The sequence below is a fragment of the Terricaulis silvestris genome, from assembly GCF_009792355.1.
Taxonomy (GTDB): Bacteria; Pseudomonadota; Alphaproteobacteria; order Caulobacterales; family Aquidulcibacteraceae; genus Vitreimonas; species Vitreimonas silvestris.
Genome location: NZ_CP047045.1, coordinates 3,564,317 through 3,617,741 on the forward strand (window position 1 = coordinate 3,564,317; position 53,425 = coordinate 3,617,741).

The 53,425-nt window shown below is 64.2% G+C and carries 61 protein-coding genes and 3 tRNA genes (2 of these 64 cut by a window edge); 35 read left to right on the forward strand and 29 right to left on the reverse strand.

The annotated features are described in order from the left end of the window. The 3 genes in view from DSM104635_RS18180 to DSM104635_RS18190 are tightly spaced (at most 50 nt apart) and all read left to right on the forward strand, a layout consistent with a single transcriptional unit that may run on beyond the window. Positions 1–887, forward strand: the 3' end of a protein-coding gene (locus DSM104635_RS18180; RefSeq protein WP_158767583.1) for a penicillin acylase family protein. Its footprint begins 1,144 nt before the window's first position; the window shows 887 of its 2,031 coding nt (coding positions 1,145–2,031); its start codon lies beyond the left edge, outside the window; it ends in the stop codon at positions 885–887. Between the two features lie 50 nt (positions 888–937). After that, the gene (aptA, locus tag DSM104635_RS18185; RefSeq protein WP_158767584.1) at positions 938–2,254 is read left to right on the forward strand and encodes an omega-aminotransferase AptA; all 1,317 of its coding nucleotides are present in this window, start codon (positions 938–940) and stop codon (positions 2,252–2,254) included. Positions 2,255–2,256: 2 nt separating this feature from the next. Beyond that, the gene (locus tag DSM104635_RS18190; protein WP_158767585.1) at positions 2,257–2,481 is read left to right on the forward strand and encodes a hypothetical protein; all 225 of its coding nucleotides are present in this window, start codon (positions 2,257–2,259) and stop codon (positions 2,479–2,481) included. A gap of 3 nt (positions 2,482–2,484) precedes the next feature. Here the strand turns inward: DSM104635_RS18190 and DSM104635_RS18195 are convergent, their stop codons facing one another. Beyond that, a complete protein-coding gene (locus DSM104635_RS18195) occupies positions 2,485–4,503 on the reverse strand; it encodes an ATP-dependent helicase (RefSeq protein WP_158767586.1) in 2,019 nt (672 codons plus the stop codon). Positions 4,504–5,048: 545 nt separating this feature from the next. Here DSM104635_RS18195 and DSM104635_RS18200 point away from each other — a divergent pair. Then, a complete protein-coding gene (locus tag DSM104635_RS18200) occupies positions 5,049–5,456 on the forward strand; it encodes an endonuclease domain-containing protein (protein WP_158767587.1) in 408 nt (135 codons plus the stop codon). A 123-nt stretch (positions 5,457–5,579) separates the two neighbouring features. Further along, positions 5,580–6,038 carry a VOC family protein gene (locus DSM104635_RS18205; RefSeq protein ID WP_158767588.1) on the forward strand — a complete coding sequence of 153 codons (459 nt, stop codon included), beginning with the start codon at positions 5,580–5,582 and terminating at the stop codon, positions 6,036–6,038. On the opposite strand, the gene DSM104635_RS18210 is transcribed toward DSM104635_RS18205, so the two are convergent. Both DSM104635_RS18210 and DSM104635_RS18215 read right to left on the reverse strand, forming a co-directional pair. Continuing rightward, complete coding sequence (locus DSM104635_RS18210) at positions 6,035–7,093, reverse strand: GGDEF domain-containing protein (RefSeq protein ID WP_158767589.1); 1,059 nt, start codon at positions 7,091–7,093, stop codon at positions 6,035–6,037. The two genes, DSM104635_RS18205 and DSM104635_RS18210, sit on opposite strands and share 4 nt — an antisense overlap. A gap of 74 nt (positions 7,094–7,167) precedes the next feature. Beyond that, positions 7,168–9,027: an ABC-F family ATP-binding cassette domain-containing protein gene (locus DSM104635_RS18215; RefSeq protein WP_158767590.1), complete on the reverse strand. Its 1,860-nt coding sequence runs from the start codon at positions 9,025–9,027 to the stop codon at positions 7,168–7,170. A gap of 84 nt (positions 9,028–9,111) precedes the next feature. Between DSM104635_RS18215 and DSM104635_RS18220 the strand changes: the two genes are divergently transcribed. Further along, positions 9,112–9,258 carry a hypothetical protein gene (locus tag DSM104635_RS18220; protein ID WP_158767591.1) on the forward strand — a complete coding sequence of 49 codons (147 nt, stop codon included), beginning with the start codon at positions 9,112–9,114 and terminating at the stop codon, positions 9,256–9,258. A 442-nt stretch (positions 9,259–9,700) separates the two neighbouring features. Continuing rightward, on the forward strand, positions 9,701–12,277 hold the full coding sequence (locus tag DSM104635_RS18225; RefSeq protein WP_158767592.1) for a hypothetical protein: 2,577 nt from the start codon (positions 9,701–9,703) through the stop codon (positions 12,275–12,277). A 253-nt stretch (positions 12,278–12,530) separates the two neighbouring features. Here DSM104635_RS18225 and virB11 read toward each other — a convergent pair whose 3' ends face one another. From virB11 to DSM104635_RS18265, 8 genes are all read right to left on the reverse strand, one after another. After that, positions 12,531–13,535 (reverse strand): P-type DNA transfer ATPase VirB11, encoded by a 1,005-nt coding sequence (gene virB11 / locus DSM104635_RS18230; RefSeq protein ID WP_158767593.1) that lies wholly within the window; start codon positions 13,533–13,535, stop codon positions 12,531–12,533. Continuing rightward, positions 13,532–14,605 carry a TrbI/VirB10 family protein gene (locus DSM104635_RS18235; protein WP_158767594.1) on the reverse strand — a complete coding sequence of 358 codons (1,074 nt, stop codon included), beginning with the start codon at positions 14,603–14,605 and terminating at the stop codon, positions 13,532–13,534. The genes virB11 and DSM104635_RS18235 overlap by 4 nt, the downstream gene beginning before the upstream one ends. Further along, on the reverse strand, positions 14,602–15,339 hold the full coding sequence (locus DSM104635_RS18240) for a TrbG/VirB9 family P-type conjugative transfer protein (RefSeq protein WP_158767595.1): 738 nt from the start codon (positions 15,337–15,339) through the stop codon (positions 14,602–14,604). Before DSM104635_RS18240 ends, DSM104635_RS18235 begins: the two co-directional genes overlap by 4 nt. Continuing rightward, positions 15,336–16,442, reverse strand: a complete 1,107-nt coding sequence (locus tag DSM104635_RS18245; protein WP_158767596.1) for a TrbL/VirB6 family protein — start codon at positions 16,440–16,442, stop codon at positions 15,336–15,338. The genes DSM104635_RS18240 and DSM104635_RS18245 overlap by 4 nt, the downstream gene beginning before the upstream one ends. Positions 16,443–16,445: 3 nt before the next feature. Then, positions 16,446–18,827 (reverse strand): VirB4 family type IV secretion/conjugal transfer ATPase, encoded by a 2,382-nt coding sequence (locus DSM104635_RS18250; protein WP_158767597.1) that lies wholly within the window; start codon positions 18,825–18,827, stop codon positions 16,446–16,448. After that, the gene (locus DSM104635_RS18255; RefSeq protein ID WP_158767598.1) at positions 18,824–19,108 is read right to left on the reverse strand and encodes a VirB3 family type IV secretion system protein; all 285 of its coding nucleotides are present in this window, start codon (positions 19,106–19,108) and stop codon (positions 18,824–18,826) included. The genes DSM104635_RS18250 and DSM104635_RS18255 overlap by 4 nt, the downstream gene beginning before the upstream one ends. Positions 19,109–19,113: 5 nt before the next feature. Further along, the gene (locus tag DSM104635_RS18260; protein WP_158767599.1) at positions 19,114–19,422 is read right to left on the reverse strand and encodes a TrbC/VirB2 family protein; all 309 of its coding nucleotides are present in this window, start codon (positions 19,420–19,422) and stop codon (positions 19,114–19,116) included. A 185-nt stretch (positions 19,423–19,607) separates the two neighbouring features. Then, the gene (locus DSM104635_RS18265; protein ID WP_158767600.1) at positions 19,608–20,786 is read right to left on the reverse strand and encodes a hypothetical protein; all 1,179 of its coding nucleotides are present in this window, start codon (positions 20,784–20,786) and stop codon (positions 19,608–19,610) included. A 127-nt stretch (positions 20,787–20,913) separates the two neighbouring features. Here DSM104635_RS18265 and DSM104635_RS18270 point away from each other — a divergent pair, with 127 nt between their 5' ends. Beyond that, a complete protein-coding gene (locus tag DSM104635_RS18270) occupies positions 20,914–21,126 on the forward strand; it encodes a hypothetical protein (RefSeq protein WP_158767601.1) in 213 nt (70 codons plus the stop codon). A 414-nt stretch (positions 21,127–21,540) separates the two neighbouring features. Here the strand turns inward: DSM104635_RS18270 and DSM104635_RS18275 are convergent. Next, positions 21,541–21,616: transfer RNA gene (locus DSM104635_RS18275), tRNA-Ala, on the reverse strand. A 91-nt stretch (positions 21,617–21,707) separates the two neighbouring features. Here DSM104635_RS18275 and DSM104635_RS18280 point away from each other — a divergent pair. The 7 genes from DSM104635_RS18280 to DSM104635_RS18310 all read left to right on the forward strand — a co-directional run bounded on the left by DSM104635_RS18280 (position 21,708) and on the right by DSM104635_RS18310 (position 26,841). Further along, positions 21,708–22,037 carry a YggT family protein gene (locus DSM104635_RS18280; protein WP_158767602.1) on the forward strand — a complete coding sequence of 110 codons (330 nt, stop codon included), beginning with the start codon at positions 21,708–21,710 and terminating at the stop codon, positions 22,035–22,037. Further along, positions 21,995–22,324, forward strand: coding sequence for a DUF167 family protein (locus DSM104635_RS18285; RefSeq protein ID WP_407703499.1), 330 nt, complete (start codon positions 21,995–21,997; stop codon positions 22,322–22,324). Before DSM104635_RS18280 ends, DSM104635_RS18285 begins: the two co-directional genes overlap by 43 nt. Further along, a complete protein-coding gene (locus DSM104635_RS18290; RefSeq protein WP_158767603.1) occupies positions 22,321–23,211 on the forward strand; it encodes a bifunctional 5,10-methylenetetrahydrofolate dehydrogenase/5,10-methenyltetrahydrofolate cyclohydrolase in 891 nt (296 codons plus the stop codon). The genes DSM104635_RS18285 and DSM104635_RS18290 overlap by 4 nt, the downstream gene beginning before the upstream one ends. Before the next feature lie 62 nt (positions 23,212–23,273). Continuing rightward, entirely contained in the window at positions 23,274–23,579 is a 306-nt protein-coding gene (locus DSM104635_RS18295; RefSeq protein WP_158767604.1) for a hypothetical protein, read from the forward strand. Positions 23,580–23,755: 176 nt separating this feature from the next. Beyond that, a complete protein-coding gene (locus DSM104635_RS18300) occupies positions 23,756–25,393 on the forward strand; it encodes an APC family permease (protein ID WP_228445755.1) in 1,638 nt (545 codons plus the stop codon). Positions 25,394–26,097: 704 nt separating this feature from the next. After that, positions 26,098–26,382, forward strand: coding sequence for a 4a-hydroxytetrahydrobiopterin dehydratase (locus DSM104635_RS18305; RefSeq protein WP_158767605.1), 285 nt, complete (start codon positions 26,098–26,100; stop codon positions 26,380–26,382). An 87-nt stretch (positions 26,383–26,469) separates the two neighbouring features. After that, on the forward strand, positions 26,470–26,841 hold the full coding sequence (locus tag DSM104635_RS18310; protein WP_158768148.1) for an endonuclease domain-containing protein: 372 nt from the start codon (positions 26,470–26,472) through the stop codon (positions 26,839–26,841). 30 nt (positions 26,842–26,871) lie between these two features. Here DSM104635_RS18310 and DSM104635_RS18315 read toward each other — a convergent pair whose 3' ends face one another. From DSM104635_RS18315 to DSM104635_RS18325, 3 genes are read right to left on the reverse strand one after another with little or no spacing between them, the layout of a single operon-like run. Then, a complete protein-coding gene (locus DSM104635_RS18315) occupies positions 26,872–27,018 on the reverse strand; it encodes a DUF2474 family protein (RefSeq protein WP_158767606.1) in 147 nt (48 codons plus the stop codon). After that, the gene (cydB, locus tag DSM104635_RS18320; RefSeq protein ID WP_158767607.1) at positions 27,002–28,036 is read right to left on the reverse strand and encodes a cytochrome d ubiquinol oxidase subunit II; all 1,035 of its coding nucleotides are present in this window, start codon (positions 28,034–28,036) and stop codon (positions 27,002–27,004) included. The genes DSM104635_RS18315 and cydB overlap by 17 nt, the downstream gene beginning before the upstream one ends. Then, complete coding sequence (locus tag DSM104635_RS18325) at positions 28,037–29,416, reverse strand: cytochrome ubiquinol oxidase subunit I (RefSeq protein ID WP_158767608.1); 1,380 nt, start codon at positions 29,414–29,416, stop codon at positions 28,037–28,039. 113 nt (positions 29,417–29,529) lie between these two features. Here DSM104635_RS18325 and DSM104635_RS18330 point away from each other — a divergent pair, with 113 nt between their 5' ends. Next, entirely contained in the window at positions 29,530–30,309 is a 780-nt protein-coding gene (locus DSM104635_RS18330) for an SDR family oxidoreductase (RefSeq protein ID WP_158767609.1), read from the forward strand. Positions 30,310–30,346: 37 nt separating this feature from the next. Then, positions 30,347–30,901, forward strand: coding sequence for a hypothetical protein (locus DSM104635_RS18335; protein WP_158767610.1), 555 nt, complete (start codon positions 30,347–30,349; stop codon positions 30,899–30,901). Positions 30,902–30,904: 3 nt separating this feature from the next. Here DSM104635_RS18335 and DSM104635_RS18340 read toward each other — a convergent pair whose 3' ends face one another. Continuing rightward, the gene (locus DSM104635_RS18340; protein ID WP_158767611.1) at positions 30,905–31,354 is read right to left on the reverse strand and encodes a hypothetical protein; all 450 of its coding nucleotides are present in this window, start codon (positions 31,352–31,354) and stop codon (positions 30,905–30,907) included. Between the two features lie 42 nt (positions 31,355–31,396). Beyond that, positions 31,397–32,179: a 3-hydroxybutyrate dehydrogenase gene (locus DSM104635_RS18345; protein WP_158767612.1), complete on the reverse strand. Its 783-nt coding sequence runs from the start codon at positions 32,177–32,179 to the stop codon at positions 31,397–31,399. A gap of 93 nt (positions 32,180–32,272) precedes the next feature. On the opposite strand from DSM104635_RS18345, the gene DSM104635_RS18350 reads away from it, so the two are divergent. The 4 genes from DSM104635_RS18350 (at position 32,273) to DSM104635_RS18365 (ending at position 35,475) form a co-directional block, all read left to right on the forward strand. Continuing rightward, positions 32,273–32,719, forward strand: coding sequence for a DUF350 domain-containing protein (locus DSM104635_RS18350; RefSeq protein WP_158767613.1), 447 nt, complete (start codon positions 32,273–32,275; stop codon positions 32,717–32,719). Between the two features lies 1 nt (position 32,720). Beyond that, the gene (locus DSM104635_RS18355; RefSeq protein ID WP_158767614.1) at positions 32,721–33,563 is read left to right on the forward strand and encodes a S1 family peptidase; all 843 of its coding nucleotides are present in this window, start codon (positions 32,721–32,723) and stop codon (positions 33,561–33,563) included. Then, positions 33,560–34,450: an orotidine-5'-phosphate decarboxylase gene (gene pyrF / locus DSM104635_RS18360; protein WP_158767615.1), complete on the forward strand. Its 891-nt coding sequence runs from the start codon at positions 33,560–33,562 to the stop codon at positions 34,448–34,450. Before DSM104635_RS18355 ends, pyrF begins: the two co-directional genes overlap by 4 nt. A 74-nt stretch (positions 34,451–34,524) precedes the next feature. Then, entirely contained in the window at positions 34,525–35,475 is a 951-nt protein-coding gene (locus DSM104635_RS18365) for a DUF2167 domain-containing protein (protein WP_158767616.1), read from the forward strand. Here the strand turns inward: DSM104635_RS18365 and DSM104635_RS18370 are convergent, their stop codons facing one another. Together DSM104635_RS18370 and DSM104635_RS18375 are read right to left on the reverse strand one after the other, a co-directional pair. Further along, positions 35,476–35,808: a Rieske (2Fe-2S) protein gene (locus tag DSM104635_RS18370; RefSeq protein ID WP_158767617.1), complete on the reverse strand. Its 333-nt coding sequence runs from the start codon at positions 35,806–35,808 to the stop codon at positions 35,476–35,478. Then, entirely contained in the window at positions 35,805–36,812 is a 1,008-nt protein-coding gene (locus DSM104635_RS18375; RefSeq protein ID WP_407703519.1) for an NAD(P)H-dependent glycerol-3-phosphate dehydrogenase, read from the reverse strand. Before DSM104635_RS18375 ends, DSM104635_RS18370 begins: the two co-directional genes overlap by 4 nt. A gap of 48 nt (positions 36,813–36,860) precedes the next feature. Here DSM104635_RS18375 and DSM104635_RS18380 point away from each other — a divergent pair, with 48 nt between their 5' ends. The 8 genes from DSM104635_RS18380 to DSM104635_RS18415 all read left to right on the forward strand — a co-directional run bounded on the left by DSM104635_RS18380 (position 36,861) and on the right by DSM104635_RS18415 (position 43,849). Further along, entirely contained in the window at positions 36,861–37,493 is a 633-nt protein-coding gene (locus DSM104635_RS18380) for a TetR/AcrR family transcriptional regulator (protein ID WP_158767619.1), read from the forward strand. Between the two features lie 423 nt (positions 37,494–37,916). Further along, complete coding sequence (locus DSM104635_RS18385; protein WP_158767620.1) at positions 37,917–38,066, forward strand: hypothetical protein; 150 nt, start codon at positions 37,917–37,919, stop codon at positions 38,064–38,066. A gap of 125 nt (positions 38,067–38,191) precedes the next feature. Then, a complete protein-coding gene (gene hemC, locus DSM104635_RS18390; RefSeq protein WP_158767621.1) occupies positions 38,192–39,136 on the forward strand; it encodes a hydroxymethylbilane synthase in 945 nt (314 codons plus the stop codon). Next, positions 39,136–39,810, forward strand: a complete 675-nt coding sequence (locus DSM104635_RS18395; protein ID WP_158767622.1) for a uroporphyrinogen-III synthase — start codon at positions 39,136–39,138, stop codon at positions 39,808–39,810. Before hemC ends, DSM104635_RS18395 begins: the two co-directional genes overlap by 1 nt. A 135-nt stretch (positions 39,811–39,945) precedes the next feature. Then, entirely contained in the window at positions 39,946–40,944 is a 999-nt protein-coding gene (locus tag DSM104635_RS18400; RefSeq protein WP_158767623.1) for a COG4223 family protein, read from the forward strand. A gap of 5 nt (positions 40,945–40,949) precedes the next feature. Continuing rightward, positions 40,950–42,371, forward strand: a complete 1,422-nt coding sequence (locus DSM104635_RS18405; RefSeq protein WP_158767624.1) for a heme biosynthesis protein HemY — start codon at positions 40,950–40,952, stop codon at positions 42,369–42,371. A gap of 92 nt (positions 42,372–42,463) precedes the next feature. Continuing rightward, positions 42,464–43,366 carry a TolB family protein gene (locus tag DSM104635_RS18410; RefSeq protein WP_228445757.1) on the forward strand — a complete coding sequence of 301 codons (903 nt, stop codon included), beginning with the start codon at positions 42,464–42,466 and terminating at the stop codon, positions 43,364–43,366. 9 nt (positions 43,367–43,375) lie between these two features. Further along, a complete protein-coding gene (locus DSM104635_RS18415; protein ID WP_228445758.1) occupies positions 43,376–43,849 on the forward strand; it encodes an anthrone oxygenase family protein in 474 nt (157 codons plus the stop codon). A 65-nt stretch (positions 43,850–43,914) separates the two neighbouring features. On the opposite strand, the gene msrA is transcribed toward DSM104635_RS18415, so the two are convergent. The 5 genes from msrA to DSM104635_RS18440 form a co-directional block, all read right to left on the reverse strand. Next, positions 43,915–44,424, reverse strand: coding sequence for a peptide-methionine (S)-S-oxide reductase MsrA (gene msrA, locus DSM104635_RS18420; RefSeq protein WP_158767625.1), 510 nt, complete (start codon positions 44,422–44,424; stop codon positions 43,915–43,917). 149 nt (positions 44,425–44,573) lie between these two features. Further along, positions 44,574–44,649: transfer RNA gene (locus tag DSM104635_RS18425), tRNA-Thr, on the reverse strand. A 116-nt stretch (positions 44,650–44,765) separates the two neighbouring features. After that, positions 44,766–45,902: a hypothetical protein gene (locus tag DSM104635_RS18430; protein ID WP_158767626.1), complete on the reverse strand. Its 1,137-nt coding sequence runs from the start codon at positions 45,900–45,902 to the stop codon at positions 44,766–44,768. 51 nt (positions 45,903–45,953) lie between these two features. After that, complete coding sequence (locus DSM104635_RS18435) at positions 45,954–46,502, reverse strand: hypothetical protein (protein ID WP_158767627.1); 549 nt, start codon at positions 46,500–46,502, stop codon at positions 45,954–45,956. A gap of 58 nt (positions 46,503–46,560) precedes the next feature. Further along, a tRNA-Arg gene (locus tag DSM104635_RS18440) sits at positions 46,561–46,637 on the reverse strand. Between the two features lie 86 nt (positions 46,638–46,723). Between DSM104635_RS18440 and DSM104635_RS18445 the strand changes: the two genes are divergently transcribed. Next, the gene (locus DSM104635_RS18445; RefSeq protein WP_158767628.1) at positions 46,724–47,596 is read left to right on the forward strand and encodes a TraB/GumN family protein; all 873 of its coding nucleotides are present in this window, start codon (positions 46,724–46,726) and stop codon (positions 47,594–47,596) included. Here DSM104635_RS18445 and DSM104635_RS18450 read toward each other — a convergent pair. The 3 genes from DSM104635_RS18450 to DSM104635_RS18460 all read right to left on the reverse strand — a co-directional run bounded on the left by DSM104635_RS18450 (position 47,593) and on the right by DSM104635_RS18460 (position 48,800). Further along, complete coding sequence (locus DSM104635_RS18450) at positions 47,593–48,117, reverse strand: CC0125/CC1285 family lipoprotein (RefSeq protein WP_158767629.1); 525 nt, start codon at positions 48,115–48,117, stop codon at positions 47,593–47,595. The genes DSM104635_RS18445 and DSM104635_RS18450 overlap by 4 nt on opposite strands. Before the next feature lie 65 nt (positions 48,118–48,182). Then, entirely contained in the window at positions 48,183–48,449 is a 267-nt protein-coding gene (locus tag DSM104635_RS18455; RefSeq protein ID WP_158767630.1) for a Usg family protein, read from the reverse strand. A gap of 96 nt (positions 48,450–48,545) precedes the next feature. Then, on the reverse strand, positions 48,546–48,800 hold the full coding sequence (locus DSM104635_RS18460) for a hypothetical protein (RefSeq protein WP_158767631.1): 255 nt from the start codon (positions 48,798–48,800) through the stop codon (positions 48,546–48,548). 197 nt (positions 48,801–48,997) lie between these two features. Between DSM104635_RS18460 and trhA the strand changes: the two genes are divergently transcribed. The 4 genes from trhA to DSM104635_RS18480 all read left to right on the forward strand — a co-directional run bounded on the left by trhA (position 48,998) and on the right by DSM104635_RS18480 (position 51,024). Then, on the forward strand, positions 48,998–49,675 hold the full coding sequence (gene trhA / locus DSM104635_RS18465; RefSeq protein WP_158767632.1) for a PAQR family membrane homeostasis protein TrhA: 678 nt from the start codon (positions 48,998–49,000) through the stop codon (positions 49,673–49,675). 57 nt (positions 49,676–49,732) lie between these two features. Beyond that, positions 49,733–50,098, forward strand: coding sequence for a PRC-barrel domain-containing protein (locus DSM104635_RS18470; RefSeq protein WP_158767633.1), 366 nt, complete (start codon positions 49,733–49,735; stop codon positions 50,096–50,098). A 62-nt stretch (positions 50,099–50,160) separates the two neighbouring features. After that, positions 50,161–50,361: a KTSC domain-containing protein gene (locus tag DSM104635_RS18475; RefSeq protein ID WP_158767634.1), complete on the forward strand. Its 201-nt coding sequence runs from the start codon at positions 50,161–50,163 to the stop codon at positions 50,359–50,361. A 75-nt stretch (positions 50,362–50,436) separates the two neighbouring features. Then, positions 50,437–51,024 (forward strand): DUF1579 domain-containing protein, encoded by a 588-nt coding sequence (locus tag DSM104635_RS18480; protein WP_228445759.1) that lies wholly within the window; start codon positions 50,437–50,439, stop codon positions 51,022–51,024. Between the two features lie 3 nt (positions 51,025–51,027). On the opposite strand, the gene DSM104635_RS18485 is transcribed toward DSM104635_RS18480, so the two are convergent. Beyond that, a complete protein-coding gene (locus DSM104635_RS18485) occupies positions 51,028–51,612 on the reverse strand; it encodes an SMI1/KNR4 family protein (RefSeq protein ID WP_158767635.1) in 585 nt (194 codons plus the stop codon). Positions 51,613–51,617: 5 nt separating this feature from the next. Continuing rightward, positions 51,618–52,865, reverse strand: a complete 1,248-nt coding sequence (locus tag DSM104635_RS18490; RefSeq protein ID WP_158767636.1) for an argininosuccinate synthase — start codon at positions 52,863–52,865, stop codon at positions 51,618–51,620. Positions 52,866–52,932: 67 nt separating this feature from the next. Between DSM104635_RS18490 and DSM104635_RS18495 the strand changes: the two genes are divergently transcribed. Next, positions 52,933–53,425: the 5' portion of an oxygenase MpaB family protein gene (locus DSM104635_RS18495; RefSeq protein WP_158767637.1), read on the forward strand. The gene runs 401 nt beyond the window's last position; only the first 493 of its 894 coding nucleotides appear in the window; the start codon lies at positions 52,933–52,935; the stop codon falls past the right edge of the window.

Genomic DNA, 53,425 nt, shown 5'->3' on the forward strand with positions numbered 1-53,425 from the left:
ACAACGCCATCATCCCGCGCCGCGCTGCGGGCCACGATTGGAGCGGCTGCGTCGCCGGCGACACCAGCGCCAACATCTGGCCGATGGACGAGTACGCTGAGACACCCGAGCTGCTCGATCCCGCCTCAGGCTGGGCCGTAAGCACCAACGGCGCGCCCTGGTACGTCACCGACGAAGCCTCGAACCTGTCGCCCGCACAATTCCCTGACGCCGCGCCGGCCATCGAAACCTACGTCACCAATCGCGGCTACCGCGCCGTCGAAATCCTCTCGCCGCTGCGCACCATCAGCGACGCGCAACTGCTCGCCGCCAAATTCGATCTCACCTCCAGCGAGCGCTCAGCCACCGTCGCCGCCGTCAACGCCGTGCTCGCCGCCGATGCCAGCAACGACGCCGAACTCGCCGAAATCCAAACGCTGCTCCGCACCTGGGATCGCCGCGCCGCCAACGACAGCGCGGCCGCAGCGCTCGTCGGCCTGATCTATCAGCCGATCTACAACGCCGGCCGCGCCGCCACCGATCCGCCCGACCGGGTCGCCACCGCACGCGAAGCGGCGCAACGCCTGCGCACCCACTTCGGCCGCATCGATCCGCCACTCGGCGATCTGCTGCGTCTCCGCCGCGGCGACGTCGATCTTGCTCTCGAAGGCGCGCCCGATGTGCTCCGCGCGCTACGCTGGCACGACGATCCCGATGGCCGCGCCGTCGCCGATTTCGGCGATGGTCTGATGATGGTGATGGACTGGGCCCCCGATGGAACGCTCACCACACGCGTCATCCACCAATGGGGCTCAAGCGAACACGCCGACAGCCCGCACTACAATGATCAGTCCGCCATGTTCGCACGGCGTGAGTGGCGCACCGTGGAGTCGCCGCCCGCACAATAAAGTCACGCGCGGGTGTTGCGCGTGTGATCGCAGCGGCGGACAATGCGCGCATGCCTGACACGCTGCGCCCCAACTCGCTCGACTCGTTCTGGATGCCATTCACGCCGAATAAGGCGTTCAAAGCTGACCCGCGCATGGTCGTGCGCGCCGGGGGCATGCACTATTACACGCCCGACAACCGCGCGATCCTCGACGCCACGTCCGGCCTTTGGTGCTGCGCCGCGGGCCACGGCGTGCCGCGCATTGTCGAAGCCATCCAACGCGCCGCCGCCGAACTCGACTACGCCACCACCTTCAACCTCGGCCACCCCAGCGCGTTCGAGTTCGCCAACCGCCTCGGCCAAATCCTGCCCGACGGCCTCGATCGCATCTTCTTCACCAACAGCGGCTCAGAATCCGCCGACACCGCGCTCAAGATTGCGCTCGCCTACCAGCAAGCGCGCGGCAAGCCCGGCAAGTATCGCCTGATCGGCCGCGAGAAAGGCTATCACGGCACCAATTTCGGCGGCATCAGCGTCGGCGGCATCGTCCGCAACCGGCGCACCTATGGGCCGATGGTGTCAGGCGTCGATCACCTGCCGCACACGCTCGACGTTGCGCGCAGCGCCTTCTCACGCGGCCAGCCCGCGCAAGGCGCTGAACTCGCCGACGCGCTCGAACGCATCGTGCAACTCCACGATCCGAGCACCATCGCCGCCGTCATCGTCGAACCCGTCGCGGGCTCCGCTGGCGTAATCATCCCGCCGCAAGGCTATCTGAAGCGCCTGCGCGAACTCTGCACCAAGCACGACATTCTGCTCATCTTCGACGAAGTCATCACCGGCTTCGGCCGTCTCGGCACGCCGTTCGCGTCGCACTTCTTCGACGTGAAGCCCGACATCCTCACCATGGCGAAAGCCATCACCAACGCCGCGGTACCGATGGGCGCCGTCGCCGCCTCGCGCGAGATCTACGACACCATCCTCAACAACGCCGAAACCCCGATCGAACTCTTCCACGGCTACACCACCAGCGGCCACCCACTCGCTTGCGCCGCCGGCATCGCCACGCTCGACACCTTCAAAGAAGAGCGCCTGTTCGAACGCGCCGCCAAAATCGCGCCGTATTGGGAAGACGCGCTGCATTCACTGAAGGGCGAACCCCACATCGTCGACATCCGCAATCTCGGCCTCATCGGCGGCATCGAACTCAGCCCCCGCGCCGACAACAACCGCGCCGGCGAAGTCTTCCGCAAGTGCTTCGACGCCGGCGTCTTCGTTCGCTACACCGGCGACGTACTCGCCTTCTCACCGCCTCTGATCATCGAGAAGGCGCAGATTGACCAGATCGTGGACACGGTGCGCACGGCGCTGAAGCAGGTCACCTAACGATGGACATCGGCGAACTTGAGCCGTGGCAAATTCTCCTCGGGCTGGTCGTGGTGCTATTTGGTGGAATTCAAACTTGGTGGGACTTCGCCGAGGGACGCGTCCAAGGTCCCATCGGCACGTTTGATCGCAAAACCAATCCAGCGGGATTTTGGTGGATTCAGATCGGACGAATTGTTTTCGTCATTCTTGCGATAGTCATGATTGCAACGTCAATTTTCCGATAGCGTTCAGCTGAATCGCCCCCGCGCCCGCGCAGCGAGATCAATCTTCGGCAGCGGCCCGCGATCTTGCACGCCATCGACGCCCTCCCCCGGCGCCCACGCCATCTGCTCGAACTTCGGCAGAATGTTCGTCGGCACAAAGCGCGAGCGGATCGCATAGACGTGCTTGTCGCCGCCCTTGCCCTGCTGCGTGTGATAGAAACGCTGCGGCGTGATGAGATGCAGCTCATCCTTCGCCCGCGTCATCGCCACATAGAGCAGCCGCCGCTCCTCCTCCAACTCCGCCGTCGAGCCCGCGCCCAAATCCGACGGCATGCAGCCATCGACAACGTTCAGCACGAACACGTTCTTCCACTCCTGACCCTTGGCCGAGTGGATCGTCGAGAGGATCAGATAGTCATCATCCTTATGCGCCGGCCCTGACTCATCGCTGGTCGAGTTCGGCGGATCGAGCGTCAGCTCCGTGAGAAAACTCGTGCGCGAGCCAAACGTCGAACCAATCCGCTGCAACTGCTCCACATCGCCCGTCCGCACACGCGCATCCTCATAGCGCTCATTCATCAGCGGCCCGTACCAACGCGCCGCCAATTCCAAATCACCCGGCCACGTCGCGCCGCGCAGATCATCGAGCATGCCTTTGAGCGTATCCCACGCCTCGCCCGCACCCGCCGGCGGCGCCGTGTTGCGCACGACGCCGTAAGCGCCCGTCTCATCCATCGCGTCCAAGATCCGCGCCGCCTTCGCTGGCCCAACACCGGGCACCAGCTGCAACGTGCGGAAACCCGCAATGCGATCGCCACCGTTCTGCGCCCAGCGCAGGATCGCCAGAAAATCCTTCACGTGCGCGGCTTCGAGAAACTTCAGCCCGCCAAACTTCACGAACGGAATATCGCGCTTGGCCAACTCCAACTCCACTGGCGCCGAAAAATCCGCCGCGCGGAACAGCACCGCTTGCTGCGTCAGCGCCACGCCGCGCTCGCGCGCCTCCAGCACGCACTCGGCGACATACGACGCTTGCGCCACCTCATCGCGCACGCTCACCAGCTTAGGGGCGCCGCCGCCGCTCCGCGTCGTGCGCAGATTTTTGGTGAAGCGCTCCTGCGCCAAATCGATCACGGCGTTCGACGCCTCAAGGATCGGCACCGTCGAGCGATAATTTTGCTCCAGCGTCACCAGCCGCGTCTCACGCGCGTACGCTTTCGGAAACTCCAAGATGTTGCGCACGTCCGCCGCGCGGAACGAATAGATCGACTGCGCGTCATCGCCCACGACAGTCACGCCCTGCCCATCCGGCTTCATCGCCAGCAGAATGCGCGCCTGCAGCTTGTTCGTGTCCTGATATTCATCGACCAGCACGTGATCGAACCGCGCGCCGACCTCGCGCGCCAACGCCGGCTCATTCATCGCCTCGGCCCAGAGCCAAAGCAGATCGTCATAGTCCAACACGTTCTGCTTTTGCTTTGCTTCCACATACGCCGCGAACAGCCGCTTCAGCTCCGCTTCCCACTCGCGGCACCACGGAAACGCCGCCGCCAGCGCGTCGGCCACGCTCTCATCCGCATTCACGACGCGCGAATAAATCGCGAGGCACGTGCCCTTCATCGGAAAGCGCTTCGCGCCCGTCGCCACGCCAAGCTCCTGGCGCACCATGCCCATCAGATCGGCGCTATCGCTGCGATCGTGGATCGTAAATTCCGGATCGATGCCAATCACCGGCGCCAGTTCGCGCAACAACCGCGCGCCAATCGCGTGAAACGTCCCCGCCCACGGAATCCGCACATCGCCGGCCATCACGTTGCCAATGCGCGCAATCATCTCACTCGCCGCGCGCCGCGAAAACGTCAGCAACAAAATGCGCGACGGATCGGCCCCCTGCGCCACCAGATGCGCAACGCGGCACGACAACGTCTTCGTCTTCCCCGACCCCGCGCCCGCAATCACCAGGAGCGGCTCAAGCCCATGCTCAACGGCAGCGCGCTGCTCCGCGTTCAGATCGTCCAAAGCTGCACTGATGATTCGCGACATGCGCGAAGGCTGCCGTGTTTCGTCTTTGTTCGCAACGAAGGGAGTGTTAAGATTGCTTGTGAGCGACCATCCACGCACCGACGATCGGCGTTTACGGAATGCGATCCGCAACGTCCGTTGGAGTAACCTTCGGGCAGACCTAGTTCGCCTTCGCCCGTATTTGTTGGTTGGCGGTCTTCTGGTGGCCGTTCTCACCTACGGTTCGACTGAACCGCGACAGGACGCAGGTATCGAATCTGGCAACGTGATCAGCACTGCGCGCTCGGACTCCAAGTGGCCCGAGCCATTGCAGACAGTCACCGTGCGCTTGGATGACGGTCGCACTGCCGTTGTGACGACTCGAGGGCGCTTCATTCTTCACAACGGCTCGCGTGTCACGCTCCGCGAAACCAGACATTTGGGATGGTGGAGACGCTCGACCTTCAGGTTGGAGTCGGCTCCATGATCTCCAACGGCACCGTCCGCGACGTCGCAAGCACAGCGTCCCTTCTCCTGGTTGAGAAGGTGGCCCGAAGGGCCGGATGAGGTTTACTGGAGGTGCAAGGATGAAGCACGATCCTGACTCCGTCAGCCGTGCGCGAGCAAGCCGCAAGGATCAAACGGGCGCTGAAGCAAAGTTATGGTCGCTCTTACGCAATCGACGCCTGATCAAGCACAAATTCAGACGCCAGTATCCGATCGGCCCATGGGTGGCGGATTTCGCATGTCCAGCCATCAAGTTGGCGATCGAAGTAGATGGCCCGTCGCACGACACATCAGACCAACAAGCGTGGGACGAGATGAAGACCGGATATTTGAGAACATCCGGCTGGCGCGTCATCCGCGTCAAGAACGCCGATGTCTACCAAGCTCTCGGCGAAGTCGAAGCCGCATCATCGCAGAAGTTGGCGACTAAGGCGTCCCCTCTCCCGGTTAGGGAGAGGGTGTCAGTGAGCGAAGCGAACGACGGGTGAGGTTTGCCGACCCATCGGAATGAGACTCAATCTGCTGCGCGCGGTAAACCTCATCCGGCGCTTCGCGCCACCTTCTCCTTAACCAGGAGAAGGAACGCAGTGTCTGAAGCAGTAGAGCTCCCCATGATCTCCCCAAACGGCATCGCCCACATCCAGCTCACCGTTCGCGACGTTGACGCGTCGCGACCGTTCTATCATCGCCTGCTCGTCGAAACCTTCGGCATGTCGATCCAGTACGATGTGCCGACGCAAATCTTCTACTGCATCGGCGCGCGCACCGGCGTACTGATCCGCCCCGCCGCGCCCGAGCATCGCGACACGCCGTTCGATCAATGGCGCGTCGGCCTGCATCATTTCTGCTTCCGCTTGCGCTCACGCGAGGACGTGGACGCACTGCACACCTCGATGCGAGAGTTTGGCGCCACCATCATCCGCGCGCCGCAAGAAGATGCTTGGGCGCCCGGGTATTACTCGATCCTCATGGAAGATCCCGACGGCATCCGCATCGAAGGCGTGTTCATCCCTGGCAGCGGCAATCTCGATCGCATCAAGGACGCGCCGCTAACGCCGACGCTGGTCTAAGCCGCGCTTTGCCGATCCAATTGCGCGTCGGTGACGATGCGGTCGCGGCCGCCGTGCTTGGCGGCGAGCATGCAAGCTTCCGCCCGCGCGGCCAGATCGCCCGATTGATCCGCGTCGCGGAAGCGCGCGATCCCGATCGACACCGTGATTTCGCCGATCACGTCGCCCGTCGATTTCAGCGACAGCCGCTTCGACTTCACCGCGCGGCTGATGCGCGCCGCCAGCGCCTCGGCCAGGTTCACATTGGTGCGCGGCATGATCAGGGCGAATTCCTCGCCGCCGAACCGCGCCGCCAACACGTCGCCCTGCGCATGGGCGCGCATCACCGACGCGATGTAGCGCAGCACCTGATCGCCCAACGCATGGCCCCAGGCCTCATTGATGCGCTTGAACTGATCGATGTCGAACACCAGCACACAGAGATCGCTGCTATCCGCTGCCGCGTCGTTCATACGCCGGCGCAGCGTTTCATCGAACATGCGACGGTTGGCGAGCCCGGTGAGCCCATCTGTCAGCGCTTCGACCTTCACGCTCTGCAGCGCCGTTTGCAGCTCCTCGACCTGACGCGATTGCGCCTCGATCTGCTCGGCCAGCTTCAGATTGCTCTCGACCATTTCGTGCGTTGTCACCGCGAGGTGTTCGACGATGGTGCGAAACTCGGCAGAATCCACGCCGCCTTCGAAGCGGCTCGCCGCTTCTTGCAGCACTTTCGCGTACGATCCCGCCTGCCCGCCCGCGCCGCGCAGGCTCGACACCGTATCGTCGAGTTCGCGTGCGATGGTTTCGCTGGTTTCCAGCATCTGGATGGAGAGACGCGTGTTGGCGAAGAAGCGCTCGAACAGTTCTTCGTTGGTCTCGTCAGTGAACGCTTCGCCACGCTGCAACCGCGCTTCGATCTCGCGGCTCAGATCCGGCTTCACGCCGGCGACGTGGGTCGTCCAGATTTCGTAGTTCGCCGGGCTGGTCGGGATTTGCTGCTTCCCCATGCGCTCGATGATTTCGCGCGCCCGCTCCACGCCGGGAGGGCCGCGAAACAGGGACAGATCATTGATCATGGATGCTCCGCATCGACGCGGGAGAATTCACGATCAGCCCTAAAGGCCCGGTTAACTTTTGTGCGCTTCGGCAGTTACGCGACGCTCTCCATCGCCTCGCTCGCCTCAAGCCAAGCCGCCTCCGCCCGCGCCAGCGCGGTCGCCGCGTGCGCGCGCTCCTTCAGCAAGCTCTCCCCGCGCTTTTGATCCTTCGTGAACAGCTCCGGATCGGCCAGCGCCGAATCGATCCGCGTTAGCGCTTCGTTGGCCTGCTCGATCTCCTTCTCTGCCGCCTCAAGCTTGCGTTGCAGCGTGTACTTCGAAGCCTTTGGTTTCGGCGTCACCTGCTCAACCAGCGCGGCAACATGCTTCTCGCCGTCATCCGCCGGCCGGTCCGCCGCCGCGACGAGCTTGCGATAATCTTCCAGGTCGCCGTCATACTGCCGCGCGCGCCCGTGATAGACGAGCCACAACCGATCCGCGCACGCTTCGGCCAGATAGATGTCGTGCGTGATCAGCAGCACGGCGCCTTCATATTCATTGATCGCGTGGATCAGCGCTTCACGGCTATCGATGTCCAAGTGCGACGTCGGCTCGTCGAGGATCAGCACATGCGGTTTCGCGTGCGCCATCAGCCCGAGCAGCAAGCGCACCTTCTCGCCGCCGCTCAGGTTCTGCACCTTGGTGTCGATTTTCTCTTGCCCAAACCCCATCCGCGCCGCGAGCCCACGCAAGCGCGGCGGCGCCCAATCAGGCTCCAGATCGCGCACGTGCTCCAGCACCGTTTCGCCTTCGCGCAATTCGTCGAGCTGATCCTGGCTGAAATAGCCCATCACCGCTTTGCCCGAAGCGACGCGCTTGCCGGAGAGCAACGCCAGCCGCGCCGCGATCGACTTCACCAATGTCGTCTTGCCCTGCCCGTTTGGACCGATGACGACGACGCGGTCGTCGTGATCAAGCCGCAGCGACACCTTCTTCAGCACCGGCTTGCCTTCGACGTAGCCCAGATCGGCTTCATCCAGCACTACAAGCGGCGAAGCGAGCTGCACTGGGTCTTCGAAATGAAACGGGATCGTGCGCTCTTCGAGCGGCACGGCGATGTCCTGCATCTTTTCAAGCTGTTTGATCCGGCTCTGCGCCTGCGTGGCTTTGGAAGCCTTGGCGCGGAAGCGATCGATGAACTTCTGCAAGTGCGCGCGCTGCGCATCCTGCTTGGCCTTCATGCCGACAGCGAGCGACATGCGCTCGGCGCGCTTGCGCAGATACGCATCATAGCCGCCGACAAACACTTCGAGCTTCTTATCGTCCAGCGCCAGAATGTGCGTCACCGAGCGGTTCAGCATTTCGCGGTCGTGGCTGACGCACACCACGGTGTGCTCATACTCGCGCAGATATTCTTCGAGCCACGCCGCGCCTTCGAGATCGAGATAGTTGGTCGGTTCGTCGAGCACCAACAGATCGGGCGCCGAAAACAACACGCCTGCCAACGCCGCGCGCATGCGCCAACCGCCGGAGAATTCGCGCGCCGGCCGGCGCAATTCGTCTTGCTCAAAGCCCAGGCCGACCATGATCGCGCTCGCCCGCGCTTCACCGGAATAGCCGTCGATCTCGGCCAGGCGCATGTGAATGTCGGCGATGCGCTGGGGATCTTCCGCCGTCTCCGCTTCGGCGAGCAGCGATGTCATCTCTGCGTCCGCCGCCATCACTAGGTCGAGCAGCGGCGTGTCCACTTGCGGCGCCTCCTGCGCCACGAACCCGATCCGCGCACCGCGCCGCACACGGATCGACGCATTGGGCTTGCCCACCTCGTCCTGGATCAGCCTGAGCAGCGTCGACTTGCCGGTGCCATTCCGCCCGACGAGCCCGACCTTCCAGCCCTCCGCGATGAACGCGTTGGCGTTCTCGAACAGCGGCCGCGCGCCGACGCGATAGGTGAGGTCCGAAATTTCAAGCATGGGAGCGGGGTGCTTAGCGGCAGCGCGGCGGTTTGCCTATGTCAGACACGGGAACCAGCCCACATCGCGCCGTTCCTCCTCGCCATGTTTGACGCACTCCCCTCCGACGACCCCGATATCGCCGGCCACGAAGTCTCCGAAGACGGCTCGATGTGGCGCCCATTCGATCCCGAGCGCGACCAGGGGCGCACGCTGCATCGCCGCATCAGATTCGCCCCGATCGACGGGTGAGCAAGCGCAAGCTTCTCGTAGCGGCAGTTTGCGCGGAGGCTTGCCTAGCCGTAGCTGCGCTGTGCAGTGGTCCGCCTTCGCCGTGCGGGCTTCGGCGAGGCAGCTCGCTCCGCTTTCGCGCAGCGAAGGATGGTGGTGTGGACAGTCGCGAGATAACGGCCCTCTGGTCCAAATTCCCTGCAAACAGGAAGATACAGGGAAAAAGAGCCTCACCCGCTATCGCAGAACTTGACGGCTGCTGAAAACCTTTGAAACCACGGCAAAAGTCGTAGTTGGAGCCGGTGATCGCGCGTTTCGCGAACAGGGAATGACAGACGTTCGATTCAACCGCCGAACGGGCAGCCCGAAAACGGACATCCAAGGTCTTTCGCCGCCGCGCAGACTCTGTTCGCGACAGAATGAGATGTGGGGAGTAAGCTCCACCCAACGGGAGTTGGGACGGATGCGTCTGCGGGACCTCGTTGCAGCGTGCCTTTTCGCAGCGTTGACGGCGTGTTCGCCGCCGCCGGCGCCGACGGAGCCGCCCTTCACCGGTGTGTGGAGCGGCCCGTTGCCGGTCAGCGCCACCGAGCAACGCACCTTCGCCGTGGTGCTGCACGAACGCGCTGATCTGAAGCTCATGGGATATCAGCTGGGCGGCACCTCGGATCGTCTCTTGCAAGGCGCGTTGCGCAGCGGTGATCGCATGTTGATGGCCTTTCGCACCAGAAGTGGCGAGGGCGCTCAGATCCTGCTGAGCGGCGCAGTCTCCGGCGATACTTTGACCGGCACGGCATTTCTCGACGACGGCGAGTTTCCCGTTACATGGACGAGAGGCACGGATGCGCTCGATGTGCGCAGGTTCGTGTTGGCCCCATCCGTCGAGGGCGGAGGCGCGCCGAGCGAACTCTCAATCGTGCAGGACAGTGCGGGCGCGCTGGTCGCAGGCGGCTTCACCGGTGGTGATTGCGCGTTCATCACCTGTGCGGCGTCGGTGACCTCATTCGCGGAAACCCCCGCAGGCGGTATCATGATTGGCCTCGCTGCGGACGGCGCCTGCCCGGGCGCCAGCACAATCACGGCGTCGTTCAATGCCACCACGTCCCTTTACAACGGCGCATGGACGCACACCGACGGGGGCGCGTGCGGCGGCGCGACGACGACTGGGGCGCTGATCGGAGCGCGCGATCTGGGCACGCGTTCCGCTCACGTCGCGAGCGTCCTGGCCAACCTTGGCCAGATCGCCGACGACATCGAGGATGGCGCAGCATTTGGGTCGATGCATGCAGCGCTCGCGCCGGCCTATCTGCACTTCGGTGAAACCGCGGCGGACTTTCTCGCCGCGCGCAATGCTGAAGTCGCCGCGCACCCGGACGCGCACGTGGAACTTCACAGCTTTACCTCCATCCGCACCGTGACGCCTGCGGGCCATCACCCGATGCTGTCGAGCACGCTCGGGGTGACGTTTGCTGACGAGCGGCGCGATGGGTCTGGTGTTTACCGCTCGGCCACAGCAGGCGCGCCAGCGCAAAGCGGATATTATTATCTCGTCGAGGACGCCGGGTCATGGCGGCTGAATGGCAACCAAGTCGGTCCGTTCGACCTTCCATTTGCCTACACGGTCGGCGCCGAGCGCCTGATAGTGCCGACATCGATCGCGGACGCGCCCTTGCACTTGAGCCTCGGCGGCTGGGGCGCGCACTTCGGTCCGCAGACCGGCCACCTCGAAGGGAACGCCAAGATCGACATGATGGCGCAGTTCGTGGGCAGCGTCGGCGATCTCACTGAACTCGTGCCCGGCGCCGGCGGCACGCCCGAGACGTGCGATCAGAATTTGGTTTGGGCGGGGACAGAGATTTGCGGCGTGTGGGGCGGGCTTTCGGGCGAACTCATCCGCGCGCGCATTTTCACGTATCGCGCGCCCTATGCCGGCACGGTGACTGAGGTCGCCTACGAAGAACGCCCGCGCCTGGCCTCGGCCCCCACCACGCACTATTTCGACAACGTCCCGCATTGGAGCGTCACCGTCGAATTTTCCGGCGGCATGACGATTCGCTTTGGGCATCTGGGTCAAATCGTCGGCTCGGTGCGCGCAGGGCTGATGGCCAACGGGATCAATCCGGATACCTACACGCCATCCTCGACCGTCGGCGCGTGGAATTATTGTCCGCCCTCGCCGGGGCGCTGCCGCGTCAATGTTCTGAACGGCGCGACCTTCACGATCGCGGCTGGCGATGAGATCGCGAAAGCCCAGACCGATGCTGCGCGAATTTCCGGCCATGACGGGTACTATCGCGGCCAACTCGGGCCATCGATCCCGCCTTGGAGCCAGGTCGAGTTCTTCATGAGCGAAGCGCTTGGCTTTCGCGGCGCCGACGTCTGCGCCTATCAATACCTTCCAGCAGCGCGACGCACCGAACTTGCCGCGTTGATGACCGCTGACATGCTGAACTCACACTCGCTCCGCTACGCGGAGAACGGCTTCGTGCGGGCCTGGAAATTTCGCGCCGAGGCCGAGCTTTGCAACAATGACGGCTATCTCTTGCGTGACGAGAACGATTTCCGCTCGATCCACGCTCAGCTCGGCGGCTGGTTCGAGCGACCGGCGCCCGGCGTCACGCCCAACGAGCAATTTTCCATCGCTCGGATTCACCAGGCCGCGAGCGCCTATGACGCCAGTCTCTACGACGTGTTGCTCGGGACCGCCCAGCCAAGCGAGTATCTGATCGGCCGCGTGCGCACCGATGGCGCGGCCTTCTCCTGGACCGTACCCGGGATCGCCGTGCCCATCGCCGTCCACTATCCAACTGGGGAAGTGCTCGAGCTGAACGACGGAGGCTTTGTCGTGAAGTGGCGCGAGATTGGACCGGCCTCGCTTACGCTCTATCAGCGCGCAGCTTACGAACTCGATGGCGACGGCTTGCGCATCCAGTGGGGCGGCCTCGCAACGACACTCGCCGGCGCGGTCGCGCCGGCCATGACGCCCGGCGCGGCCTGCAACGATACGACGACGCTTTGCTACGACCACTCACGTCATTAGCAAGTTCGACGTCCTGTCCCGACAAATCCCACAAACCGACATTCCCCCTTCGCGTTCCCTTAGCGGATATGGGCCGCGAGACGGACGCTTCGGTGCGCTCGACCTGCGATCGAAAGCGTTGCTATGGCCGCACGCGAGCTGCTCTGCTTCGCCAGCGAATTGGTTTTCGATTTCGAGAGGCCGCTACGCAATGCCATTGCCGCCGAGGGCAAGTGCGTTGGCGCGCGCTATCGGCGAGCGCGGCGACGTTCTCTCACCTGGCGCGAGCGACGAACTCGATTCCGGTGATTGCGCGGTTTCCGTTGGCGCGACTTAGTTGCACGACCACGTCGATGACGCCGCGCGCATACTCCAACACGTCCGTGCGCGTGAGGTTCGTGCCCGCTTGCATCGCCATGAAGGCTATTTGATCGAACGCGCCCCGCGGGCTGTCAGCATGGACGGTCGTCATCGACCCTGGGTGGCCTGTATTGATGGCGCGCAAGAACGAGAACGCCTCCTCGCCCCGGATTTCGCCGACGAGCAGCCGATCGGGCCGCATGCGCAGCGCCGCCTTCAGCAATTCCTCGGCGCCGACGCGCGTTTCGCCGAGCTCGCCGCGCACTGCGACCAGGCCGACCGAGTTGGGTTGCGCGATGTGAATCTCCGGCGTGTCCTCGATAACAATAACGCGCTCCTCGCGCGGCACTTCCTTCAGAAGCGCGTTGAGGAAGGTGGTCTTTCCCGACGCCGTGCCGCCGGAGATCAGGAACGTCTTACCGGCGCGCACGGCCATGGAAAGAAACGCCTGCACTTCACCCGCATCGAGCAAAGCGGACAAGCGCACGTCCATTTCATCCTCTTCATCGCCACGGAGCCGCGCGACGTGTGAAAAGACACCACTCGATGCGTAGTCGTCGAGACAGAGATCGCCGATGTCGTGCTTGCGAACGGCGAGGGCGTAGTGGCGGCGTGTGGCGGGCGGAGCGACCACCTGCACGCGGGCGCCGCTCGGCAGGGTCGCGGCCAAGAGCGGATGTTCGCGGTTCACACCCTGATGCGAAGCGGCGGCGATCTGCTGTGCCAAGCGCTGCAGCATGACTGCACTCACCTGTGGCGCGTCCACACGCGTCAGCGGCGCGGAACGGGTTTCGAACCAAACTTCGCCGGGTTCATTGACAAGAATGTCCGTGACGTCGGCGCGATCGAGCCAAGGCGCCAGCGGAGCGAGGAAGGCGCGCAAATAGACGCCACCCTCGCCAAGCTCCGCCGCGCTCATGGCGCTCGGCCGCTGACGTTCGAGAAATCGAGATCGCGCGCGACGAAAATCCGCACTGGCGTTCCCTGCGCGACGCTGATGGTCGGTGGAATGTTGATCTCCTCGGAGAGCGCCGCCGAAGCGGCGTCGCTACCTCCGCGCGCGACGCCGACAATGACCTGGGTGTCGTTGTCATCCCCCACCGCGTCGGCGGCGCCGCCAAGCAACGTCAGCAGAATGGCGCCGCCGAAGCGGCGCAAGAAGTGCCTGTCCGTTTCGCCCTCTAGGCCCCCGCGCCCGAGTGCGTCGGCGCCTGGCGAGTTGATATCGATCGACACACCGTCGGGGCGGATCAGACGCGTCCAGATCACGAAGGCGCGCGATTGGCCAAGCTCGGAACTCGCGCGATACTGTCCGATCAATCGACTCCCGCGCGGTACGAGAACGGCGCCGCCATCGAAGGCGCGCACATCGCGGCTGACCAGCGCGCGCGCATAACCGGGGAGATCCGAATTGATCGCCGTCTCCAGTACACCGGCAATGATCACGCCCTGCGGGATCGTCATGTTCGGATTAGCGAGCGGGCGCGCATGCGCCGCCTGCCCCGCGCCGTAGCGCGCGGCGAAACGCTCATTGCCCGAAAGCGCATCGCCGGCAACGGCTCCGGCGATCGCCTGCGCATTCGGACCGCCAAGCGCGCCTTCCGATTGACTGAGATCGATGATCAACGCTGGGGAGTGAAGACGCGCATCCGGGCTTAGCGGATCGGACGCAGGCGTCTCAATCGGCATTGCTTCGACGGCGAGGTCCTCCTCGAAGGCCAGCTCAGGCTCGAGCTCCGCATCGTACGCCGGCGGCGCGACATAGGTCGGCCGCTGAACCACACCACTTTCGGGTGGAGACGGCTCGATCTTCGCGCTTTGCAAACGGCTCCCATTGAGCGCTGCAAAAATCAGGAGTCCAAGCACGGCGGCGCCGAAGATTCCAAATCCCACCGCCCATGGCGAAGAGGCGACGCCAACGCTCGGCGCTGCTTGGAAGGCGGAGAGGTTGTCTCGTCGCAAGGGTTCGAGATCGTCGGCGGCGGTCATGATCGCCTGCCCCGCCGCGTACTGGGCGGACGTTCGCGCGCGTCGGCCGGAGGGGCGACGCCGCTGCGCACGATTGCCGCGTCCCGGCCGTAGCGGAGCACGAATGCGTCCGCAACCCGATCGACGATCGTAATATCGCCGCGCATCTGCGAGTTGACGAGTTCTTCTTCGCCGTGGCTGTCCAAGGCAAAGATAGCGGGGACTTCCCCGCCTTCTCGCATCTGGAAGTAGGTGAAGCGTCCGTCGTCAAAAACCTGGAGCGGCGTGAGCGTTTGCGATCCCGTCGTCGCATAGTTGAAGTTGAACGCCGACGGCGCGACTACTGCTTCCGCCGCGGCTTGCCCCCCGGCATAACTGAAACGCAGTCCGTAGATGATGCGCGCATCATCCGGCCCGACCGGTTCCCGTGCGCGCAGCGTAAAGGCGTAACGCCGGCGCGTGGTCACGACCGTCATGTTGGTGACGGCATGGGCGACAATGGGTTTGACGAAGAGCAGCGTCGCGGCACGATTGGGCGTGATCTGCCAAGCGAGGCTATCGCCGATGGAGACGTTTTCGATTCGCTCCTGTGGGTCGAACTCGATCATCATCTGATAACCGAGGTGACCGTCGAGCGAGATCACTTGGCCCTCCTCATACGGCAGCACCTGTAGCCGCGGATCGCGCGGCGTTTCCTGCGCCAGTGCGACGCCGGCCACGCAAAGGAAGACTATGAAAGCGAGCGCCGACTTCATGCGTGCCCCCCACTCGTTCTGAGCGGCGCGCGCGATAGGCGGCGATAGGATTGACCGAGGCGTTCGTTCACGGCGAGGCGTTCGAATTGCGGGGCCTCGCGCACGATCTCGGTCCGCCGCACCAAGGCGGCCGCCGGAGTTGCGTCGGTCCGGCTTGCCTCAGAGGCTAACGGCGCGCCCGCTGCGCTCGGCTGACGCGCGAAGCGCATCTCCATCATCACATCGCTGGCAACCGCCTCGCCCCGCCGTGCGCTGTCGAATCCGCCCGCAATCGTTGCGGTTGCTCGCAGCGCCATGCCCATGACAATGGCGAACACGGCGACGATGAGCCCAATCGTGACGATCGGCCCCATGTCGAACACCTCCGCCGTTGCATTCTCCGAGAGCGTGCTGAGAAACGGCGACATCATGATGAGCATGGCGGCGGCGAACACATTGGCCGCAAGCGGCGCTATGGCGAAGGCGATCGTGGCGCGCAGCCAGCCGTCGAACAATCCGCGCGTGGTGTCGAACAGGAAGAGCGCTATGAAAACGGGGCCGATCGCCAGCAGGAAACCCAACACGATCTTCGAGGCGAGGATGACCCCCACGGTAACGAGCAGCAGGCCCAAGGCGGAGAGCCAGAGCAAGCCCGACCCCAGCATTGGCCCGCCCTGGAGGATGTTCGCCGCTGCATCGGCTTGCCCGCCATAAACTCCGGCGGCAACCGACAAGGTCATGTAGGCGCCCTCCACGCCGTCATAGACGTCGCGGCCAAAGCCCATGGGAGACAATAGAACGCCCACCAGTTCGCGCGGACCGTCGAACAGGAAGGAGAAGATCACCGTCTGATACGCAGCCCAGCTGGTGAGGAAAGCCATGATCAGGCCGATCTTCAGCGCCGTCACGGGCAAGACTGTCAGGCGCAGATTTCCCCGCCCCAGCAATAACTGATAACCGATCAGCGCGATATAGATCGTGAGCATCGCGGTAAGCACGGCGGCAAACGTCGTGCCCGGCCCTACAAGGTCGCGAAACGATTCCTGCACCAGCACGCGTATGTGGCAATCGATCGTGTCGATCAGGCCGCCGACGAGGCTGTTGGAGGCGGGGCACGCCATCATGGATCAGCCCACCCTCTCCAAGAAACGCGGCAGCCAAGCCTGCGGCGCATCGCCCGTTTCAGCCCGCAGCTCGTCGAGCAAGCGAATGGTGCGCTCGCGGCCCGACAGCACGCTCAATGTCCCTTTCATGCCCGACAAGTCCAGCCGCGCCACAACGCTGTCGCCGCCATGACGGATCAGGAAGCAGCGCGACGAATCCGGCAACGAGGCGATGATCTCGAACTCGTGCTCTGTGAGGCCGAAGCCCTCGCAATAGTCCTTCGCTTGCGCCTTGGGATTGGGCAGGAAGATTTGCGTCGGCGATTGCTCAATGATGGCGTTGGCGATGCGGCTGTCGAGCGCGTCGCGCGCGCTTTGCGTCGAGAAGCCAACGATGCCGTTACGCTTGCGGATGGTTTTTTCCCAATCGCGAATGCGCGCGACGAAGACGTCGTCATCCAGCGCTTTCCATCCCTCATCCACCACGATGATCGAAGGCTCTCCGTCCAGCCGCTCCTCGACGCGATGGAAGAGGTACATCATCGCCGGCGTGCGGCCGACGACGTCGTCTAAGAGCTGCGTCATGTCGAAGCCGATCATGCGCTCTTCGAGGTCGAGGAGGTCAGCGTCGTTGTCGAAGAGCCACGCACGCTCGCCCTCGCCGACCCATGGCAGTAAACGCGCCGCGAGATCGCCCACGGTTGGCCGGCGCCCGCCGGCGAACAACTCGCGGAAGTAGCGCAGGCGCCGGAATTCCCGCGCCTGCTCGAAGTTCGCCGACACCGCTTCGGCGATCACGTTCACATCGTCGGCCGACAGCGTCTCGCCGTTCGACGTCAGGAGCTTCGCCGTCCAATCGTGTAGGAAGCGCCGGTTAGCGGGCGTATCGGGCAATTGCAGCGGGTTCATGCCCGAAGGCGAGCCGGCGCGGAGCACATCGTAGCGTGCTCCCATCGCACGCAGGAAAATCTCGCTGCTGCGGTCTTTGTCGAAGAAGACGAGCCGTGGCGAGAACCTCTGCGCCTGCGCCAACAAGAAGTTCAGCAGAACGGTTTTGCCGGCGCCCGAAGGGCCGATGATGAGAAAATTGCCGAGATCGCCCTGATGGAAGTTGAAATGATATGGAGAGGCCGCGGTCGTCTCCAGCACCGTGACAGCCGGTCCCCAATGGTTTCCCGCGGCCTTGCCGGTCGGGTGGTTGTGGTAGCTCGCCAACCCCGCGAAGTTGGCCGAAGACACCAGCGCCTTGCGCGGGATGAAAGCGCCATTCCCGGGAAACTGCCCCCAAAAGCCCGGCTCCATCGCGACGTCTTCGCGCACGCTGATGGCGCCAATTTCGGTGAACGCGGCCTGCACGTCGGCCACGCGCTCATTGAGCTCGCGCGGGCTTGGCGCTTTCACCATGATGGTGAGGTGATGCTCGCCGAAGGCTTGTCGTCCCGCGGCCGCGTCATCCTTCGCCGCGCTCAAGTCGCGCCGCAAGGAAAGCGCGTCGTCATCGGCGGCGCGCATGCGGCGAAGCGCCAGGTTCATGCGGTCAAGGGCGATCTGGCGATCGACGAACGCAAAACTCTCCGTCAGCGTGAGTTCGCAGGGAAGCGCGAAGAGCGCATCGAGCTGCCCCGGCGCGGTGTGGGGCGGATACTCCTTCACCGCGATCATCGCCGCATAGGCTCTCTCGCTATCGCCGGTCGCGGACAGCTCGAACATATCGAGGCCGAAGCTCACCCGCCGCTGCGCGATCGCCTCGCCCGCCTCCCCCGCGGGCATCAAGCGCGGGCGCAGCTCGCCATCGAACACGCAGCCGAGAAATTCGAGCGGTTCCGAGCAGCGCCGGCTTCTCGCCTTGTAGGTTGTGAGCAGACGCGGCTTATAGGCGGCAAGCGATGCGAGAACGGAATCGCGCGCGGCGTCCAGCTCGCGCAGATCGCGTGCCATAGACGCCGCGTTCATATCGGCGCCGCGGCCGAGGACATCGCCCAGCAGGCCGCTGCGAAGGGAAGCCGGTTTGCGCAGCAAGGTAATGTAGAGGTCATTCACGTAGAGACGGCGCGCAGCCATGCGCTGACGCCATTCCGCATCGAGCGTCTGTGCGAATGCCGCATCGATCGCGCCAGGCGCCTCAGGTGATACACGCCGCCGCACGACGTGGTGGTAGAGGCTGAGCCGTGACGAGGCGATGGCGCGGAGCATCGTGTTGCGCACGCCCTTGCGGTAGTTCAGATCGTCGCTATCGGAGGTCTCGAAAGCGAGGCCGCCGATCTTGATGACCTGCATCAGCGAACCATCGCGCGTAAGCAGCGTCGCGTCGTCGACGTGACGCACGTACGGCAGCATGTCGGTGATGGTTTTCTCGCGCCGCCAAAGGCGAAGCCGGTCAGCCGCGGTCAGAGACGCGCTTGTCATGGCGCGTACGAGTTGCAATGCCAGAAGCCGAAGTTCGCCACGCGCGGGCATTTGCTGCCGCGCAGGATCCAGAGATCGAGAAAGCGAGGTTCGCGCTGGCACGCGACCCAGCCGACTCCATGGAGAATAAGCGCCGCGACAATGGCCCAGAACGACTTGGTGATCAGGAAGATCTCGGTGGTCACTACGAGATTGAGCACAAAATAGGAGTAAGAGACCCCCGCGAACATCTGCGGACGGGTGAGCGCCGTGAACACGATATCGCGATCGAGCGGCGGCATCGTTTCTATCCTCCAGCGGCGCGGGCGGCGGCCTGGATGCCCGCGACAATGGCGGCGGCGCCGAACAGGATGAAGCAACCGAGAATGACGGTGACGCCGTGGCGCCAATTCATCCGACCCGTCAGCATCATGAAGCCCACCACGGCGACGGCGATCACCGCAACGCTCGTCGCCACGTTGCCGAGCAGCGTGCCTTGAATCCATTGCATAGCCGCGAGGATTGGCCCCGCGCCCTGCGGATTATTCGTTTGAGCGGCGGCGTCACTCCAAACCGCGAGCCCAGCGGCGAGCGGTGCAACAGCGATACTCTTCATGGCGCTCCTCCGCTTGCGACCGCGCGCACAGGCTGCCTCACGCAGCCGCCAATCCCGCACACCTGACGCGCGGTCGGAGAATTCCTCCTGCATCACGCACCCGCGGGCATGCATTGTGTACGCTTCTGGCGCCGCCCTGGAAATCGCTGCAAGCCCCCCGCCAGAGCTGTGCTGCGTGTCCACGCCTAAGGAACGACCTGGCCCGCCTCGTTAAGTGTGACGGAGTATGTTCCGACCATTGTGCCGCCCTGTTGGACCGAGGCGCGGAATACATAGTTCGCCGCGTTCAAATTGAGAGGGATGCGATAGCGCGTGTCGCCGACTGGCGCCGGCAGCCCACCGCCGCCAGCATTGGGCAGCGTTATTGTTTGCCACGAAGCTCCGTTATTGGAGGAGTATTCGACGACGATCCGATCGATCTGCGTGGTGAAGATCGGGCTGACCGCTGGCAGCGGGTTCGACGAGAGCTCAACCATTCGGTCTAGGTTGCTGCCGGAGACGTTGTCGTCATCCACAACGGTTGGGTCTGTCGTGCAGTTCGGATCGGTCGGCGTTGGGTCCGCCGCGCCTATGCACCAGAGCACGTTGTAGTAACGAATGGTAGATGTGTTGTCGTAAACCCAGGCCTGCGCGAAGCCAGGCGCCACATTGATGATCGAATTCACGATCGTGATTTCGGTGTCATCCCAGGCTCGCAGGCCCCGATTGGCGCTCGTGAACGTGACGTTCATCAGGCTAACGCCGGTCGATTTCGTATCGACGCCGCCGTCGCTTACGTTCCTGGCCGTCGCGCCGCGAACGTAAATCGGCGCGCCATTGAACTCCACGCCAAGGAAATCGACGTTCCGAACGTAGGTTGGATCCGGCTGTTGCTGCTCGTCGGCGAACACACGTTGAATGTAGGTCGGCGCCGCGGATGATCGCTCGAGCTTGATGGCGGCGCCGTGAATGCTGCCGCCGCCGTTAAACCCAACCGAAGAATAGTTATAGATTGAGACCGCGCCCGATCCGATGATGTGTGCGCCATACTTCTCTTGCGTGACGTGCGCATTGCTCACGAGTGTTGTCTGACCGCCATCGATATCAGGCACGGAATTGACGTTGGCGAAGGTGCGCTGCGGGCCGGCTGGCGCGAACGGATCATAGATTTGCTCAAGCACACGCACGTACGCCGTCCCGTCCGGATCGCGTTCAACAAATATCTCCGGACGATAAACGCCAGGCGGCGGGGGTGGCGGGGGCGGGGGAGGAGGGGGCGGAGAACCACCGCCCCCTCCTCCTCCCCCGCCGCCGCCGCCGCAGCCAGCGAGAACAAGCGCCAGAATAAGGACGAGCTGAAAATTCTTGCTGGATAGCGTGGCCATTGCCGTCCCTCCACGAACCCCCGCGCCCGCAATACAGAAGACCCCGAAGCGGTCTTGTGGCATTCGGCAACCACGTTCGCCCGATAGGCGAAGGCGGACGGACTAGGGATCAATCCATCGCGTTCCGATGACGGGGCTGGAAGACGCTGTCTTTGGAGAAGTCACGCCGCATCTTGCCGCGACCTGGAACTCAGAGATCACCGATACTGCGCTTCGCGCACTTGATGCTGTGCTGCGCGTTCGGGTCTTTCCCACGGAACTGCTGATCGACATCATCGCGGAAGGCCTAGGCGCAGACCCCAGTGCTGGGCCTGTCACAATCAAATGCCCGGTGTCCTGAGACCGCGCGATTCGACAACGCTGATCCGAAGCGGCGCAGCGGTCCCGACCCAGGTCGATCGCTCCCTCGTCCGCGCTGTTGTGATGGCTCCTGCCTGGGTGAAACGACTAGAGGCCGGCGAGCCCCACTCCATCAAGGGATTGGCTCGCGACGAGGAGATCTGCGTCCTTCATACGGCAAAGCTCCTACCCCTCGCTTTTCTGGCGCCCGACTTGGTGGCGCAGATTCTGGAGGGCCGGCAGCCGAGGACTCTGACGCTAACAGCGGCGAGAGAGACACGCGCTCAAAGGCGCCGCGTGGCGCGCTTTCACGCCACCACTACGCCGTCTCTCACCACCTGTTGCTCGGAATAGCGCCGGGAAGTCCGCCGCTTGCGGTGGGCACTCCGAACACCGCGTGCGCACGAAAAGTGGTTGGTGGACCCGAGGAGGATCGAACTCCTGACCTCTGCATTGCGAACGCAGCGCTCTCCCAGCTGAGCTACGGGCCCTCACCTTGGGACGGGGGATATAGTGCCCCCTCGAACGGGGCGTCAACAGCGCTTGCTGGACGAATCTGCGCCGCTCGGGCTATGGGGCATAATGGATTCCAACGGCGGCCTTTTGGCCATCCTTTTCCGGCTCGTCGACACGGTCATCGGCCTCTTCATTGTGGTCTTGATCGTCTATGTCGTGATTTCGTGGCTATTCGCCTTCGACATCGTCAGCCGCCGCAATGGCTTCGTGAACGCGATCTTCGAGTTTACGCGCCGGCTGTGTGACCCGATCTTACGTCCCCTGCGGCGCTTAATCCCGCCGATCGGCGGCGTCGATCTTTCGGTGTTGGTGCTGCTGCTGGTGCTGCAGGGACTCGTTCGCCCCGGCCTCTGGTGGCTCCACGGCGTGCTGACCGGCAACGGTCCGGTGCTCTGAGCAAGCTCCGCGTCCGCCTCACGCCCGCCGGCGGCGCCGACCGTATCGACGGCCGCGCCCAAGACGCTGACGGAAACACCTACTTGAAGGCGCGCGTCCGCGCCGCGCCCGAGAACAACGAAGCCAACCGAGCGCTAGAAGCGCTGATCGCCAAGGCGTTCGGCGTGCCGAAGAGCAAAGTCACCGTGTCACGTGGTCAAACTGCGCGACTCAAAGTGCTAGAGATCGACGGCACCGGCGACGCCGAGATCGCCGCGTTCGTCGCCAAGTACGAGGGAAAGTCATGACCGCCCGCAGCATCGACGGCAAAGCCATCGCCGCCAAAGTCCGCGCCGATGTCGCGGCAGCGGTGAAGCAGCTCTCCGCTCAACCCGCGCTCGCCGTCGTTCTCACCGGCGACGATCCCGCGAGCCAAGTTTACGTCGCTTCCAAAGGCAAAGCGACGATCGAAGCCGGCATGCGCAGCGTCGAAATCCGCCTCCCCGCCGACACGACCGAAGCCGATCTCATTGCCCGCGTCGACGCGCTCTCGCGCGATCCGGACATTGACGGCATCCTCGTGCAGCTGCCGCTGCCGAAGCACATCAGCGAAGCCAACGTGCTCGCCGTCATCGATCCGTTGAAGGATGTTGACGGCCTGACGGAAGCCAGCGCCGGCAAACTGGTGCTCGGCAAGCCCGGCTTGCGCCCCTGCACTCCGGTCGGTTGCGTCATCCTCGCAAAAACGGAACGCCCCGATCTCAGCGGCGCCAACGTCGTCGTCATCGGCCGCTCTATTCTGGTTGGAAAACCGGCGGCGCTGCTCTTCCTCGAACAGAACGCCACCGTCACCATCGCGCACTCCAAGACGCGCGATCTCAAAATGGTCTGCCGCGGCGCCGACATTCTGGTCGCCGCGGTCGGCCGCCCCGAAATGGTGCGCGGCGATTGGATTCGCCCCGGCGCCATCGTCATCGATGTTGGCACCAACCGCGTGCCTGCCCCCGAGAAAGGCGAAGGCAAGACCAAGCTGGCTGGCGACGTGCACTTTGCTGAGGCCATCGAAGTCGCCGCCGCCGTCTCTCCCTCTCCAGGCGGGGTCGGGCCGATGACCATCGCCTGTCTGTTGCGCAATACCGTGATCGCCGCCTGCGCTCGGCGCGGCTGGGACCTTCCCGCCCAACTCGCAGGGTGACGCCTGTAACGGCGCCCCACTCGCATCGACGCTAAGTTGCAAGCGGCCCAATGGAGGTCGTCATGCTTCGCTTCACATCTACAGCCGTCTGCGTCGGGTTCGTCCTCTGTCTCAGCGCGCACGCTGCTCCCGCACAAGCTCGCACCATCCCGCCCATCGCGCTCTCGGAGGACGCCGAGTGCTGGTATGGCGAGCTTTACGGCATCACCGGCATCATTTGCCGCGACGACGGTAAACTCTATCGCTGCACCGTCGCGCGCACCGAATGCTGGTTCGCCATACCACCCGGCCCCTACACGCGCGGCAACGGCTTCAATCCGCTTTCTGATATCGCGGTGTCACCGACTGCGACGCGTACGCGCCGCTAGGTCGTCCTGCTGCGCCTGCGAAACGCGCAAGCCGGCGCCCCTTTAGCGCGCATTGCTGAAACAAAGCTGCGTTCAGGCGGCGTGGACCCGGTTAATTGCGACCCTCGGCGCTTGTGCGCCCCTAACACCCTCGTTAGCTTCCGGCCCCACATACGAACCCAGGGAGGGGATCGAACGTGGCAAACACATCGAATACTGGCGGCGGCAAAGTTACGCCTCCGCTCGGGCGCCTGTTCATGCGCAAGAGCGTCGAACAGATGCACGCCGAGCACGCGGGCGGCGAACTGAAGAAGTCGCTCGGCGCGCTCAACCTCGTTCTGCTCGGCATCGGCTGCATCATCGGCACCGGCATCTTCGTGCTGACCGGCCGCGCCGCCGCCAATTTCGCCGGCCCCGGCATCATGATCTCGTTCGTGATCACCGGCTTCCTCTGCGCCTTCGTTGCGCTCGCCTATTCCGAACTGGCCGCGGCGATCCCGGTCTCCGGTTCCGCCTATTCTTACTCCTACGCCTCCATGGGCGAGTTCGTCGCGTGGATCATGGGTCTACTGCTGTTGCTCGAATACGGCGTCGCCGCTTCGACCGTCGCGGTCGGCTGGTCGGGTTATGTGGTCAGCCTGCTGCAAGATTTCGGGATACACATACCACCCGCACTGACGGCCGCGCCTGGCGTGATGGCGACCGATGCGGTTACGGGCGCCGAAGTCGCCGGCATCGTCAATCTGCCAGCGCTCATCGGCATCATCGGCGTCACGTGTCTACTCTCGATCGGCATTTCGGAATCGGCGACGGTCAACAACATCGTCGTGGCGATCAAAGTCACGGTCGTTGTGGCGTTCATCGTGATCGGCTCGGCCTATGTGAAGCCTGAACTCTGGGACCCGCTGGTGCCGCCACGCGAGCCGGCGCTTCCCGAAGGCATGTCGCTGTGGGCTCAAATCACCGGCGCGCTCGGTGACGTCATCAGTGGTCAAAACAACGGCAAGTACGGCATCGGCGGCCTGATCCAAGGCGCGGCGGTCATCTTCTTCGCCTATATCGGCTTCGAAGCGGTCTCCACCGCGGGCGCTGAATCGAAGAACCCGGCGCGCGATATGCCGATCGGCATTCTCGGCTCGCTGGCCATCTGCACGGTCCTCTACATCGCCACCTGCGCGGTGCTGGTTGGCATCGTGCCCTACACTGAACTCAACACCCCCGCACCCATCGCCACCGCAGTCAACGCCATCGGTCTGCCGTGGTTTGCCTTGCTGGTGAAGCTCGGCGCGGTAGCAGGCCTGACTTCGGTGATGCTGGTGCTGCTCTACGGCCAGACGCGCATCTTCTATACGATGTCGCGTGACGGCCTGCTGCCGTCGATCTTCGCCCGTGTAAACAAGAAGACGAAGACGCCGGTGCTCAACACGATACTGGTCGGCGCGGTCGCTGCGGGCTTCGCGGGCTTCAAGGGTCTCGACTTCCTGGGCGACATTACCAATGTCGGCACGCTCGTCGCCTTCGGCTTGATCTGCATCACGGTGATTTATCTGCGCTTTGCGCGGCCCAACTTGAACCGCCCGTTCAGCATGCCCGGCTGGCTCGCGATCACGATCGCGGCGATGGGCGCCATCATGTGCTTCATCCTGTTTATGTCGCTGATGTCCAACGAGCACATGCGCCAATTCTTCGGCTGGTATTTGGCCGGCGGCGTCGTGGTCTATTTCATCTACGGCATGTGGAACTCGAAGCTCGGCCGCGGCATCACCGTGACCGGCCACGAACCGCAACCCGATCTGGGCGCCACCGGCCAACAGCGCGACGATACCAACCGGTAAGTTTTCGCGCACAAATCTGCATCAACGCCGCTGTCGCAAGACGGCGGCGTTTTTGTTTGCGGGCATGGGTTCGCGTCGTGCGGACTTGAGGTCCACGAAGATGGGAGTCCGGGGCGCGCGATCCGCGCTGAGTAGTCTCTGTAGGGTGCATCGATCGTCTCCGATCCATGCCGCGCACTTCGCGCACCCCGGTTGCCGGTCGTTTTTTCCCGGCCTGGGACGAGGAGTTGTAGAACGCTGACGATGGCCAGCTCGCCTCCGCACGGTGCGCTTCCGGGGCTACCCTTCGAAGGATCTCCCCTTAGGGCTTAGCTCCATTCCCAATTCGCCGGTGCTGAGTGCGGCGCTTCCGTTGCGCTGGGCTTTGCGGTTTCACTCCCCGCAAACAGAACCACTCCGACCGTGTCCACACATTCCAAAGTTTCGGACGTCTCAGAAATCTCCCGTGTGCGGACGGACGCACTGTAGGCGCGGAGTCAATTCGGTCGGATAGATTGGCGCAAATATTTTCAGGTTGGAGCGCGCGCCTCCGGCGCGCATTGGGCGCTTAAGCCTGAAAGTAAAGGCGTAAAAGATGCGGGCCGGAGGCCCGCGCTCCAACCTTCTTCGTGCGGAAGTGTTGGATAGAGGGGGCATCTATCCCCGCATTTCTGCGCTGGCCGGCGAGACGCCGGCGCTCCATATCTGAGCTGAAGGAGCCGCCCATGCCTGCATCCAAGATCGGCGCCGACGTCGCCCTCGCCCGGCTTGACAGCTGGCGCGCCGTCGAAGGCCGCGACGCCATCACCAAGGAATTCCGCTTCAAGGATTTCAACGCCGCCTTCGGCTTCATGGCGCGCGTCGCGCTCTACGCGGAGAAGCAGGATCACCATCCGGAGTGGTTCAACGTTTACAATCGCGTCGACGTTACGCTCTCAACGCACGACAGCGGCGGCGTGACGGATAAGGACGTGGCGCTGGCGCACTTTATGGATCAGGTGGCGGGCTAGTCCCTCGCCCCGCGCAGCGGGGGAGGGTGTCGCGAAGCGACGGGAGGGGGACAGTGAAACATCCTCCAGAGGTGAACCGCGCAAGGCCTGCGCCAAACGCAAAGCGTCGCAGAGACGGTTTTGTGGGAGCGCTTGCGCCGCAATCAGCTCAACGGTTGGGGCTTTCGCAGACAGGCGCCGCTGGGTGGATATGTTGTGGATTTTCTTTGCCACAAGCCCGCGCTGATCGTGGAAGTCGATGGCGCCGCGCATGACGACGAAGAGCAGAAAACGTTCGACGCAGCTCGAACAGCGAAGCTTGAAGAGCTCGGTTACTTGGTTATCCGCGTGAGGGAGCATGTTGTGCGCGACGGCGTGGAGCATGTGCTTGCGTGGGTCGCGAGGGTTGGCGCGCTGGTTTTGGAAACGAAGTTTGTGCCGGTCTTGCTTCGGAGAATGGATAGCGTCCCCCTCCCTTGATCCCTCCCCCGCTTTGCGGGGCGAGGGAAATTAGAGGATCAGCGCCCGCAGCGCGTATGCCACCGCTGCCACCGCCGCCAAACTCCCGCACCACAGCGCTACGAACCACAGCAAGCGTTTGCCCAGCGGACGCGGGGCTTCGCCGGGTTCGGGCGGGCCTTCAATGATAGGCGGCATCGTCGTCCACCTTGGCGCGGAAGGTCCAATACACATAAGCGGTATACGCGAGGATCAGCGGCAGCATTGGCGCTGCGCCCCACAACATGAACTCTAGCGCGTTGTCGGCGGCGGCAGCATCGGCCGGCGTCATCGCGAAAGGCACGATGTAGGGGAAGAGCGACACCGCGAGTCCGATGTAGCCGACCGCAAATAAACCCACCGCCAACAGATACGGCGCAATCAGCGGCTCGCCTTTCCAACGGCGCCACAACGCGAAGCACACCGCGCCGGCGATCAGGGGCAATGGCGCAAGCTTCGCAAACACCGGCCAATCGACGCTTGTCATCGTCAGACCCCAGCGCGCCGTCACGCGCGGATCGACGCCGAGCGTGGCTAAGCTCACCGCGCCCATCGCCAGCGCCGTCAGCACCGCGAGTTGCTTCACCCAATTGCGCGCGCGCTCGTAGAGTTCGCCGCGCGTCTTGAACACCATCCAGCAGGCGCCAAGCAGCGCGTATCCAGCGACGAGCGATGCTGCGACCAGCAACGAGAACGGAGTCAGCCAATCCAGCGCGCCGCCTGCGAACTGACCGTCGGCGCCGATGGACACGCCTTGAATGAAACCGCCTAGCACCAGCCCCTGCGCCACAGCGGCGACGATCGAGCCGGCGGAGAACGCGAACGTCCACCACTTCTTCCCTGCCCCGCGCCCGTGATGGCGAAACTCAAAGGCGACACCGCGAAAGATCAGCGCGAGCAGCATGAGGTAGATCGGCAAGTACAAAGCCGGCATCAAAGCCGCGTAGGCTTTCGGAAACGCCGCGAACAAACCGCCGCCGCCGAGCACGAGCCAAGTTTCGTTGCCGTCCCACACCGGCGCGATGGCGGACTGCATCTGATCGCGCTCGCGCGTATCCTTTGCGAACGGAAAGAGGATGCCGACGCCGAGATCGAAGCCATCGAGCGCCACATAGAGAAACACCGCGACGGCGATCAGCACCGCCCAGATCATCGAAAGCTCGGCGCCGAAGACCATCTAAGCCTCCTTCACGCCGGCGGCGATCGGCGAGCCTGGCGGTTGATCGGATGTCGGCGGCGCTTCGTCGGTGTCGGGGCCTTTGCCCATCAGCCGCAAAATGTAGAGCGCGCCGGCGCTGAACACGATCGCGTATGTCACGATGAAGAAGAGCAACGATGTCGCCACCGAAGCAGCGCTCACCGGCGATACAGCGTCCGCGGTGCGCATCACGCCGTACACAACGAACGGCTGGCGCCCGACCTCAGCGGTGATCCAGCCCGCCAGCACCGCAACGAATCCGCTCGGCGCCGCGAGCACCAACGCGCGGTGATACCAGCGCGACGTATCGAGCCGCTTCAGCGCCCACGCGCCGGCGCCCCACACGCCAAGCGCCAGCATCGCCACGCCCATCGCCACCATGACGCGGAAGGCCCAGAACACGATCCAAACCGGCGGGCGGTCTTCGGGCGCGAACGAGTCGAGGCCGGGTAGGACGTCGTCGGGTCCAGCGTTGTTCACCGCAGAACCGAGGCCAGGCATGGAAAGTTCAAAATGATTGCGCTCCGCCTCCTCGTCCGGCCAGCCGATCAACACGGTTGGCTGCTGCGTCCGCGTCGTCCACCAACCCTCGAGCGCTGCAACTTTCGCCGGCTGATGCTCACCGGCGACGACGCCGCTTTCGTGACCGACCATGATCTGCACCGGCGTCACCAGCGCCATCATCAGCACCGCCATCCGCAATGCGACGCGGCTCTCGGCCAACGCTTTCTTGCTGAGCAATGCGAAGGCCGACGCGCCCGCCACCACCATCGCTGTCGTCAAAAACGCCGCCAGCACCATGTGAGCGAGGCGCGACGGCATCGACGGATTGAAGATTACTTCGGCAAAATTTGTCGCCACCATCGTGCCGTCTTCGGCGAAGGCGAAGCCTTGCGGCGTTTGCATCCAGCTGTTGGCGGCAAGAATCCAGAAGGCGGAGATCAAAGTGCCGATGGCGACCATGCAGGTGGAGAAGAAGTGCAAGCCCGGCCCTACCCGCTTCCAGCCGAACAGCATGATGCCGAGGAACGAGGCTTCGAGGAAAAACGCGGTCAGCACTTCGTAGGCCAACAGCGGCCCGATGACGCTGCCGACGTGCTCGGAGAAGACGCTCCAATTAGTGCCGAACTGGTAGGACATGACGACGCCGGAAACGACGCCCATGCCGAACGAGATCGCGAATATCTTGACCCAGAACAGGTAGAGATTTTTGTAGATCGGCTTTTTGGTGAAGAGCCAAAGCCCTTCGAGCACGGCGAGAAACGACGCCAACCCGATCGTGAACGACGGGAAGATGATGTGCCAGCCGATCGTGAATGCGAATTGCAAACGCGACAGCAGCAATGCGTCCCATTCCATGCGGAAGCCCCTCCGAAGAAGCGCAGCGCCAACTTAGAGCGCGCCGCATCGCGTCGCTACTTGCGATTTGCCGCGCCGGGGCAGAAAGTCGCGCGACAAAAGTGGAGGACGACATGGCGGGCCGCGTTCAGGGCAAGAAGGTCTTCATCACCGGTGGCGCGCAAGGCCTGGGCGCGGCGATGGCGAGCGCTCTCGCGGCGGAAGGCGCCAAGGTTGCGTTGGCTGACATCAACTTCGTCGGCGCGGAGAAAACTGCCGATGACCTCAACAAGACGTTCGGCGCTGAGACAGCGACCGCCTACGAACTTGACGTCACCGACGAAGGCCAATGGATCGCAGCGCTCGAAGGCGCCAACGGCGCGATGGGCGGCATCTCTGGGCTCATCAACAATGCGGGTATCTCATCGCGCGAAGGCGGGATTGAAGAATTGTCGCTCGAGGGCTTCCGGCGGCTGATGAGCGTGAACGTGGACTCTGTATTCCTCGGCGCCAAGCACGGCATCAAGTACCTGGCCAAGAACCAGCCGGGCTCGATCGTGAACATCAGCTCGATCGCGGGGCTGATCGCGAACCACACCTCCCCCGGCTACAACGCCAGCAAGGCCGCGGTGTGGATGCTGTCGAAGAACATCGCGCTCTATTGCGCCAAGAAGGGCCTCAACGTGCGCTCCAACTCGGTGCACCCGACCTTCATCGACACGCCCATTCTCGATCCGATCCGCGGCATGTTCGGCAAGGAAGAGGCCGAGGCAAAGCTTGGCCGCCAGGTGCCGATGGGCCGGATCGGCAAGCCGGAGGAGATCGGCGCGACGGCTGTCTTTCTCATTTCAGACGAAAGCAGCTTCATCACCGGCGCGGAAATCAAAGTGGACGGCGGCATTTCGGCGATGTGACTTGTCCTTGCCGCAATCCCGAACAAGATCAGAGGCCATGACCTTACGCACGCTCGCTTGCGCCATCGCCGCGCTCACCCTCACCGCCTGCGGCCAGCCGCAACAAGACGGCGCGCCCGCCGCGCCATCCGATGGCTCCGTCACGCTCGGTTCGGCCCAGAGCTTGCCGGATTGGCTGCTCGTCGCCCGTCAGCGCGATTGCCGCGGTGAAACGCCGGCGGAGGAGCGCGAATGCATCGGCGAAGTGCATTTCAATCAGCGCACCATCACCCGCAACACCGCCGACGGCACCGCGGACATCTGGATTCAGGTCCGCCACGCGCAGCCGCAATTGTTCGAAATGGAGTCCGCGACCACGGAAACGCTGATCCGGTTCACCAACGAGCGCCTGCACTATCGCTTCCAATGCCGCGAGACCGACGCCAACGGCGCGCCGTTGGAGAATTTCGGACACTTCATCGTGGTTGAACGCCAGATCATGGGCGAAGCCGAAGTCGTGATCGCGCGCGACGAGCCGACGCCGATCTACCGCGCGCCTATCCGTGGCAGCGTTACTGGGATTATTCAGCCGATCGCGTGCCGGGGTTCGTAAGCGTCAGCCCTGGCGGCGTTGGTAGATGATGTTCACAAGCAGCACGCGCGCGCCTTGGGCGCCGAGGACGCGATCTATCTGCTGTTGCATAATGCGCGTTAGCACCGTTGGGTCGGGCGCGGTGCGGTCGCGATAATAGGTGGAGGCATAGGTCGCCAGCGCGGTGCGCAACGCATCGCGCAGACGCGGCGCGTTGAGCTGGGCGCGACGGCGCAGCGCTTCGTCCGGCACATCGATGCCCATATCGACCACAATCGTGCCGAGCGTCGAACTCCGCTGCAGCACGCCGGCCGAGAGCGTGGGCAGCGGCACAAACGATTCCGCGCTGGTCAGACGCTCCTGGCGGCTCGCCGGCGCCTGCTCCGGCGCAGCGTTGCCGCCGCCGGAGGCCATGGCTGGTCCGGCAAGCGCCGCGAGGACGACGGCAAATGCAAAGGAACGCGCGAAACGCATGCGCGCAACCTCGCTGCTTCGCCGCTAAGGAATCGTTAGCGACTACGCCGCCGTCCAGCCGCCGTCGACATTGAGCGCAGCGCCATTGATCTCATCGGCTGCCGGCGAGGTGAGAAAGAGCGCCACGCCCGCGATTTGCTCGACTTTGACGAACTCCTTGGTCGGCTGGGCCGCCAACAGGACGTCGTTGATCACCTGGTCCCGCGTCAACCCACGCGCCTTCATGGTGTCGGGAATCTGCCCCTCCACCAAAGTCGTGAACACGTAACCCGGTGAAATCGCGTTGCAGCGGACATTGAACATGGCGCCCTCGAGCGCCACCGTCTTGGTCAGGCCCAGCACGCCGTGCTTGGCAGCCACGTAGGCGGACTTGAACGGCGACGCGACATGCGCATGCGCCGAGGCGATGTTGATGATGCGGCCATAGCGGCGCTCCTTCATGCCGCGCATCGCGGCGCGAATGGTGTGAAACGATGCCGACAGATTGAGCGCGATGATCGCGTTCCATTTCTCGACCGGGAAATCCTCGATCGGCGACACGAACTGGATGCCGGCGTTGTTCACAAGCACGTCCAGCCGCCCGAACGCGCCGATGGCGCTCTCGACCATCCCTGTACACGCCTCGGCTTGCATCAGATTGGCGCCGTCGTAGCGCACTGTGACACCGGCCTCGCGCTCCAGGACGCTGCGAATGCTCTCGATCTCGCCCGCGTCGCCTAGGCCGTTGAGCGTCACGTCCATGCCTGCCTTGGCGAACGCCGTTGCTACCGCCAGCCCAATGCCGCTGGTGGAGCCCGTCACCAAAGCCGCTTTACGTTCGCTCATCTGCTTACCCTCGCCTGCTCGCCTTGCGTCCCCGCGCCGGAACCGCTAGCGCAGGCCATATAAGCCAGCTGCGGCTGTTGAGGGACCCCGCTCATGGATTTCACCGCGCCTTTGAACGCTTTCGTTGCGGGATTTCCCGATTTCATCATTCAGCTGGGCGCGGCGCTCGGTCTCTTCATCGTGTCGATCATAATCTACGTGATCATGACGCCACACAAAGAACTGGCGCTGATCCGCGCCGGCAACCCCTCCGCCGCACTTGCCTTCGCCGGCGTCGTCATCGGCCTCGCCATTCCGCTGGGGTCGTGCCTGGCCTACGCCTTCAGCCTGTTCGACCTCCTGATCTGGGGTATCATCACGCTGTTGCTGCAGTTGATCGCATTTCGGTTCACCGACATGTTCCTGCGCGGACTACCCCGGCGCATCGCCGAAGGCGACGTCGCCGCCGCCGTATTTCTGATGAGCGTGAAGATCGGCGTGGCGCTGATCATCTCGGGTGCGCTCGCCGATCCGAACGTCGCCATCTATCGGGGCGGATAGTTTGATCCGTCTCATTCCTGACTGGCTGCTGTACATCATCGTGATCGTCACGGTGGTGTTCGTGCTGTTCCGCATCGACCAGCGCGCCGATGCGCCGGAAGCGCTACCGGATCAGCCCGAGATCGGCGCCTTCTTGCCGCCGCCGTCGATCTACGATCCCGAAGTGCTGGTGGAAGTCGGCCCGGTCGCGTCGGGGCTCGGCAGCGCGTTTGCGATTTCCGAGGACGGCTGGTGGGTTACAGCGCGCCACGTCGTGGACGCCTGCGAACGCGTCGGCATCATTGTCGGCCAGGGCTCGGCGACGCCGGTGACGGAAGTGAAAGTCGCTCTGTTCGCCGATCTCGCGCTGCTGAAAACCGATGGCGCGCCGGCGGCCCTGGCGCTCGATACGTCCGAGCGGCGGTTTCAAGTCGGCCAGCGCGCCTATCACGTCGGCTTCCCGCAGGGGCGTCCCGGCGAAGCGTATTCGCGCTTGATTGGGCGCGAAACTTTGGTCGCGCGTGGGCGCTATGAAGTGGAAGAACCGGTGCTGGCGTGGGCGGAGCTTGGCCGCACCGGGGGCATGCGCGGCTCGCTCGCCGGCATTAGTGGCGGGCCGGCGATCTCGGCCAGCGGTCAAGTGATTGGCGTCACCGTCGCGGAATCGGCGCGGCGCGGCCGCATCTACACCGCGGCTCCGTCCTCGATCCTGCGTCTCCTTCGCGTCGAGCAAGTGGAGGCCGAAGGCCGTCCCTCGCCGCGGCTGACGCCGCAGAATTACGGTGAAGAATCCGACGATCTCCGCCGCGAGCTCATCGTGGCGCAAGTTGTCTGCGTCGCGCCCGGGGATGGACCGCGTCGATGAGCGCGTACGCCGACCGCCTCATCGAAGCGGTGCGCCGCAAGGACACACCGCTCTGCGTTGGGCTCGACCCGTTCACCGATCGCATTCCGGCGCTGTTTGGCGACGCGCGCGAAGACACCAGCGCGGTGCTGAAGTTCGGCGCTTCGATCATCGAGATCGCGCAGCAGCACGCGGCCGTGCTGAAGCCGCAGCTCGGGCTGTTCGAGCAGTTCGGTGAAATGGGTTACGCCACGGCGCGGTTGCTGACGGAGCAAGCGCGCGGAGCCGGCATGATCGTGCTGCTTGATGCGAAACGCGGCGATATCGGCACGACGGCTGAAGGTTATGCACGCGCGACGCTTGGGCCGAAGCCTGGGTTCGATGCCGATTGCGTCACGGTGAATCCGTATATGGGCTTGGACACGCTTGAGCCGTTTCTCAGCGTGGCAGAGCGCGCGAGCAAAGGCGTTGCGGTGCTGGTGCGGACGTCCAATCCGGGCGCGGGCGATGTGCAGGATTTGCAAGTCGGGGGCGCGCCGGTGTGGCGGCGTGTTGGTGAGATGCTGTCGGGCGCGACGCAGCGTTTGAAGGGCGTGAGCGGTTGGTCGGGGCTGATGGCTGTCGCTGGCGCCACCTATCCCGAAGAAGCACGTGCGCTGCGTGAAGTGATGCCGGATGCGCTTTTCCTGGTGCCGGGCTACGGCGCACAGGGTGCAAGCGCGGCGGATGCGGTCGCGGGCTTCGTTACAAAGCCGAAGGGCTTGGAAGGTGGCGTCGTCTCCTCCTCTCGCGCCGTGCTTTATCCACAAGCGGCGCAAGCCGCGAAAAACATGAGCGAATGGCGCGCCGCGATCGGTGACGCCATGGCGGCGGCGGCAGCTGAACTCCGCGCCGCCTGTGCACGCTGACAGCGCGACAAAGCCAAACGAACCCGCTAATCGTTCGACTCGGGGAACGCGCTAAACGGCGAGGGAGAAGTTCCATGCGCAAGAATTTGACGCACGCTTTGGCTGCTATCGCGGCGTTGTTGTTCGCGGCGCCGGCGTTCGCGGACGGCACCGGCAATGCTGGCCCTGACGTGGCCGCGCCGCCGGTGCGCGCGCAACCGCTGCAACCGACGGCCGAGCCTTCGACGGCGGCAGGCCGTACGGGCATCATTCCGCTGGGCGACGCCGGACTCTCGATCAACGTGCCGGACGGCTACCGCTTCTACTCCGCCGAAGAAGCGCAGCGCTGGCTACAGCGCAACAACGCCGCAGCGCCAAGCGGCATTGTCTACGGCCTGCTCGCACCGGCGAGCACCGACATCAATCAGCCGGGCGCGTGGGCGACAGTCGTGAGCTATGACGCGATCGGTTACGTGCAACCGGAAACCGCGTCTGGCCTCGCTGACACGAATTTCGAGACCAGTGTGCGCGACGCGCGCCAAACCCAGAGCCGCACCTTTGAGGGCTTCGCCGCGACGCCAGCGTTCGAAGCCGCCGCGCCAACACTGACCTGGGCCGAGCGCATCGCCGCGCCTGGCTCGGGGGCCAAGGATTTGCGCTACGAGCAGAAGGTGCTCGGCAGGAGCGGCGTCGCTGGCCTCACCTCGATCGGCAGCGCCGATCAGATGACGGAGATCGCGGCGGCCGCTGCCGACATGCAAGCGATGCTGAGTTTCGCCGAGGGCCAACGGCATCAGGACTTCCAACCGGCGTCGGATCAAGTTTCGCAATACTCGGTACCGGGCCTGGTCACTGGCGTGCCGACGGCGCAGGCGCAAGCCTTGGCGGAAAACGCTTCGACCACGGGTGGTACGGGCCAGACTGCGTTTGGCGGTCTCTCAGGCTACTTCCCGTGGATCGCACTCGGCGTGATCGTGCTCGCCGGCGCCGGCTACATGGCCATGCGCAAGAAGGGTGATGACGACGAGGAAGAAGAAGCGGCGTAACTACGCCACGCTGACAATTCCGTCCGAAACAACAACGGCGATGCGCTCCAAGCCATCGCCGTTGCACGGGCCGCCGGCGCAAGCGCCATCTTCCAGCCCGAAGCTTGCGCCATGCGCGGCGCAGACCATGTAGCGGCCTTCTTGCACGACGATGCGGCCGTCTGCGCGTTGCAGCGGATAACCGGCGTGTGGGCACTTGTTGCGAAACGCGGAGATCACGTCGCCGCGCCGCGTTAAGACAACCGACGCGAACGGATCGTCCTCGAAGCGCACGACGATGGCGCATGGGTCAGCGAGATCGGCGAGCCGCGCCAAGACGTGGCCCGGCGTCACGCGCTCTCCGCTTTGAACGGGCGCGAGAGCAGCGCCGTGATGGCTTCGTCGATGCCGATGCGTTCGCCGACGATGGCGTCGACCGCGGCGCAGATCGGCATTTCCACGTTGTACTTCGCCGCCAGCGCGACAACGGCCGGCGCGCTCTCCATGCCTTCGGCGACGGAGCGGCGTTCGGCCAGGATGTCTTTCAGCTTGCGCCCTTCGCCCAGCGCCGCGCCGAGCGAGGTGTTGCGCGACGTGAGCGAGGCGCAGGTGAGCACCAGGTCGCCGAGGCCACAGAGACCGGACAGTGTTTCCGCTTTTGCGCCCATGGCCAGGCCGAGGCGCGTGAGTTCGGCGAAGCCGCGCGTGATCAAGGCGGCGCGCGCGCCGTCTCCGAGCTTGCGGCCCTCGGCGACGCCACAGGCGATGGCGATGACGTTTTTCACCGCGCCGCCAATCTCGGCGCCGATCAGGTCGTCGGCGAAGTACGGGCGGAATGTCGGCAGGCCGATGGTGGCGACGATGCGCTGCGCGAGGTCTGGATCGGGGCTAGCGATGGTGGTGGCCGTGGGAAGCCCGCGAGCGACATCCTTGGCGAAGCCGGGACCGGAGAGCACGGCAGGGACGACTCCGGGGATCTCCTCGGCCAGCACGTCGGTCATCAGCGCCAGCGAGCCGCGCTCGACACCCTTGGCGCAGAGCACCAGGGGCGCGCCTGACCTCAAGTGCGGGCGGAGGCTGCGCAGCACGGCGCGCATGTGCTGGGCGGGCGGGACGGCGAGGATCAGCTCTGCCTTAGCCGCCTCCTCGATCGAGTTGGTGGCTCTTACTTTGGCGTTGAGGGCGATGCCGGGCAGGAAAAGCGGGTTTTCGTGGGCGCTGTTCACGCCCTCGACCACTTCCGGCTCGCGGGCCCACAACGTGACGTCTCGGCCGGCGGCGGCGGCCACTTGCGCCAAGGCAGTGCCCCAGGCCCCCGCCCCCAGGACAGCGACGCTACGGTAAGCCCCGTTCACAATCCTGAATCCTTCATTGAACGTTCAGGCAAAACCCGCTATCCTGTAGGGATGGATGAGAAAAACGCTACCCGGGACCGCATTCTCCACGCGGCCATGAACCGCATCAAGCACTACGGCTACGGCAAGACCACGATGGCCGAAATCGCCGCCGATTGCGACATGTCGCCGGGCAATATCTATCGCTTCTTCGAAGCCAAGATCGACATCGCCGAAGCCATGGCGCGCAACCACTACGAGGAGGAGCGCGCCGAACTCGCCGCGATCGCACGCAAGAAGGATTGGCCGGCCGACAAGCGAATCCGCGAAATCTTCTTCAAACGCATGCGCGATTCCTACTGCATGTTCGAGGAAAACGCGAAAATCCTTGAGGTAGCTGAAGTGCTGACACGTGAGCGGCCGATGTTCTCGAATGAACAAATGGCTCTGGAGCGCGTGTTTCTGGGCGCCGTTCTGGAGGACGGTGAGAAGGCCGGTTTGTTTGCAGCGGGAGACCACACCTTCACCGCCGAGATGATGCAGTCCGCCACCATGAAGTTCTCGGTGCCGCAACTCTTCTCCAAGCTCACCTTGCCGAAGCTCGAACGCGAGCTGGAAGGCGTGCTGAATCTGCTTTTGAACGGGCTCTATGCTCGCAGTGCCGAGGCGCCAGCCAAGGCCCGCTCCAAGGAGAGCGTGAGCTAACATTACATCTCGTTCACCGGTGAACGAAAATGATTTTATTCATTGATCATTGCTTGGGGCGGTGCTACAACAAGCTCATCGAACTTCTGAGCCCTGGAGCAACCCCAATGACCGCCACCCGCCCTTCCTCCATCATCATGACCGCGTTCGTCCTCGCAGCCGCCGTCCTGGTCGCAACCGCCGCCTCGCCGCTGCTGCAGATCGCCGCCTCGGTCATCGCCTAGTCTTCTGCCCCGAAACGCGTCTCCCAGAGCGTTCCGGACCTTGTGCAGGCGCGAAGGCGAAAGCCTCGCGCCTGTCTTTTGTCTGCGTGAATGGGGTGTAATTAACGTTTCGTCTCCATTTCTGCATAGCTGGCCCCGTGTTTTCCTGACTACACCGCGTGACCGAGAAGGCGCATCTACCGGCTCACGGTGTTCGCACATGCAGCACCGCTTCTTTGTTTCGGAGTTTCCAATGTCTGCGCAAGACCTGCCTGCCATCACCCGGGCCCTGTCCGTTGTGGTCGCGATTGCACTGGTCGCGACCGCGCTGGCGCCTGTGATTTTCACGGCCGCACGGATCGTGGCCTAAGCCTCCCGCTCCGGTGCCTGGGACCCCAAGCCCAGCGCCGGAGCGACCCGGCTTCCGCTGAATCATCCAGATTCAATTCAAGAGCCCGCCCTCACAGGCGGGCTTTTGTGTTTTAAGACGCTCCCATGGCTCCTGCCTCCCTCTTCCGGATCGGCGCGCGCGGCTCGAAGCTGTCGCTGGCGCAGACGAGGCTGGTGCAGGCGGCGCTGGCGGCGCGGCTGGGGGTGGAGCCCGGCGTGCTGGAGATCGTGCCGATCGTCACCAGCGGCGACCGCATTCAGGACCGGCGCCTGATCGAGGCCGGCGGCAAGGGGCTTTTCACCAAGGAGCTGGACGAAGCGCTGCGCGACGGGCGCATCGACCTCGCCATTCACTCGCTCAAGGATCTGCCGACAGCGCTGCCGGACGACATCGTGCTCGCGTGCGTGCCGGAACGCGAAGATCCGCGCGACGCGTTTGTGTCGTTACGCGCGAAGGCGTTGGCAGATCTGCCGGCTGGCGCAGTGGTTGGCACCGCGAGCTTGCGGCGGCAGGCGCAGACTTTGTTCGCGCGGCCGGATCTCAAAGTCACGACGCTGCGCGGCAATGTCGATACGCGGCTGGCGAAGCTGGAAGCGGGCGACGTGGACGCGACGTTCCTGGCGCTCGCTGGATTGAAGCGGCTTGGGTTGGAGTCACGCGCGGCGAGCTTGGTTGATCCAGAAGAAGCGCCGCCGGCGGCCTGCCAAGGCGCGCTGGCTATCACGACGCGCGTAGACGATGCGCGTGTGCGTGAGGCGCTTGAAGGCTTCGAGGATTTGAATGCGCGCGTTGAGATCGAGGCCGAGCGCGCATTTCTTGCCGCTCTTGATGGATCGTGTCGCACACCGATTTCGGCGCTGGCGCGCGTCAGTGGCGACGCTATAAGCTTTATTGGCGAAACGCTGACGCCGGATGGAAAAAAGCGTTGGCAGCGCAGGGAATCCGTTGCGTTGGGCGATGATCGCGTTGCAACGGCGAGAGCGCTTGGTGCGCGGCTTGGCGGCGAAATTCGTGACGAGGCCGGCGACGCTATCGTGATGGACGCGTGATGCGCGTCGCGATTACGCGCGCGGCGCCGGAGAATGCCCGGACGGCGGAACGTGTGCGGGCGCGTGGCGGCGAAGCGGTGCTAGCACCGCTGCTCACAATTGTGCCGTGCGGGTACGACACCAATACAGCGGGCGCACAGGCGATCATCTTTACCAGCAGCAATGGCGTGCGCGCGTTTCCCGATGTGCGCGGTGCGCGCAATCGCGTTGTGCTGGCGGTCGGTGACGTAACAGCGGAGGCCGCGCGCGAAGCCGGCTTCACTGACGTGCGAGCGGCCGACGGCGACGTGGAGTCTTTGGCCGCGCTGGTGCACACCTCGCTCGATCCGGCTAAAGAAAAGCTCATTCACATCGCAGGCGATCACGTCGCCGGCGATCTTGGCGGTGCGTTGCGCGCGGCCGGCTTCACGGTGGAGCGACGGCTTGCGTATGCGTCTGTCGCGGTATCGGCCCTGCCCGCCGCCTTCAACGCGCCGTTGGATGCCGTGCTATTTCATAGCGCGCGCGCAGCCGAAACGTTTCTGGTGCTTGGCGCGCCGGGGGCTGTACAGCTCACGGCAGCCTGTTTTAGCCAGACCATTGCAGATGCGGCGACGGCGGCCCCGTGGAAGCGGCTGATCGTGTCGCCGGCGCCACGGGATGAGGCGCTGCTCGACGCTTTGTTCTCTGGGTAAAACTCCCCTGCTGGCGCAACCGCTTGAGCGCCCCGGCGACGGGGCCTAAGTTTCCGCTTCGGCCCGACTCGTTTCTCGCTCGAAACAGCGGAAATGTCAGGGAAAAGTCACGGAAGCTGGCTTGGGGAAAAAGCTATGAGCAGAGACGACGATGAGGGCGAGCGCGGCCGCGCGGAGCCGATCGACGTTGAGTATGAGCCGGCGTACCGCGAGGAACGTCGCGGCGGCATTGGCGGTGGCACGGCTTTGGTGCTGGCGATCGCGGCAGCTGGCGTCGGCGCGGCGGGTGGTGCGGTTGCGCCGCGCGTGCCGGCGGTGGAGTCCGCGCTGAACGCGAGCTTCCCAATTTCAGGGGCAGGCGCTGAAGCAGCGGCCACGCCTGAAGGCCCGGCTGCGCTCGATGCGAGGCTCGATGCGATTGAAGCGGTGGTCAATGCGCCGTTGGCGGTTGCGGCCAGTGGTGATGCCGGTGATGCGGGCACGGCAGCGCGCGTGTTTGCAATACAATCAGGTTTGCGTGACGTGGAAACGCGCTTGAGCGCGATGCCTTCGACGCAGGAAGTGACGGCGCTCGTTGCCGAAGTGCGCCGACTGCAAGAGGATTTGCCGGCGGTGGCGGCAGAAGCGCGTTCGGCGGCCACTGCGGCGCGTGCATCGTATGCGGTGGTGGCGGCGGCGGAAGCGTCGCGCTCATCCGGCCCCTTCCCGCAAGCGCATGCGGCGCTGGCGGCGTTGTTGCCGAACGATCCGAATGTGGCGGCGCTTGAGCCGTTGTCGCGCCAAGGCGCGCCGACGACGATCGAACTGCGCGACAGCTTCGCCCGGCTCGACAACGAGATCATTCGCGCCGCGCGGCAAAGCCAAGCAGGCGCCGGGTTCTGGGGCCGCATCCAAGCGGCGCTGGCGCAATGGATCGTCGTGCGCCGTGCAGGCTCGGGCGACACGCCTGAAGGCATTGTCGAGCGCGCCGATCAACGCTTGCAGGCGGGACGGCTCGATCAGGCCATCGCTGAACTCAACCGCTTGCCCGCCGCGCCGAAGCGCGTCGCGCAGGCGTGGATCAATGACGCCCAGCGCCGTCTCGAAATCGACACGCGGCTCGCGGCCATCCGACAAGAATTGTCGCGGAGCTAACACTCATGTTGCGCGTAGCCCTTCTGCTCATCGTCGCCGTCGTGGCTGCACTTGCGTCGTGGCAAGTGATCAGCACCGACCAGGGCTCGGTCGAGATCAACTGGTTCGGCACCGAGATCACGACCAGCGCGCTGTTCGGCTTGCTGTTGCTCGTGCTGATCATCGCGGTGGCGCTGCCGATCCTGCGGCTGGTCATGTTCTTGATGGATGCGCCGGGGCGGCTTGGCAAAGTCAGCCAGCGCGCGCGGGTGCGTCGTGGGCAAGAAGCGTTGGCGCTGGGCCTGATCGCGGCTGAAGCCGGCGAGTTTGAAGAAGCGCGCCGGCAAGCGGACAAAGCGGAAGATCTGATCGACGAACCGCGCTTAGCGTTGCTGCTGCAAGCGCGGTCGGCGGAAGTCTCGGGCGATACGGCGGGCGCGGAGCGCGCTTATGCCGGCATGCTGCAGAATGAAGATACCGAAGTGCTCGGCCGCAAGGGATTGATGGCGGCAGCGCTGAAACGCGGCGACCGCACCGCGGCGCGGACGCACGCGGAAGCGGCGCTGAAAGCGTCGAAGACGGCGGTGTGGCCGTTCCAGTACGCGTTCGATCTGGCTGTGCAGCAGGCCGATTGGGAAAACGCGATCGAGACGCTCGATGCGGGCGACAAGCGCAAGATCGTTGAAGACCGCATCGCCAAACGTCGCCGCGCTGTGCTGATGACGGCGCAAGCGGCGAAGCTCGAGCGCGAGCGGCGCGCCGATAAAGCGGCCGAGATGGCGCAGAAGGCGTTCCGCATGGCGCCGGCCTTCGCACCTGCTGGTGCAATGGCGGCGCGATTGCTGGTTGGCGAAGCCAAGCCAGAGCGCGCGGCGGCGATTTTGGAAGAAGCCTGGGAGAATGGTCCGCACCCGGCATTGGCGCATGCTTACCGCGATCTCGTGCCTGGCGAGACGCGCGAAGCGCGGGCTGAGCGCTTGCGAACGTTCGCCGAGAAGCGGCGCGATCATCGCGAGTCGAAGATCGTGCTCGCGGAGCTCGCCATGGAGCGCGGCGATTGGGGCGCCGCGCAAGCGGCGCTCGAAGACGCCTATCGCGAAAATCCCTCTTCACGGATTTGCATCCTGTTCGCGCAAGTCGCGCGCGGGCGCGGCGATGACAACGCGGCGCGGACCTGGCTGGCGCAAGCGGCCGCGGCGCCGCGTGAAGCCGACTGGTCGGATCTCGATCCGGAAGGCCCGGCGTTCCTCTACGACGACAGCGACTGGGCGCGGATGGTCTATGTGTTCGGCGACGGCGGCCAACTCGTGCACCCGCGCATGGAGCGCGGGCAGAACGATGCGCTTGGCCCGGTGCTGGCGCTGCCGACAGCCGCGCTGACGCCGCCGAAGCCGGACCTCACGGCGCAGCCGGCGCCGGACGACGTTGAAGTCGAGGAAGTGCGCTAGGACGCGCCGGCTGATCGACGAGCGCACGCAGCTCATCGACGCCACGCAGCGTACGCGAAGTAAATCGGCTACCTGCACGCGCGGAGGCATTCGTGGCGGATTGGACGCGGCTAGGCTTGTGCGGCGTGCTGGCGGCGCTGGCGTGTGGTTGCGCGACGCAGCCCGGTGCGCCAGCGTTCAGCGTTGTGGGCGAGGCGGAGCTGTTCGCCCCTGGTGTGGTCTCGACAGACTTTGCGGAAATCCGGCTCACGATCAGTCCGGACGGACGTACGGCGTTGTGGTTCAGCCGCAATCGGCCAGGCGGCGCGGGCGGCTACGATATTTGGATGTCGCGGCGCACAGGCGATGCGTGGGGCGAAGCGGCGCCGGTTTCATTCAATACTGCGGGGCGTGACTTCGATCCGGCGTTCAGCGCGGACGGACGGTATGTATATTTCTGCTCGGATCGGCCGGGTGGCTTGGGCGGCGACGATCTCTATCGCGTCGCGGTGACGGCCGATGGGTTTGGCGCGGTGGAGCATCTGGGCGCCGGTGTAAACAGCGCCAGCAACGAATGGGCGCCTATGCTCTCCCCTGACGGCGCGCGGCTGTTGTTCTCAAGCAATCGACCGGGCGGCGCTGGCAGGATGGATTTGTTCGTGGCGGCTCGAGCCGGCGATGGCTTCGCGGCAGCGGCGCCCGTGCCTGGCGGCGTGAACACGGCGGCGGATGAATTCGACTCTACATATCTGGCGGACGGGACGACGATCATCTTCTCGCGCGCGCCGGACTTGGCCGCGGATCGGATCGATCTGGTGTTCGCGGCTTTGACCGCCGGCGCCTACGGCGCGGGCGAGACGCTGCCGCTGGGCGTGAACGATGCTCAGGCCGATACTTATGGGCCGATGCTGGATTGGTCGGATCGGCAGCAGATCACGTTCTCGGGCCGCCGCGGCGGGACCGGCGACATGGATCTTTTTGTTGTGCGCTATCGCCTTGAGGGCGGCGGGCGCTAGATCGGGGCCATGATGGACACGTTTGTCACCGCCCTGCTCTGGTTTTGCGCCATTGGCTGCGCGGTCATTGGCGGGCTCTTCTTCGCGTTCTCGACTTTCATCATGACAGCGCTGGGCCAGATCGATCGGCCGGCTGGAATCGCGGCGATGAACGCGATCAACGTGGTGATCCTGCGCTCCCTCTTCATGCCGGTGTTTTTCGGGACAACGTTGGCGGCGCTGGCGCTGACCGTGATCGGCGTGATGCGCTGGGGCGACCCAGGCGCGCTGGCGATGGCCGCCGGCGGCGTCATCTACGTGCTGGGCATGTTCGTCGTGACGATGGCGTTCAACGTGCCGCTGAACAACGAGCTGGCGCGCACTCCATCCGACGAAGCGTGGGCGCGGTATCTGAAAGACTGGACGCTGTGGAATCACGTGCGAACGATCGCGCCGATCGTCTCAAGCGCACTCTTCATCTGCGCGCTGATCGCGGCAACGTAACGGTGATTGCAGTTAATTGCGGCGCGTATTTGCGGCGCGGATACGCGGTTGTGGATCGGCGCCGCTTAAGCCACAGCGCTGCGGCGCGGGAGCTTCCAGTTCGGCCGGACCCAGTGGCAGGTGTAGCCATCGGGAATGCGTTCCAGATAATCCTGGTGCTCCGGCTCGGCTTCCCAGTACGGGCCGACGGGCTCGACCGTCGTTACGACTTTGCCCGGCCAGATGCCTGACGCATCGACGTCGGCGATGGTGTCCTCAGCAACGCGCTTTTGCTCGTCGGTCGTATAGAAAATCGCCGAGCGATAGCTGGTCCCGACATCGTTGCCTTGACGATTGCGCGTGGTTGGATCGTGAATCTGGAAGAAGAATTCCAGCAGATCGCGATACGAGATTTTCTCGGGATCGAAGAGGATCTCCACGGCTTCGGCGTGCGTGCCATGATTGCGATAGGTCGCGTTCGGGACGTCGCCACCTGAATAGCCGACGCTGCTGCTGATCACGCCCGGCAGCTTGCGGACCAGGTCCTGGACGCCCCAAAAGCATCCGCCAGCCAAAACAGCGCGTTCAGTAGACATCGCTCGCTCCTTGATACCTTGACGCCAATATGTGGCTGCGCCCTGCCCCGCGCCAGCCGCGCGAGGGTGATACGATCGTACCGGTCGGCTAGATACACGGGTAGCGACGCTCGGATAGCGCCTGTTTCCGCGGTCGTGCTTGGGAGTTGTGGTGCCGCCTAGGTGACTCGAACACCTGACCTACGCATTACGAATGCGCCGCTCTACCAGCTGAGCTAAGGCGGCCCCGAACCCGAACTTGGGCCTCCGGCCGAGGCCGGAGCGGGAGGGCGGTTTCCTACGCGCTGGGGCGAGCCAGGGCAAGGCCAGGACTGGTCAAGTTGGGTGGCGGATGGCCGCTATCAGGCCGCTTTGCTGGCGCCGTCAGGTTTCACGAAATCGACCCCGGCGATGGTGCTCTCGAAATCGTGGAGAACCTCGATGGCTTCGTCGGCGTCCATCATCGGCGTCGACGAATCCGGGAAACGGAAGCGCCAGAATGAATCGATGTGGCGGATCACGCCGACCGCCTCCCCAATCGGGATAAAGAGCGACGGCGCCTTCAGGAGGAAGTTTCGGAACGCCTGCGGCTGCCCGTCGGCCAACGCCGCGAATGCGGTGGCGTATTCGAGCAGCGTGTTGTCCACGTTCTGAAGCGCCAGGGCCATCTTCTGGAGGATGTCCTTGCGCGTGTTGGCCAGATCCTGACGCTCGTCACTGGTGGCGCCGGAGATCCGGAGCGCCGCGAAGCGCGGCTTGAAGTGCGCGAGGCCCGGACGGATCTCGTCCATCAGCCATTTGTAGTAGAGGAAGCCTTTCCAGGCGAAGACGCCTTCGATGTATTCCTCGCCAGAGAGGCGCAGCGTTTGGCGCAGCGGATCGAGCGTCTTGGCTGTCTCGTCCGTCATCAACTTGTCAGCGAGGCGTTGTGAAAGCCCGCCAGAGTCGACGCCGCCAGTGGCGAAGGCAAGGTTCACGAGCTGCGCGATTTCGCGGCCGACAAAAGCGCGCATGCGCGCGACATCCGCTTCAGCGATGTCGAAATAGGCCCGGGCGGGATCGACGCCGAGATGGCGCAAGCGCTCGCGCATCAGGAAGGGATCGAAAGACGGCAGCGCCGCCATGACGCGCAGCAATTCGGCGTCGGCGATGAACATGGCTTCGTCTTCGTAGCCGCCCACGGCATCGCGTAGCAGTTTCTCAAAGCGGATTTCATTGATCATGAAACTGATGCCGCCGAGTTCAAGCTCGGTGGCGGCATACGGCAGGATCACTTTGGTGGCGGTCATCGTGGGGCGCGTGAAGAGATCGCGTTCGTGTGGACGGACCACGTGTTTCAGGATCAGCGCGCGATTCAGGCGCGGATTTCGGAACAACGGTTTTGTTTGATATTCCTCGGTTTGGCCAAAACGCTCGAACGTTAGCGCGAGATTGAGCACGCGCGCCGTCGAGCCACTCGCTCGGATCAGCGAAAGATCGCGTCTGCCGTCTTTAGCCACAGGAAAGTCCCCTCGGAGTACCTTCCTCGCACGAGCGGCCTAAAGGATCGATTAACCGGTGGGCGGCAGAGCGCGTTCGGGAATCGCGTCGATCGGCACGCCACGCGGCATGCTCTTGATCACCCAGCGCCAGAACACCGGCAGCATGGCGAGTATGACGGCGACCTTGAGCAAGGGCGCGAAGGCGTACTGATCGAGCGGCGTACGCACGGTCGCCAGCACGAACGCCAAACCACCGAGCGCGAAGAGCGCCAGCAGCAGCAGGAAGAAGTAGCGCTTCGGCGTTTCACCAATCAGCGCTTGAGCGCCAGGCTTGGCGGCAGCGAAACGCTCGGCGGCGGCCCGGACGAAAGGCGTGTAGGCCGAAGAGCGATCCTGGTAGCTGCCGGCGCTGATATAGTGGGCGTTGTCGATGACGATCTTGCGCTTGTGCTTGGGCTGCAGCTCCAAGACGTAGCGCCAGGGCCGGTCTCGCGCGGGTTCGGCGCAGAGGCGGATCGAAGCCATGTCTTTCCAGAGGTAGCGCCGCTCGCGGATGGAATTGCCGCGCGTCACCAGCGCGTCTTCTTCGACGCGCCATTCCCGCTCGCTGCGGGACATCGCATTTCGCCTTCTGCGATAAACGACCGGCTGCATTGTCCCCACGTTGCCACAAGTCTGGCGCACCCGACAGGATTCGAACCTGTGACCTCTGCCTTCGGAGGGCAGCGCTCTATCCAGCTGAGCTACGGGTGCTGGTCCGGAACCCAGCTTGACCGGGCGCGCGGCGGGCGACACCTCTAACCGAGGTCGGCCACAAAGGCGAGCCTGGGAAAACCTCGATGCGCGCCCTCCTTGCCGCCCTGCTCGCCGCGACCGCGTGGGCGCTCGCCGCCTGCAGTCCGCCAGCCGAACCGGCGATGTGGCGGATCGCGGATGAGGACAGCGAAATCTGGCTGTTCGGTTCGGTGCATTTGCTGCCCGAAGAGGTGAAGTGGGACGGACCGCGCTGGCAGGCGGCGTTCGCGAACGCTGAAGAGTTTGTCACCGAGACCGACACCAGCGCGGAAGCCAGCGCCGCCTTTCCACAACTCGCGGCGCAGTATGGGACGTTGCCGGAGGGACAACGCCTCTCCGACCTGATGAATGCCGACGACCGCGCGAGACTAGGACGAGCGGCGGCGTTGTCGGGACTAAATCCCGCCGCACTTGAAGGATTGCGGCCATGGCTTGCGGCGCTGCAGCTTTCTTACGGCTATGCCCAGCGCGCCGGGCACCACTCCGAACTTGGCGTTGAGGGCGTACTCGCGCGCCGCGCGCGCGCCGAAGGCAAGTGGCTTTCGTTTTTCGAAACGCCGGAGGAGCAGGTGCGAATTTTGGCGGATTTGGCGCCAGCGGACGAAGCGCGCTTTCTCTCCATCACGTTGCGCCAGATCGAGGAAGAAGCGGACACGATGCGCGTACTGGATCGCGCGTGGGCGCGCGGCGATGTTGCCACGCTCGACCGCGCGCTGTCGCAAGAATGGACCGAAGGCGGCGCGGCGGTGCACGAGGCAGTCATCCTACGCCGCAACCGCGCTTGGGCTGACGAAATCGAGCGACGCCTACAGGGTTCGGGCCGCATCTTCATCGCAGTGGGCGCGGCGCATTTGATCGGCGACGATAGTGTCGTCGATCTTTTGCGCACGCGCGGCGTCGAGGTCGAAGGTCCCTAGCCTGCCGGCGCCGGCGGGCGAACGACACGGCCTTGCAGGTTGGCCTGCACCTCTCGCGCATCGAAGGCGTCCGGATCGTTCGCGGGCTTGGCGCCGTCAAACATCGCGATCTCGGCCACGGCTTCGTACCGGTTCACTTCGCGATAGCTCGCCGGCTCATCCCAGAACGGATCGTACCAGGGGCTCCAGCCGCGCCGGGGCGAGAAGTACCAATAGTCGTAGGCGAAGCGAGACGGGAACGGGTCGCGGCGCACGCGGGTGTCCTCGTCGGTCGCGCGGTTGGCGACGATGAAATAGTCGTTGCCGCTTTCCAGCGTCACTTCGGCGGCGCGGTAGAGCAGATAGGTCTCGACCGTCTCACGGTCCGTCAGCGTGTTGCCGCGGAAGGTGATGCGGACGCGGTTGTTCTCGATGCGCTGTTCTTGGAAGCCGTATCGGTCGGTATTGGCCGCCTGGTACGGGGTCGCCGTTGCGCAGGCCGCCAACAGCCCCGTGGCCAGCGCAAGCAAAAGGGTTCTCATGGCGAGTTCTCCGGTATCCCTCGCTTTAACTATGTAGGACCCGGCGTGGTTGCGCCAATGTCAATCTAGTGATGCAGGATCACATCGGCCGTCTGGATGCGGGCCGGCGCCAGATGCTCGCCGGTGGCCAGGCGGACGGAATGGATCACGGCATCGATCTCACTGCGCCAGAAATTCAGGAAACGGTGGATGCGCGGGTATTGGGGCGCCAGGTCGAGCGTCTGCCACATGAAGCTCTGCAGCAGCGAGGGGTGGTCAGGCATGTAGTAAAGCACTTCGGCGGTGGCTAAGCGCCAGCCTTTCAAGCGGAGTGAGAGCTCGTCTGTCTCCATGCGGCTGCGAGCGTGCTTGCGCGTTGGTTACCAAGTCAATACCGCGCACCCAGCTAGCACTGCGGGGTCCCGGCTGCTTGATGAATGCGCGAACGGTTAGCGACGCGGGGCTTCGAGCGCCTTGGCCTTCACCATACGCTGTGACGCGAAGTGGCACGCCAGGTAGCCAAGAATGATTGGCGGCGCGCCGATGGCGATGGGCAGAACCGGCGACATGCCCTCCGGCGAGAGCGCTTGCGCGGCGAGGATCAGCGTCGTCGGGAAGCCGACCCCGAGCAGGATCAGGCCCGCCATGGTCAACAGCTTCGCTTCGGCGCGGAGCGCGGCGGCCGTGGGACATGTCGAGCGCATGACTCGACTTCTGCGAAAATCGCGCCACTCGCGAACACGCGCGGCGCGCATGGTTGACGTTGCGCGCGCGCCTCACGCTCACGTGCTTGTGTTGCGTGGAATCCTCGGTCTTCCTCATCAGACATTAAGGCGGAGGAACTATACCTATGTCTGAGGCGTCCCTCAGACAGAACGACTGACAAAGAAGACGCACTGGTATGGCACTATCGGACCTATTGACCGCAGACGAGCATGAGCTCGCAGAGCACTACCCGAACCGGGTAGAGCACGCGGCCGATGGCATAGTGCACGCAGTCGGCATTCTCGCGGCCCTGGTGGGCGGCGGACTTCTGGTAGCAGTGGCCTTGGTAAACCGCGGCGTGCCGATGGCGACCGCGGGCGCGATTTACGCGATGTGCCTGATGGCGATGCTCGCCGCCTCCGCCGTCTATAACCTTACCCGCCCTTCCCGCTATCGCCGGGTTCTGCGCCGGATCGATGAAGCCGCGATCTTCCTGATGATCGCCGGCTCCTACACGCCGTTCACAATCCAGCTGCTGCCGCCGCAATTTGCCGTTAGCGTCACCGTGGCGATCTGGATCGCCGCGCTCGCCGGCGCCGCCGGCAAGGTGTTGTGGACCAAGCTCTCGGACCGCGCCTGGAGCCTGATCTATCTCGCGTTCGGCTGGTTGGCCGTGCTGGTGCTTGGCCCGGTTGTGCCGACGCTGCCGCCGCTGGCGATCGCTATGCTGGTCGTCGCAGGCGTCACATATTCGGGCGGCGTGCTGCTCTACCTGAACCACGCCATACCGTTCCGCCGCGCGCTCTGGCACGCCTGCGTGATCATAGGCGCCGCGGGGCATTACGGCGCCGTGCTCTACGGCCTCGTGCTCTAGGAACTGCTTCGCAAAATTGCGGTTGTTCAAGCTCCCCTATTCGAGAGGAGCGTCCCCATGCCCACAGCCACCGGCCACACCACCGCCATTCGCGCCAAGAAAGTCATCGGCACCGCCGTGAAAGACACGAGCGGCGAAAAGATCGGCACCGTTGAAGACCTTGTGCTCGACAAGCAAAACAACGCCATCCTGTTCGCCGTCGTCGGTTTCGGCGGCGTGCTGAAGATGGGCGAGAAGTTTCACCCGCTGCCGTGGGCGGTGTTAAATTACGACGAGGACGAGGACGCGTATGTCGTCCCGTACACCAAGGACGAATTGAAATCGGCGCCGGCCGACACGATCGGCGAACTCACCAAGAATGACGGCCTTGCGTATCGCGATCAAAGCTTCGCGTTCTACAAGGTCGATCAGTACTGGACCTAAGCGACCAATCGCTTAAACGAAGCGCGCCTGCCTAACGGTGGGCGCGTTTTGCTTTGAGCGTCATGCCGCGATCCAGCCTCATCCAACGCGCCATCTATGACGGCGCCAAGCGAACGCTGGCGGTGACCTTCACCACCGGCCGCACCTATCTCTATTTCGACATTCCGGCCGATATCTATTCGGAGTTCGTCACCGCGCCGTCGCAAGGCCAGTTCTTCAACTGGCGCATCCGCGATCAGTACGAATTTCGCGAGCTGGATTAAGCGCCGCCAAAAGCTGACGCGGGGTGTCAGGTATAGCCGGTTAGAACCTCCTCCAGTCCCTGAGGAGGTTTTTCTTTGTCCGAACCGTCACCCACCCGCCGCGATGCGCTCGTTGCGGCGCTTGCAGCCAGCGCCGCGCTTTCCCTTCCCGCCATCGCACAAACTGGAGATCACACCGTGTCCGACCCGAGCCTCGAACAACATCGTCACGATTGGGATTGGCTTGTTGGCGCCTGGAATGTGCGACATCGCCGCTTGAAAGAGCGGCTGACGGGTAACACGGAATGGGACGAGTTCAACGGCACCAGCCGGATGTGGCAGACCGTGAACGGCTTCGGCACCGTCGATGACGATTGGCTCGACATCCCGGGCGGCGCCTATCGCGCCATGGCCGTGCGTGGGTTCGATACGCAAACACGGCAATGGTCGATCTGGTGGTTCGACGAACGCTATCCGCAAAGCCTAGGCGAGCCGGTGCGCGGCGGCTTTCGCGACGGCGTCGGCGAATTCATCGGCGACGACACGCTGCGCGGTCAGCCGATCAAAGCGCGCTTCCGCTGGACCGAGATCACCGCGACCAGCGCGCGCTGGGAGCAAGCGTTCTCGCCTGACAATGGCGCGACTTGGGAAGTGAACTGGTGGATGGCGTTTACGCGGGCTTAAGGCTCAGCCGTAGCCAGCGGGCTCGTAGACGCCGCCCCACTCGTCGTCCCACGTCATCGCGCCGCTTTCGACTTTGGCGGCGATCATCTCGATGAATTCTGTGAGCGAAGGCGCGATCAGGCCGCGAACGGAATCGTCGTGCCACATCGTGATGATCTGGCCGACGTTTCCACCAGCCGCCGGCTCCATGTCAGCGCACAGGTGATTGCCACCGCCATCGCCAGTGATGGGAATCCATGTGAGCCGCCACCATTCGTCGCCGTGAATCGGCCCTTCTGGGTCGCACGTGAGCCCGTCGGGCTTGAATTCTTCGCGTCGGAGCTCTTCCCAGATGCGCCATTCGCGGACGATCCGTTCAGTCGAGAACAACTCCCAGCCCGGCAGCACTTGCGCCTCGGCGCCGTTGTGTAGGCTGAGCAGGTGGCGCACGTCCGGCGGCAGGACAGAGCCGATCGTCCGTTCTGTTTCGGCAATCTGAGCCAGCGTTGCGCCCGTCGCGAAGTAGCTCATGAAGGCTGGATGCTGCTTGGTCAGCGCCTCGGTATAGCGCCGCCATGCTGCGTTGAAGCGATCCAGATCGAAAGCCATCGGCCCTACTCGTTCTTGCCGCGTTTCTTGTCGCGCTCCGCAAGGATCCGCAGCCGCAGCGCATTGAGCTTGATGAAGCCTTCGGCGTCGGCTTGGTTGTAGCCGCCGGCTTCGTCGAAGCCGACCAGCGCTTTGGAGTAGAGCGAGTATGGCGAGGAGCGGCCGATGGTGCGGACGCCGCCTTTGTAGAGCTTCAGTTTCACGTCGCCCGCGACACTGCCTTGGCTCGCATCGATCGCGGCTTGCAGCATCACGCGTTCGGGCGTCCACCAGAAGCCGTTATAGATGAGCGACGCGTAGCGCGGCATCAGCTCGTCTTTGAGGTGTGCTGCGCCGCGATCGAGCGTGATCTGTTCGATGGCGCGGTGTCCGTACCACAGGATGGTGCCGCCCGGCGTTTCGTAATAGCCGCGCGACTTCATGCCGACATAACGGTTCTCAACCAGATCGAGCCCGCCAATGCCGTGCTTCGAGCCGAGGCGGTTGAGTTCCGCGAGCAGCTCGTGCGCCTTCATCGGCTTGCCGTTGATGGCGACGAGATCGCCGCGCTCGAAGCTCAGCGTCACTGTCTCGGCCTGATCCGGCGCCTCTTCCGGCGTGATGGTGCGGCGATCGCCGCGCTTGGAGACAATGTCCGGCACCTCGACGTCAGGATCTTCCAACGCCAAGCCTTCGCTCGAGGTATGCAGCAAGTTGGCGTCGATCGAGAACGGCGCGGCTTGCTCCTTGCCTTGCGCGATCTGGATGCCGTGCTTCTTGGCGTAGGCGATCAGATCGGGGCGGCCCTCGAACTCCCACTCTCGCCACGGCGCGATCACCTTCACGTCCGGCTTCAAAGCGTAGTAGCTAACCTCGAAGCGGACTTGGTCGTTGCCCTTCCCCGTTGCGCCGTGACAGACCGCATCGGCGCCGACCATGTTGGCGATCTCGATCTGGCGCTTGGCGATCAGCGGCCGCGCGATCGAGGTGCCGAGCAGATACTGGCCCTCATAGAGCGTGTTGGCGCGGAACATCGGGAAGACGAAGTCGCGCACGAACTCTTCGCGGAGATCGTCGATGAAAATGTTGTCGGGCTTCACGCCCATCTTCAGCGCTTTCTCGCGCGCCGGCGCCAGCTCCTCGCCTTGGCCGAGATCCGCCGTGAAGGTGACGATCTCGCAGCCATAGGTGTCCTCGAGCCATTTGAGGATGATCGAGGTGTCGAGGCCGCCGGAATAGGCGAGCACAACCTTTTTCACGCCGCTTTTCGTCACTGCACAGACTCCATGTCGCGGCGCGAGCCATAGCGGCGCGCGTGATTGCGCGCCATATAAATTGCGTATGGCCCGCCTGCCCGCGCCTCTGCAACAGCGCCTCGAAGACGCCGCGCGCGGCTATTTCGACACGCCCGGTCACCGGATCGACTTTACAGAGCCGCAAGGCGCAGCGGCGCTATTCGCGCCGACCTCTGTGGCATGGCGCGTGATGAAGAACCCGGTGGCGTTGGCCATCGGCGGCGTCGCGGCCGTGATCCTGGAACTGGCGGAGCCGCGCGTCCGCACCGGCGTGTGGGAGCACACCACGTTTCGCACCGACCCGGTGGCGCGGATGCGCCGCACCGGCATGGCGGCGATGGTGACGGTGTATGGCCCCGCCGACGCCGCGCGGGCGATGATCGCGGGCGTGGTGCGTGCGCATGGACGCGTTGAGGGCGTGACGCCGGCGGGCGCGCCCTATCGGGCCAATGACGAAGAGCTGCTAAACTGGGTCAACGCAACCGCAGGCTACGGCTTCTTCGAAGCGTACCACCGCTTCGTGCGGCCGTTGTCATCGC

What these genes read in the sequence shown, in the direction of transcription:
- aptA (WP_158767584.1), top strand. Translation starts at nt 938, where the DNA reads ATGCCTGACACGCTGCGCCCCAACTCGCTCGACTCGTTCTGGATGCCA.
- DSM104635_RS18190 (WP_158767585.1), top strand. Translation starts at nt 2,257, where the DNA reads ATGGACATCGGCGAACTTGAGCCGTGGCAAATTCTCCTCGGGCTGGTC.
- DSM104635_RS18195 (WP_158767586.1), bottom strand. Translation starts at nt 4,503, where the DNA reads ATGTCGCGAATCATCAGTGCAGCTTTGGACGATCTGAACGCGGAGCAG.
- DSM104635_RS18200 (WP_158767587.1), top strand. Translation starts at nt 5,049, where the DNA reads ATGAAGCACGATCCTGACTCCGTCAGCCGTGCGCGAGCAAGCCGCAAG.
- DSM104635_RS18205 (WP_158767588.1), top strand. Translation starts at nt 5,580, where the DNA reads ATGATCTCCCCAAACGGCATCGCCCACATCCAGCTCACCGTTCGCGAC.
- DSM104635_RS18210 (WP_158767589.1), bottom strand. Translation starts at nt 7,093, where the DNA reads ATGATCAATGATCTGTCCCTGTTTCGCGGCCCTCCCGGCGTGGAGCGG.
- DSM104635_RS18215 (WP_158767590.1), bottom strand. Translation starts at nt 9,027, where the DNA reads ATGCTTGAAATTTCGGACCTCACCTATCGCGTCGGCGCGCGGCCGCTG.
- DSM104635_RS18220 (WP_158767591.1), top strand. Translation starts at nt 9,112, where the DNA reads ATGTTTGACGCACTCCCCTCCGACGACCCCGATATCGCCGGCCACGAA.
- DSM104635_RS18225 (WP_158767592.1), top strand. Translation starts at nt 9,701, where the DNA reads ATGCGTCTGCGGGACCTCGTTGCAGCGTGCCTTTTCGCAGCGTTGACG.
- virB11 (WP_158767593.1), bottom strand. Translation starts at nt 13,535, where the DNA reads ATGAGCGCGGCGGAGCTTGGCGAGGGTGGCGTCTATTTGCGCGCCTTC.
- DSM104635_RS18235 (WP_158767594.1), bottom strand. Translation starts at nt 14,605, where the DNA reads ATGACCGCCGCCGACGATCTCGAACCCTTGCGACGAGACAACCTCTCC.
- DSM104635_RS18240 (WP_158767595.1), bottom strand. Translation starts at nt 15,339, where the DNA reads ATGAAGTCGGCGCTCGCTTTCATAGTCTTCCTTTGCGTGGCCGGCGTC.
- DSM104635_RS18245 (WP_158767596.1), bottom strand. Translation starts at nt 16,442, where the DNA reads ATGATGGCGTGCCCCGCCTCCAACAGCCTCGTCGGCGGCCTGATCGAC.
- DSM104635_RS18250 (WP_158767597.1), bottom strand. Translation starts at nt 18,827, where the DNA reads ATGACAAGCGCGTCTCTGACCGCGGCTGACCGGCTTCGCCTTTGGCGG.
- DSM104635_RS18255 (WP_158767598.1), bottom strand. Translation starts at nt 19,108, where the DNA reads ATGCCGCCGCTCGATCGCGATATCGTGTTCACGGCGCTCACCCGTCCG.
- DSM104635_RS18260 (WP_158767599.1), bottom strand. Translation starts at nt 19,422, where the DNA reads ATGAAGAGTATCGCTGTTGCACCGCTCGCCGCTGGGCTCGCGGTTTGG.
- DSM104635_RS18265 (WP_158767600.1), bottom strand. Translation starts at nt 20,786, where the DNA reads ATGGCCACGCTATCCAGCAAGAATTTTCAGCTCGTCCTTATTCTGGCG.
- DSM104635_RS18270 (WP_158767601.1), top strand. Translation starts at nt 20,914, where the DNA reads ATGACGGGGCTGGAAGACGCTGTCTTTGGAGAAGTCACGCCGCATCTT.
- DSM104635_RS18280 (WP_158767602.1), top strand. Translation starts at nt 21,708, where the DNA reads ATGGATTCCAACGGCGGCCTTTTGGCCATCCTTTTCCGGCTCGTCGAC.
- DSM104635_RS18290 (WP_158767603.1), top strand. Translation starts at nt 22,321, where the DNA reads ATGACCGCCCGCAGCATCGACGGCAAAGCCATCGCCGCCAAAGTCCGC.
- DSM104635_RS18295 (WP_158767604.1), top strand. Translation starts at nt 23,274, where the DNA reads ATGCTTCGCTTCACATCTACAGCCGTCTGCGTCGGGTTCGTCCTCTGT.
- DSM104635_RS18305 (WP_158767605.1), top strand. Translation starts at nt 26,098, where the DNA reads ATGCCTGCATCCAAGATCGGCGCCGACGTCGCCCTCGCCCGGCTTGAC.
- DSM104635_RS18315 (WP_158767606.1), bottom strand. Translation starts at nt 27,018, where the DNA reads ATGCCGCCTATCATTGAAGGCCCGCCCGAACCCGGCGAAGCCCCGCGT.
- cydB (WP_158767607.1), bottom strand. Translation starts at nt 28,036, where the DNA reads ATGGTCTTCGGCGCCGAGCTTTCGATGATCTGGGCGGTGCTGATCGCC.
- DSM104635_RS18325 (WP_158767608.1), bottom strand. Translation starts at nt 29,416, where the DNA reads ATGGAATGGGACGCATTGCTGCTGTCGCGTTTGCAATTCGCATTCACG.
- DSM104635_RS18330 (WP_158767609.1), top strand. Translation starts at nt 29,530, where the DNA reads ATGGCGGGCCGCGTTCAGGGCAAGAAGGTCTTCATCACCGGTGGCGCG.
- DSM104635_RS18335 (WP_158767610.1), top strand. Translation starts at nt 30,347, where the DNA reads ATGACCTTACGCACGCTCGCTTGCGCCATCGCCGCGCTCACCCTCACC.
- DSM104635_RS18340 (WP_158767611.1), bottom strand. Translation starts at nt 31,354, where the DNA reads ATGCGTTTCGCGCGTTCCTTTGCATTTGCCGTCGTCCTCGCGGCGCTT.
- DSM104635_RS18345 (WP_158767612.1), bottom strand. Translation starts at nt 32,179, where the DNA reads ATGAGCGAACGTAAAGCGGCTTTGGTGACGGGCTCCACCAGCGGCATT.
- DSM104635_RS18350 (WP_158767613.1), top strand. Translation starts at nt 32,273, where the DNA reads ATGGATTTCACCGCGCCTTTGAACGCTTTCGTTGCGGGATTTCCCGAT.
- pyrF (WP_158767615.1), top strand. Translation starts at nt 33,560, where the DNA reads ATGAGCGCGTACGCCGACCGCCTCATCGAAGCGGTGCGCCGCAAGGAC.
- DSM104635_RS18365 (WP_158767616.1), top strand. Translation starts at nt 34,525, where the DNA reads ATGCGCAAGAATTTGACGCACGCTTTGGCTGCTATCGCGGCGTTGTTG.
- DSM104635_RS18380 (WP_158767619.1), top strand. Translation starts at nt 36,861, where the DNA reads ATGGATGAGAAAAACGCTACCCGGGACCGCATTCTCCACGCGGCCATG.
- DSM104635_RS18385 (WP_158767620.1), top strand. Translation starts at nt 37,917, where the DNA reads ATGCAGCACCGCTTCTTTGTTTCGGAGTTTCCAATGTCTGCGCAAGAC.
- hemC (WP_158767621.1), top strand. Translation starts at nt 38,192, where the DNA reads ATGGCTCCTGCCTCCCTCTTCCGGATCGGCGCGCGCGGCTCGAAGCTG.
- DSM104635_RS18395 (WP_158767622.1), top strand. Translation starts at nt 39,136, where the DNA reads ATGCGCGTCGCGATTACGCGCGCGGCGCCGGAGAATGCCCGGACGGCG.
- DSM104635_RS18400 (WP_158767623.1), top strand. Translation starts at nt 39,946, where the DNA reads ATGAGCAGAGACGACGATGAGGGCGAGCGCGGCCGCGCGGAGCCGATC.
- DSM104635_RS18405 (WP_158767624.1), top strand. Translation starts at nt 40,950, where the DNA reads ATGTTGCGCGTAGCCCTTCTGCTCATCGTCGCCGTCGTGGCTGCACTT.
- DSM104635_RS18415 (WP_228445758.1), top strand. Translation starts at nt 43,376, where the DNA reads ATGATGGACACGTTTGTCACCGCCCTGCTCTGGTTTTGCGCCATTGGC.
- msrA (WP_158767625.1), bottom strand. Translation starts at nt 44,424, where the DNA reads ATGTCTACTGAACGCGCTGTTTTGGCTGGCGGATGCTTTTGGGGCGTC.
- DSM104635_RS18435 (WP_158767627.1), bottom strand. Translation starts at nt 46,502, where the DNA reads ATGTCCCGCAGCGAGCGGGAATGGCGCGTCGAAGAAGACGCGCTGGTG.
- DSM104635_RS18445 (WP_158767628.1), top strand. Translation starts at nt 46,724, where the DNA reads ATGCGCGCCCTCCTTGCCGCCCTGCTCGCCGCGACCGCGTGGGCGCTC.
- DSM104635_RS18450 (WP_158767629.1), bottom strand. Translation starts at nt 48,117, where the DNA reads ATGAGAACCCTTTTGCTTGCGCTGGCCACGGGGCTGTTGGCGGCCTGC.
- DSM104635_RS18455 (WP_158767630.1), bottom strand. Translation starts at nt 48,449, where the DNA reads ATGGAGACAGACGAGCTCTCACTCCGCTTGAAAGGCTGGCGCTTAGCC.
- DSM104635_RS18460 (WP_158767631.1), bottom strand. Translation starts at nt 48,800, where the DNA reads ATGCGCTCGACATGTCCCACGGCCGCCGCGCTCCGCGCCGAAGCGAAG.
- trhA (WP_158767632.1), top strand. Translation starts at nt 48,998, where the DNA reads ATGGCACTATCGGACCTATTGACCGCAGACGAGCATGAGCTCGCAGAG.
- DSM104635_RS18470 (WP_158767633.1), top strand. Translation starts at nt 49,733, where the DNA reads ATGCCCACAGCCACCGGCCACACCACCGCCATTCGCGCCAAGAAAGTC.
- DSM104635_RS18475 (WP_158767634.1), top strand. Translation starts at nt 50,161, where the DNA reads ATGCCGCGATCCAGCCTCATCCAACGCGCCATCTATGACGGCGCCAAG.
- DSM104635_RS18485 (WP_158767635.1), bottom strand. Translation starts at nt 51,612, where the DNA reads ATGGCTTTCGATCTGGATCGCTTCAACGCAGCATGGCGGCGCTATACC.